The 57,671-nt window shown below is 51.7% G+C and carries 48 protein-coding genes and 2 pseudogenes (2 of these 50 only partly in view); 5 read left to right on the top strand and 45 right to left on the bottom strand.

Annotation, left to right across the window (positions count from 1 at the left end; translation table 11 throughout):
- A protein-coding gene (locus B9T62_RS11585; protein WP_087915398.1) for a DUF421 domain-containing protein crosses the window boundary here: on the bottom strand, positions 1-588 show its 5' portion. Its footprint begins 273 nt before the window's first position; the window shows 588 of its 861 coding nt (coding positions 1-588); it begins with the start codon at positions 586-588; its stop codon lies off the left edge, out of view.
- 139 nt (positions 589-727) lie between these two features.
- Between B9T62_RS11585 and B9T62_RS11580 the strand changes: the two genes are divergently transcribed.
- Positions 728-934: a DUF1657 domain-containing protein gene (locus tag B9T62_RS11580; RefSeq protein ID WP_087915397.1), complete on the top strand. Its 207-nt coding sequence runs from the start codon at positions 728-730 to the stop codon at positions 932-934.
- Here B9T62_RS11580 and B9T62_RS11575 read toward each other — a convergent pair.
- The 4 genes from B9T62_RS11575 to B9T62_RS11560 all read right to left on the bottom strand — a co-directional run bounded on the left by B9T62_RS11575 (position 931) and on the right by B9T62_RS11560 (position 5,444).
- Positions 931-2,670, bottom strand: coding sequence for an ABC transporter ATP-binding protein (locus B9T62_RS11575; protein WP_087915396.1), 1,740 nt, complete (start codon positions 2,668-2,670; stop codon positions 931-933). The two genes, B9T62_RS11580 and B9T62_RS11575, sit on opposite strands and share 4 nt — an antisense overlap.
- A gap of 2 nt (positions 2,671-2,672) precedes the next feature.
- Positions 2,673-4,430: an ABC transporter ATP-binding protein gene (locus B9T62_RS11570; RefSeq protein ID WP_342746167.1), complete on the bottom strand. Its 1,758-nt coding sequence runs from the start codon at positions 4,428-4,430 to the stop codon at positions 2,673-2,675.
- A gap of 93 nt (positions 4,431-4,523) precedes the next feature.
- Positions 4,524-4,892, bottom strand: a complete 369-nt coding sequence (locus B9T62_RS11565) for a DMT family transporter (RefSeq protein ID WP_087915395.1) — start codon at positions 4,890-4,892, stop codon at positions 4,524-4,526.
- On the bottom strand, positions 4,893-5,444 hold the full coding sequence (locus B9T62_RS11560; protein ID WP_087915394.1) for a TetR/AcrR family transcriptional regulator: 552 nt from the start codon (positions 5,442-5,444) through the stop codon (positions 4,893-4,895). It lies immediately after the preceding gene.
- A gap of 161 nt (positions 5,445-5,605) precedes the next feature.
- Between B9T62_RS11560 and B9T62_RS11555 the strand changes: the two genes are divergently transcribed.
- Positions 5,606-6,511 carry an aldo/keto reductase gene (locus B9T62_RS11555; RefSeq protein ID WP_087915393.1) on the top strand — a complete coding sequence of 302 codons (906 nt, stop codon included), beginning with the start codon at positions 5,606-5,608 and terminating at the stop codon, positions 6,509-6,511.
- Between the two features lie 311 nt (positions 6,512-6,822).
- Here B9T62_RS11555 and B9T62_RS11550 read toward each other — a convergent pair whose 3' ends face one another.
- The 11 genes from B9T62_RS11550 to B9T62_RS11500 all read right to left on the bottom strand — a co-directional run bounded on the left by B9T62_RS11550 (position 6,823) and on the right by B9T62_RS11500 (position 21,233).
- Entirely contained in the window at positions 6,823-7,620 is a 798-nt protein-coding gene (locus B9T62_RS11550; RefSeq protein ID WP_087915392.1) for a beta-keto acid cleavage family enzyme, read from the bottom strand.
- The gene (locus B9T62_RS11545; RefSeq protein WP_087915391.1) at positions 7,608-9,047 is read right to left on the bottom strand and encodes a four-carbon acid sugar kinase family protein; all 1,440 of its coding nucleotides are present in this window, start codon (positions 9,045-9,047) and stop codon (positions 7,608-7,610) included. Before B9T62_RS11545 ends, B9T62_RS11550 begins: the two co-directional genes overlap by 13 nt.
- 22 nt (positions 9,048-9,069) lie before the next feature.
- The gene (locus B9T62_RS11540) at positions 9,070-9,729 is read right to left on the bottom strand and encodes an aspartate/glutamate racemase family protein (RefSeq protein WP_087915390.1); all 660 of its coding nucleotides are present in this window, start codon (positions 9,727-9,729) and stop codon (positions 9,070-9,072) included.
- A gap of 33 nt (positions 9,730-9,762) precedes the next feature.
- The gene (locus tag B9T62_RS11535; RefSeq protein ID WP_087915389.1) at positions 9,763-11,487 is read right to left on the bottom strand and encodes a hypothetical protein; all 1,725 of its coding nucleotides are present in this window, start codon (positions 11,485-11,487) and stop codon (positions 9,763-9,765) included.
- Positions 11,472-13,100, bottom strand: coding sequence for a response regulator transcription factor (locus B9T62_RS11530; protein WP_087915388.1), 1,629 nt, complete (start codon positions 13,098-13,100; stop codon positions 11,472-11,474). Before B9T62_RS11530 ends, B9T62_RS11535 begins: the two co-directional genes overlap by 16 nt.
- A 68-nt stretch (positions 13,101-13,168) precedes the next feature.
- Positions 13,169-13,993, bottom strand: coding sequence for a carbohydrate ABC transporter permease (locus tag B9T62_RS11525; protein WP_087915387.1), 825 nt, complete (start codon positions 13,991-13,993; stop codon positions 13,169-13,171).
- Positions 13,993-14,862, bottom strand: coding sequence for a carbohydrate ABC transporter permease (locus tag B9T62_RS11520; protein WP_157685577.1), 870 nt, complete (start codon positions 14,860-14,862; stop codon positions 13,993-13,995). The genes B9T62_RS11525 and B9T62_RS11520 overlap by 1 nt, the downstream gene beginning before the upstream one ends.
- Positions 14,863-14,884: 22 nt before the next feature.
- Entirely contained in the window at positions 14,885-16,237 is a 1,353-nt protein-coding gene (locus B9T62_RS11515) for an ABC transporter substrate-binding protein (protein ID WP_087915385.1), read from the bottom strand.
- A 98-nt stretch (positions 16,238-16,335) separates the two neighbouring features.
- Positions 16,336-18,150: a sensor histidine kinase gene (locus B9T62_RS11510; RefSeq protein ID WP_087915384.1), complete on the bottom strand. Its 1,815-nt coding sequence runs from the start codon at positions 18,148-18,150 to the stop codon at positions 16,336-16,338.
- A gap of 182 nt (positions 18,151-18,332) precedes the next feature.
- Positions 18,333-21,008: a glycoside hydrolase family 78 protein gene (locus tag B9T62_RS11505; RefSeq protein WP_087915383.1), complete on the bottom strand. Its 2,676-nt coding sequence runs from the start codon at positions 21,006-21,008 to the stop codon at positions 18,333-18,335.
- Between the two features lie 81 nt (positions 21,009-21,089).
- Complete coding sequence (locus tag B9T62_RS11500) at positions 21,090-21,233, bottom strand: hypothetical protein (protein WP_425436727.1); 144 nt, start codon at positions 21,231-21,233, stop codon at positions 21,090-21,092.
- A 311-nt stretch (positions 21,234-21,544) separates the two neighbouring features.
- Between B9T62_RS11500 and B9T62_RS11495 the strand changes: the two genes are divergently transcribed.
- Positions 21,545-22,594, top strand: a complete 1,050-nt coding sequence (locus tag B9T62_RS11495; protein WP_087915382.1) for a LacI family DNA-binding transcriptional regulator — start codon at positions 21,545-21,547, stop codon at positions 22,592-22,594.
- Between the two features lie 75 nt (positions 22,595-22,669).
- Here the strand turns inward: B9T62_RS11495 and B9T62_RS11490 are convergent, their stop codons facing one another.
- From B9T62_RS11490 to B9T62_RS41750, 10 genes and pseudogenes are all read right to left on the bottom strand, one after another.
- Complete coding sequence (locus tag B9T62_RS11490; RefSeq protein WP_211296448.1) at positions 22,670-23,188, bottom strand: hypothetical protein; 519 nt, start codon at positions 23,186-23,188, stop codon at positions 22,670-22,672.
- A complete protein-coding gene (locus B9T62_RS11485) occupies positions 23,185-25,206 on the bottom strand; it encodes a S9 family peptidase (protein WP_087915381.1) in 2,022 nt (673 codons plus the stop codon). Before B9T62_RS11485 ends, B9T62_RS11490 begins: the two co-directional genes overlap by 4 nt.
- A complete protein-coding gene (locus B9T62_RS11480) occupies positions 25,203-26,282 on the bottom strand; it encodes an ABC transporter ATP-binding protein (RefSeq protein ID WP_157685576.1) in 1,080 nt (359 codons plus the stop codon). The genes B9T62_RS11485 and B9T62_RS11480 overlap by 4 nt, the downstream gene beginning before the upstream one ends.
- A complete protein-coding gene (locus B9T62_RS11475) occupies positions 26,279-27,256 on the bottom strand; it encodes an ABC transporter ATP-binding protein (RefSeq protein WP_087915380.1) in 978 nt (325 codons plus the stop codon). Before B9T62_RS11475 ends, B9T62_RS11480 begins: the two co-directional genes overlap by 4 nt.
- Positions 27,257-27,277: 21 nt before the next feature.
- A pseudogene (locus tag B9T62_RS11470) lies at positions 27,278-28,206 on the bottom strand (ABC transporter permease).
- A 17-nt stretch (positions 28,207-28,223) separates the two neighbouring features.
- Positions 28,224-29,141: an ABC transporter permease gene (locus B9T62_RS11465; RefSeq protein ID WP_087915379.1), complete on the bottom strand. Its 918-nt coding sequence runs from the start codon at positions 29,139-29,141 to the stop codon at positions 28,224-28,226.
- 93 nt (positions 29,142-29,234) lie between these two features.
- Entirely contained in the window at positions 29,235-30,809 is a 1,575-nt protein-coding gene (locus B9T62_RS11460; protein WP_087915378.1) for an ABC transporter substrate-binding protein, read from the bottom strand.
- Positions 30,810-30,832: 23 nt separating this feature from the next.
- Positions 30,833-32,017, bottom strand: a complete 1,185-nt coding sequence (locus tag B9T62_RS11455) for a M20 metallopeptidase family protein (RefSeq protein ID WP_087915377.1) — start codon at positions 32,015-32,017, stop codon at positions 30,833-30,835.
- Complete coding sequence (locus B9T62_RS11450; RefSeq protein ID WP_087915376.1) at positions 32,014-32,760, bottom strand: FadR/GntR family transcriptional regulator; 747 nt, start codon at positions 32,758-32,760, stop codon at positions 32,014-32,016. Before B9T62_RS11450 ends, B9T62_RS11455 begins: the two co-directional genes overlap by 4 nt.
- Before the next feature lie 1,275 nt (positions 32,761-34,035).
- Complete coding sequence (locus B9T62_RS41750; RefSeq protein ID WP_087915375.1) at positions 34,036-34,311, bottom strand: type II toxin-antitoxin system RelE/ParE family toxin; 276 nt, start codon at positions 34,309-34,311, stop codon at positions 34,036-34,038.
- A gap of 410 nt (positions 34,312-34,721) precedes the next feature.
- Here B9T62_RS41750 and B9T62_RS11440 point away from each other — a divergent pair, with 410 nt between their 5' ends.
- Positions 34,722-38,282 carry an alpha-amylase family glycosyl hydrolase gene (locus B9T62_RS11440; protein ID WP_087915374.1) on the top strand — a complete coding sequence of 1,187 codons (3,561 nt, stop codon included), beginning with the start codon at positions 34,722-34,724 and terminating at the stop codon, positions 38,280-38,282.
- A gap of 144 nt (positions 38,283-38,426) precedes the next feature.
- On the opposite strand, the gene B9T62_RS11435 is transcribed toward B9T62_RS11440, so the two are convergent.
- The 17 genes and pseudogenes from B9T62_RS11435 to B9T62_RS38955 form a co-directional block, all read right to left on the bottom strand.
- A complete protein-coding gene (locus B9T62_RS11435) occupies positions 38,427-39,581 on the bottom strand; it encodes an amidohydrolase family protein (RefSeq protein WP_087915373.1) in 1,155 nt (384 codons plus the stop codon).
- 2 nt (positions 39,582-39,583) lie between these two features.
- A complete protein-coding gene (locus B9T62_RS11430) occupies positions 39,584-40,642 on the bottom strand; it encodes an aminotransferase class V-fold PLP-dependent enzyme (RefSeq protein WP_157685574.1) in 1,059 nt (352 codons plus the stop codon).
- Positions 40,626-41,411 carry an ABC transporter ATP-binding protein gene (locus B9T62_RS11425; protein ID WP_087915372.1) on the bottom strand — a complete coding sequence of 262 codons (786 nt, stop codon included), beginning with the start codon at positions 41,409-41,411 and terminating at the stop codon, positions 40,626-40,628. The genes B9T62_RS11430 and B9T62_RS11425 overlap by 17 nt, the downstream gene beginning before the upstream one ends.
- Positions 41,402-42,169, bottom strand: a complete 768-nt coding sequence (locus B9T62_RS11420) for an ABC transporter ATP-binding protein (RefSeq protein ID WP_087915371.1) — start codon at positions 42,167-42,169, stop codon at positions 41,402-41,404. Before B9T62_RS11420 ends, B9T62_RS11425 begins: the two co-directional genes overlap by 10 nt.
- Positions 42,166-43,008 carry an ABC transporter permease gene (locus B9T62_RS11415; protein ID WP_281257767.1) on the bottom strand — a complete coding sequence of 281 codons (843 nt, stop codon included), beginning with the start codon at positions 43,006-43,008 and terminating at the stop codon, positions 42,166-42,168. The genes B9T62_RS11420 and B9T62_RS11415 overlap by 4 nt, the downstream gene beginning before the upstream one ends.
- A 20-nt stretch (positions 43,009-43,028) precedes the next feature.
- The gene (locus tag B9T62_RS11410; protein ID WP_245864420.1) at positions 43,029-44,018 is read right to left on the bottom strand and encodes an ABC transporter permease; all 990 of its coding nucleotides are present in this window, start codon (positions 44,016-44,018) and stop codon (positions 43,029-43,031) included.
- A complete protein-coding gene (locus tag B9T62_RS11405) occupies positions 44,015-45,634 on the bottom strand; it encodes an ABC transporter substrate-binding protein (RefSeq protein WP_087915369.1) in 1,620 nt (539 codons plus the stop codon). The genes B9T62_RS11410 and B9T62_RS11405 overlap by 4 nt, the downstream gene beginning before the upstream one ends.
- Positions 45,635-45,793: 159 nt before the next feature.
- Entirely contained in the window at positions 45,794-46,672 is an 879-nt protein-coding gene (locus B9T62_RS11400; protein WP_087915368.1) for a cysteine ABC transporter substrate-binding protein, read from the bottom strand.
- A 19-nt stretch (positions 46,673-46,691) separates the two neighbouring features.
- Complete coding sequence (locus B9T62_RS11395; protein WP_087920230.1) at positions 46,692-47,447, bottom strand: amino acid ABC transporter ATP-binding protein; 756 nt, start codon at positions 47,445-47,447, stop codon at positions 46,692-46,694.
- A gap of 23 nt (positions 47,448-47,470) precedes the next feature.
- On the bottom strand, positions 47,471-48,148 hold the full coding sequence (locus tag B9T62_RS11390; RefSeq protein ID WP_087915367.1) for an amino acid ABC transporter permease: 678 nt from the start codon (positions 48,146-48,148) through the stop codon (positions 47,471-47,473).
- A complete protein-coding gene (locus B9T62_RS11385; protein ID WP_087915366.1) occupies positions 48,129-48,794 on the bottom strand; it encodes an amino acid ABC transporter permease in 666 nt (221 codons plus the stop codon). Before B9T62_RS11385 ends, B9T62_RS11390 begins: the two co-directional genes overlap by 20 nt.
- A gap of 315 nt (positions 48,795-49,109) precedes the next feature.
- Positions 49,110-49,934 (bottom strand): DUF3221 domain-containing protein, encoded by an 825-nt coding sequence (locus B9T62_RS11380; protein ID WP_087915365.1) that lies wholly within the window; start codon positions 49,932-49,934, stop codon positions 49,110-49,112.
- Positions 49,935-49,991: 57 nt separating this feature from the next.
- The gene (locus B9T62_RS11375) at positions 49,992-51,095 is read right to left on the bottom strand and encodes a Gfo/Idh/MocA family protein (protein ID WP_087915364.1); all 1,104 of its coding nucleotides are present in this window, start codon (positions 51,093-51,095) and stop codon (positions 49,992-49,994) included.
- 21 nt (positions 51,096-51,116) lie between these two features.
- Positions 51,117-51,848 (bottom strand): ThuA domain-containing protein, encoded by a 732-nt coding sequence (locus tag B9T62_RS11370; RefSeq protein ID WP_087915363.1) that lies wholly within the window; start codon positions 51,846-51,848, stop codon positions 51,117-51,119.
- A gap of 25 nt (positions 51,849-51,873) precedes the next feature.
- Positions 51,874-53,034: a Gfo/Idh/MocA family protein gene (locus B9T62_RS11365; RefSeq protein ID WP_087915362.1), complete on the bottom strand. Its 1,161-nt coding sequence runs from the start codon at positions 53,032-53,034 to the stop codon at positions 51,874-51,876.
- Positions 53,035-53,063: 29 nt separating this feature from the next.
- Positions 53,064-54,124: pseudogene (locus B9T62_RS11360) on the bottom strand (LacI family DNA-binding transcriptional regulator).
- A gap of 764 nt (positions 54,125-54,888) precedes the next feature.
- On the bottom strand, positions 54,889-55,047 hold the full coding sequence (locus tag B9T62_RS38955) for a hypothetical protein (RefSeq protein WP_157685573.1): 159 nt from the start codon (positions 55,045-55,047) through the stop codon (positions 54,889-54,891).
- Positions 55,048-55,392: 345 nt separating this feature from the next.
- Between B9T62_RS38955 and B9T62_RS11355 the strand changes: the two genes are divergently transcribed.
- Positions 55,393-56,463 carry an SDR family oxidoreductase gene (locus tag B9T62_RS11355; protein WP_087915361.1) on the top strand — a complete coding sequence of 357 codons (1,071 nt, stop codon included), beginning with the start codon at positions 55,393-55,395 and terminating at the stop codon, positions 56,461-56,463.
- Between the two features lie 17 nt (positions 56,464-56,480).
- Here the strand turns inward: B9T62_RS11355 and B9T62_RS11350 are convergent, their stop codons facing one another.
- Entirely contained in the window at positions 56,481-56,861 is a 381-nt protein-coding gene (locus tag B9T62_RS11350; protein WP_087915360.1) for a winged helix-turn-helix transcriptional regulator, read from the bottom strand.
- 79 nt (positions 56,862-56,940) lie between these two features.
- Positions 56,941-57,671: the 3' portion of a LysR family transcriptional regulator gene (locus B9T62_RS11345; RefSeq protein WP_087915359.1), read on the bottom strand. The gene runs 139 nt beyond the window's last position; only the last 731 of its 870 coding nucleotides appear in the window; its start codon lies beyond the right edge, outside the window; it ends in the stop codon at positions 56,941-56,943.

Below are 57,671 nucleotides of genomic sequence, written 5' to 3'. Positions count from 1 at the left end.
CTCCTGCAGCCCCTTCCGCGACAGCCCAAGGATATCCAGTGCATCATCCAAAATCTCTCCATCCATGATAACGGCTTGCGTCTCCTGCTCGGGAGCCACCTGAATCCCCAGATGTTTCGGAGTTAGCGGCTGGTTCTCACGGGTCAGCAGTAGATTGATTGCACCGTCCGATTCCATAATGGCGAATTCAACATCTGCCAGCTTGAACACGTCTTTCTTGCGCAGCTCTGACAGCAGCTCGTCGGTGGTCAGGCGTTCTTTTTTCATATTGTCTTCCAGGATCTTGCCGTCTTTGATCAGCACCGTAGATTTGAAATCGAGAAAGTCACGCGCTTTCTTGCTCTTCATCTGCAGAAATTCAATCCCCAGTGAGAACGCAATCCAGACAACGAGCGCAATCAGTCCGAGATGCCAGGTCTTGTCGGTATCCAGTGAGATATAGGCGGCCAAGCTGCCGACGGTGATCCCAGTGATGTATTCGAAGAACGAGAGCTGGGAAACTTGTCTTTTTCCCAATAATTTAGTGAGCAGAAACAACACAACCACCGCAAATATAGTCCGTACAATAACCTCCAGCCATTCCGGCATGGTCAACTCCCCCTATCCAGTAATCATCAGATTTAATCTTCAGTATTGCCAACGTCCATGGGACATATGCTGAATAAAGGAAGGACAGAATGCACATTAATAAAGAAGACTAAACCAACAATAAAGGAGAATGTTAACCATGACCGTAGCCTCAGAAGTGAAAACCTGTCTCTCTTCCCTAAAAAGCGCTCAGGCCAGCCTGGAGCAGTTCGCCCTTGGAACACAAAATGAGGACGCCAAAAACCTGTTCACGCAAGCTGCTGGACAAACCCAGCAGATCGTTGAACAGGTGGAAAGCCGTGTTGCAGAAATCGAAAAAGAAGAACCACAGTACAAAGGTTTCTAGTCTTCTGAAGTTTGCGAGCCACTGCCATGCAGCCGGTAATACAAGCCTTCGGCCAACATCAGCTGTTCATGGCTGCCCCGCTCGGCGATCTGTCCGTCCTGAATTACCAGAATCATATCGGCATGACGGATCGTACTGAGCCGGTGGGCAATCATGAAGCTGGTTCGTCCGGCTATGACTTGTCTGATCGCTCGCTGGATCTCGATTTCGGCCAATGTATCGACACTGCTCGTCGCTTCATCCAGGATTAGCAGTGCCCGGTCCGCCAGAATGGCTCGTGCAATGGTGATCAGCTGTCTTTGTCCTTGGCTGAGATTGCCACCTTCTGCGCTTAAAGGGGTTTCATAGCCTTCCGGAAGCTTGCTAATGAAGGCGTGGGCGTATGCCTTCACGGCCGCCGCCTCCACCTCTTCATCCGTGGCTTCCAGCCTGCCGTAGCGGATATTCTCACGAACCGTACCAGAGAACAGATGGGCATCCTGCAGCACCATGGACATTTGACGGCGAAGGCTGTTTTTGTTCATGGTGCTTATATCTGTGCCATCAATCAGGATCTGCCCGGCATTCGTATCGAAGAAACGTCCCAGCAGGTTGACAATCGTCGTCTTCCCCGCACCAGTAGGACCCACGAGTGCAATGGTCTGCCCAGGCTGAGCCGTGAAGCTGATCCCCTGCAGAATCTCTTTATCCTCGTCATAACCGAAACCTACATTTCTGAATTCAACCTCACCTGTAATGGGCTTCATGTCTGCAAGTGAATCTTCCCCATCATATTCAGATGGCACATCCATAATCTCGAATACCCGTTCAGCCCCGGCTACACCGGCCTGAATCATGTTGTACTGGTTGGCGACTTCATTCAGCGGTCCGCTGAACTGGCGGGCATACCCGAGGAAGCTGACGATAATCCCGACAGTCGTGTGATTATTAATAGCGAGCCAGCCGCCTACAGCAGCAATCAGCAAATAGGTGGTGTGGCTGAACAGATTCATGAACGGTCCCATCAGGCCGGAGAAGATCTGCGCTTTGATCCCCACTTCCTTCAGGCGGTCATTGGTTTCCGCGAACCGGGAGGCAATCCGCTTTTCCTGGTGAAACAGATGAACCACCTTATGCCCGGACACCGTCTCTTCAATGAAGCCGTTCATCTGACCCAGCTCCTGCTGCTGGCCTTTGAACTGGGATTGTGTCCGGCGAGCCACCGATTTCGCAAACCAGGTGATCAGGGGTGCCGTTACCAATGCAATCAGCGTCAGCCATACATTCAGCAGCAGCATCATGGTCAGAGAGCCCACCAGCATAATGATGCTGGAAATCAGTTGCGTAAGACTCTGGTTCAGTGACGTCGAGACGTTATCGATATCATTGGTGGTGCGGCTCATCAGCTCTCCATGGCTTTTGGAGGCAAAAAAAGGTAATGGAAGCTCTTGTAGATGCTCAAACAGCTGCTTCCGCAAAGTGTATACGGTACGCTGTGAAATATCAGCGAGAATAATGCTCTGCAGCCAGATGACGAGGCTTGCTGCCAGTGTCACACCGCCCAGCAGCAGACACAGCCGCAGGAAACCTTCATATTGTCCTGTAATAATAAAGGTATCCAATATGTAGCCTGTTATGAAAGGCACAAGCAGGTTCAGCACAGCTATCGATAGGGTTAGTATGGTTACAAATACCAGCCGCAGCGGGGACTGGAGCAGGTATTTGCCTAATCTTCGGATCGTTGCAGTTGTAGTCATGGTCAGGCTCCTTGCTGGGACAAGGCAATTTCCCTATACAGTCTGCTGCTCTGCAGCAGCGACTGGTGTGTGCCTTGCGCCGTGATTCGCCCTTCTTCGAGGACAAGAATGTGATCGGCATGTTCAATGGAAGCGATCCGCTGCCCGATGATCAGACAGGTGCTGTCGTACATGGCTGTATTTAGAGCTTCACGAATCCGCAGATCCGTGGTCAGATCCACTGCACTTGTGCAGTCATCCAGAATGAGTATGCGCGGTTTCGTCAGCAGGGTGCGGGCGATGGCGATCCGCTGCTTCTGACCGCCGGAGAGGTTGACTCCCCGCTGACCGAGTACAGTGTCGTAGCCTGCCGGCAGCCGCATAATGAAATCATGCGCTTGTGCGTGCCTTGCAGCCGCTTCCACCTCTTCCCGCGCCGCTTCCGGCTTGCCATATCGGAGGTTCTCCATGATGGTGCCGCTGAAGAGCAGCGCCTGCTGCAGCACCATCCCCACCTCCTGATGCAGCTCCTCTGCCGGCAGCTCGTTGATGTTCTGGCCATCCAGCCGGATCTCTCCCGCGGTCACTTCATAGAAACGCGGGATCAGACTGACCAGCGTGGATTTGCCGGAGCCGTTCATGCCGATGATGCCAATAATCTGACCCGGCTCAGCAGTGAAGTTGATATCGCGCAGCACGGCATGTTTCTCATTGCCGTCGTAGCTGAAGGTCACGTCCCGGAATTCCAACTGTCCACTCCGGGTAGTTGTCCGGTTAGCAGTGGCAGTCAGGGCAGATGGAACAGCTGGTTTGGTTAATGAAGATTCTGCTGACGGCTCCGATAAGACTTCTGTCACCCGGCTTGCCGAGGCTTTGGCCCGGGAGAGCATCATCAGCTGGTTGCTTAATCCGAGCGCAGCGAACAGCAGCTGTGAAATATAAGTTAGGAAGGCGGCAAGATCCCCTACGGATAAAGCCCCTTCTCTCGACAGCACACCACCATACCACAAGGCAGCCACTACACTGAAATTAAGAATCAGTGAGACGAGCGGGGAATTTAAGGCCGCTGTCTTAGCCGCCTTCAGGCTGGTGGCCAGAAATTGGCTGTTGCTGGACTCAAAGCTGTCTTGCTCATGCTTGCTGCGCACAAAAGCTTTGACTACGCGAATCCCGGCCAGATTCTCCTGCATCTTCGTATTAACACGGTCGAGCTGTTCCTGCACCTTCCCGTAGAGCGGAATCATCATACGCGTGGTTACTGTGACCACCACTGCCAGCAGCGGCAGCATAACAAGCAGAATCAGCGATAGCCGCGGACTGATGATGCAAGCCATAATCAGACTGCCCGCGAACTGAAACGCTTGTCTGGGAAACATCCGCAGGGCAATCAGCACGAGACTCTGCAGCTGGACGATATCCCCGGTCAGTCTGGTGACAAGCGACCCTGTGCCCAGCCGGTCGAGGCTGCGGATGGACAAGGTTTGCACTTTGCCGAACAGCTCCTGCCGCAGGTCCGCTCCGAACCGCTGCGAAGCCTTTACCGAGAAGATCGTACAACATACGCCGCCGACCAGACCTACAAGGGCAACAGCCAGCATAATTCCGCCTGTATTGCGGATATGCAGCAAGTTGCCGGTAGACACCCCTTCGTTCACAATGCTGGCCATCAGACGCGGCTGCATCAGGTCCATACTCACTTCAAGCAGCATGAACAGTGGTCCCAGCAGGGCCGCTAACCAATGGGGTTTCATAAATCGGATAAGCTTGGACAAGGAAGACACCTCTATTACCTTTGGTTTGAACAGATGTTATAAACTAACATTATACATTCCGCTTACAAGTTAGGCTGTGCGATGAAGCACCGATTCTGCCGGCTACTGCCTGGACACTTGCCCGGATACCGTATCCGCAGGGGATTCCCCATGCCCCGGACCAAACAGGTTCAGTACCACCACGCCAATAATGATTAGAGCAATACCAGCCAGACTGCCGAGCGTAATCTTCTCCTTCCAGATCAGCACAGAGATGATTACCGTCGCTACTGAGCCAACCCCTGACCATATGGCATAAGTTGCATTGAGTGGAAGTGTCTTCAGTGTAATCGACAGAAAGAAGAAGGAAAACACAAAGCCGACGATGACTCCTATGGAGGGCAGCGGCTTGCTGAACCCTTGGGAAGCCTTAAGCATGGAAGTGCCGAACAGCTCTCCAACAATCGAGAATGCTAAATATAAATAAGCCATTTATGTACGTCCCCTTTCTGTAAAAGCAAGTAACTGCCGATAGACCTTATCCCTTAGCTCTGCATCCGGCGGGGCAAGTCCAAAGATCTCGGCAAACCATAATCCGTCCGCAGCCAGTCGGGTGATTGTAGCCAATACCAGATCATTTCCGTCATTGGCAATCTGATGCTGCCATTGTTCAAACTGCTCACGCATGCCCTCCAGCAGCTGCGGATTGGCAAAAGCGGCGGCGAATAAGGCAGAGCTCTGATCCATGCCCTCCTCAGGACATTCAAAGGCAGTCTCCACATAAGCTCGGCTCCAGGCTCCGCTTGTGTTCGGATCAGCCAGCGCCTGGCGGCGTACCGCATCTCCATAGACCTCATTCGATTTGTCTACCATTGCTTTGATTAGTGCATCTTTGCTGGCAAAATGATAAAGCAGTCCTCCCTTGCTGACCCCGGCTTCCCGGGCAACGGCCTCCAGCGTCAACTGAGCCATACCGTCTCGCTGGACAATGGTGGAAGCAGCCTTTAGAATTAAATCCGGTTTGGAATTATTGCTGCTAGTCATCCGTACATCACCTCCAAGTTTAGTTTTAGGTAAATGTTTCCTTATAATAGATAACATGCATGCCCATGCCTAAGTAGTAACACTTTTTCAAGCTCACGATTCATAGTATACCGTCTGGACGGTTTTACGACAACCACATTTTTTAAGGAGAGGTAGATTAGATGAAGACACGGAAGTTAGGTTGTTCGGAGCTGGAAGTAAGTGAAATTGCCCTCGGCTGCATGTCCCTCGGGACAGAACCGCAGCAGGCGGTTTCGATTGTGCATGAGGCGCTGGACCTGGGGATTAACTTCTTGGATACCGCCGATCTTTATGATGATGGCCGGAATGAAGAGCTGGTTGGACAAGCGATCCGCCACCGCCGCGGGGACGTCATTCTCAGCACCAAGGTGGGCAACCGCAGGATTCCCGGCAAGGAAGGCTGGAGCTGGGACCCGTCCAAGGCATATATCAAAACTGCTGTGAAAGACAGTCTGCGGCGGCTGCAGACCGATTATATTGACCTTTATCAGCTGCATGGAGGAACGCTGGAGGACCCGATCGACGAGACGATCGAGGCCTTCGAGGAGCTGCAGCGGGAAGGCTTGATCCGTTATTACGGCATCTCCTCCATCCGCCCCAATGTAATCAGGGAATATGTGAACCGCTCGAATATCGTCAGCGTCATGAGCCAGTACAGTATCCTGGACCGACGGCCGGAGGAGTCCGTACTGCCGCTGCTTAAGGCCAGCAGCATCAGCCTGATTGCCCGCGGCCCGCTTGCGGGCGGGCGGCTGACCGATCAGGGGCAGCACAAGATTGACAAGGAGTACCTGGGGTACTCCCCGGAAGCCTTGCTTGCACTGCTGGATGAGCTGAAGCTGCAGACCGGCGGGCGCACGCTTGCCCAGACCGCGCTGCAATATCCGCTCGCCGATCCCGGTGTCGCCGTGATCATCCCCGGCGCCAGCAGCATGCAGCAGCTGCGGCAGAATGCAGCAGCTGCTGCAGTTGCTCCGCTGTCTCCCGGCGAACAGGAGATCATCCGCAGTCTGAGCATGGCGAACCGCTATACGCAGCATGTGTAGAGCTTAACTGTACTTTGTACAGCTATTTCGCATAAATATGGGACAAAATCGACTTTAGCTGTATTTGCTGCAGTTATTTTCTTTCCAAACAGCGTTTGAGGCCTAAATAAAGAGATGTAACTGCGCGGAATACAGTTACATCTCTTTTTTCTGCCCAAACGTTTAATTTAGCTGTACGAAATACAGTTACCGTCTGCGCCTGCTACTATATCCGCCGTTACTTGTGCCACACTAGTGCCATTGGACCCTTAACACATCAAAAAGACCCCTGCCCCTTAATTTGGGAGCAGGAGATCATCCTTTACCGCTCATCACCGCACGTTCAGCATCTTCCTGACATCCGCCGGACTGGCAACCTCCAGTTCCATAGCTTCAATTATACCCGCGATCTTCGCTACAAGCTGGGCATTGCTACTTGCGCGCTCGCGTTCAGTAAGATAATCACTGTCCTCAAAGCCGATCCGTACCAGACTCGCCCCCATCGCGATAGCTGCAGTAATAATCGTATAATCACTTCGTCCAGCATGAGTAATTCCCCACAATGCATCTTGAGGAACGCAGCTACGCAAAGCGATTAAGGCTTCAATGGTAGCTGGTGCGCCGCCCTGATGGCCCAGTACAAGATCAAACAGAATCGGCTTCGGCAGGTTAAATTGCTTATCCAGCTCCAGTACGGTATGAATCATGCCGAGTTCAAAGATTTCAATTTCCGGAATTTTGCCCTGCTCCAGAATTTGCGCCACGCAATACTTCACCTCGCCAAGCGGGTTCCGGTAAATGGCCTCCCCAAGATTGACTGATCCCACATTCAAGGAGACAATCTCTACCTTGTCATAGAGAATAGGTGCACAGCGCTGCTCAATCGTCAGCTCAGACAGCCCCCCCGTCGAGGCCTGGATCACAATGTCGCTCTCGCGGATAATCCGCTCTACTGTATCTTGAAACAGACGGGTATCCTCAGTAAGCTGTCCTCCACTGTCTCTTACATGCATGTGGACCATGGCAGCTCCAGCCTGTCCTGCGTCCAGTACCTCCCTGGCTAGCTCGGCCGGATCGATGGAGGTTACCTGGGCAGAGGTTGGGGCAACAGAGATTATTATCTTTCGCATAAGGTCAGCTCCTCTACAATTTCTTTCAGCGTTGACTCTTCTCCCACATTCCCCGGAAAAATCACATAGGGCAACTGCGGGAACCTGCTTTCCTCGCCGCATATCCAAACTGGAACGCCCGGCTTGATCTGCCCGGCAACGATAGCCTGCTGCACCTTCAAGGCTTTGGTTCCGATATCGCTGGAGGTAATGCCCCCTTTGGCAATAATAAAGCGGGGTCTAATCTGCAGACTGGCGACAATATGGGTTAACGCGTCAGAGATTCTAACGGATATTCTCAGCTCATCTTCTTTATTGCCGCTGTTCAGGTCCAGCCGTTCACGCCTTGTGCAGAGCGCAACCGTTCGATTCTGACTCAGCAGCAGAGTACACTGTTCAATCACCCTGGCAATTTCTCGCTGCACCCGCTCCTCAGACTCCACCATCAAATGCTGGTTAAACTCCAGCATGACCACATGGCCGCCAGGCTTCAGCTGCTCCAGCTGTGCTGTGGTTTTCGAAGTGTGCGAGCCGGCAACAATTAGTCCTCCACTCCCGCTTCCCGGCTCGATAAGCTGCTCTGCTCTCAGCAGTGGCTGCTCGCTGATTCCGCCAATCACCCTTACCAAGCTCGCGGCTGTCCGGTAGAGGAACTTCTTCCCTTCAGCCAACGACTCATATAGAGCTATACAGAACACCTGCAGGTCGCAATAGTCCAGCGCATTGACGATCACTTTATTGAAGCCGGTTACAGCGTTCAGCTTCTTCACAATAGCCGTGATCTCGCAGGCTCTCAGCTCCTCCAGCGTAATCATCGTCATGCTGTCCTGCCTGAAAGCGCCACCGGTTCTCTCCTCCACCCATTCCCCCAGCCCGGAAGATGTGTAGCCAAAGGTCTTGTCTCTGGCGAACTCCGTATCGCCAATGGGCGTAAGCCGGTCATGCTCCGCGACATAGTGTATATTATTAACCGTGAACCGGCCCCCTTCCTTGAAAAAAGGGCAGAGAATCTCACCGTCAAAGGTGTAGCTGGCCTTGCTTTCAATACTATCCTTCAGCACCTCGGTTTCCAGCGGATAATGACCCCTCATGGTGGAATCCCCTCGGCTGATAATCATATAGTCTCTATCCAGCTGCCGGGATACGGCCATAATGTTCTCGGCTATTTCCTGATGTGCGGCACTCGTTTGCGCTTCCGTGAAGCTTCTTGAATTCGTCAGGATAAAAAATACCTTCTCAGGGGTAAGAAATCCCTTCCGGATGCTCTCTATGTTCCAATCGGTGATTACCGTTACATCATGTACCGTCTGCACACCTGTTGGATCATCATCCAGGACAATAATTTTACTGGCATTGCTCTTAATCGCCCGGGATAACAGCTCTTTCAGGCGTTCTGAGTCCGGTTCTGGGAAACTGCTCTGTAGCTCACTCAGCTTCTGCTTCTCCATCCATGCTCACCTTCCTCTTGTCCTATAGAGTGTCCAGCAGTTCCTTCACCTGTTCTATGCCGAAGCGCGGGGAAGAGAGCACAGGAATGCCTGTTGCAGCCTGCAGCTCCTGCTCCATTCGGGCCATCGAGCCTTGAGCCAGCACAATGACTTCTGCATGCCCGGAAACCTCTATAGCTGTCTGCAGCAGAATGGCGTCATGCTCCTCTGGTCTGCCGGAGACCAGCGCGTCGAAAGCCCCGGCCGCAAGGCCATTGACCACAGTAACTTCCTTGCCGGCTTGCTTGGCTTTGCTCTGGATAAGCCGCATCGTCGGCGCAAGCGTGGACGGCAGCGTCGCCAGCACAGCAATCCGGCTGTAGCCTTCAACCGCCTTCGCTGCCATCAAGTCATCGATCTTCACAATAGGTACCCCGATCAATTTCCGCGCAGCATCGGCAACCTCACCGACGGAAGAGCAGGTATTCAGAATCACATCGGCTCCAAGCTCTTCCCCGTTATGGAAATATTGCACCAGTCTTCTGGCTACACCGGGTGGAACCCCACCAGCCTGCACCACATCTCCGATCAGGCTATCATCTATAATGCTAACCAATCTGATGTCTGGCAGCAGCTCCTTGAAGATCGCCTTCAGCGGATCAGCCAGCCCTTGTCCTGTATACACAGCTACCACAGTCTTCATCTCTTCACACTCCCGCTTATTAGTCTTTAATTATTACCAGATAAAGTCCTGCTCCGGACGCCGCAAGCTGCCTTCCTTCATTGGCGCTTGCCCCAATACCACACGTGAAGTGTAGAGCGGTTTGGTCTTGCCCTGCGGGGTAATGCTGACCACATCATCCCCGCGCCATTCGGTGACAAAGCTCTGATTCACAGCAGTCTCCACTGTCGTACGCAAGCTTAGAGGGAACGTAATCGTCACTGTCTCACCCTCATAAGCCTCATCCAGCAGCAGGAAGCAGCGGTTCACCCAGCGGCTTGACTCTTTGCCGTGCCCAGTTGTTACAATGCTGCCGCGTTCGCGTGTGTATTGGATTTTGGTGAAGCCTGCCCATTCGGGAATGCGCACCTGCAGACGGGAAATATCGGCATGGATATGCAGGATAATCTTGCCTTCATGGGGCAGATAGCTATGCACATCCAGCCATTTAGAGCCGCGGTTCAGCAGGAAGTTCACACTTACAGTACCCTGATGCTCTGTAACGGTATTGCTCCAGCCCATGAACAATCCGCGGGTTCCCGAGCCGAGGCAGCAGATTTGCAGATCATTGGTATGTCCCCGTCCCTCGATCACATCACAGACGAAATCATTCGGGGCGGAGTAGCCCGCGAAGGCGCCTCTGGTCCGGTCCGCTACCTTATAATAGGAAATATCGCCATGAATGTCGTTCGAGCGGTCTTCCGATTGCTGCACCCAATCCAGATCGAGCAGCTGTGATTCTGTCAGATGATTGCGCAGGAATCGTTCTACGGTACCCCAATACTCTACATAACCGCACTGGGCCAACGTAATCCCGGTTGAGATCAGATCCACCAGCGAGCAAGTCTCGTGTTCATAAGCCTGCTCATGCATATCACCGGGAGTCCAGCCGAAGGCAGTTCCCACAGTCAGCGCCCAATCATAGCTCTTCTTCACCCAAGCGATCATCGCTGCATTTCCGGTAAACTTCCCGAACCGGGCAATCGCATCCAGCGTCCCTACACGCGTGTGGAAATGCCCGCTGCGGTAGGCAAGCGATGTGTTAAAGCTGCCGTCCTCATTAAACACACCGCTGCGCTCTATAATCAGCGCCGTAAAGAATTGGCATAGCTCAAAAGCATCCTTGTTGCCTGTCACCTCATGATATTTCAGCAGCGGCATGACCAGTCTGCCGCAGAAGGAGGCCGGGTCCGGTGCAAGACGCAGCAGGATTCCATTTGAGGAAGGCCAGCCGCCTTCCTTATATTCAGAGGCGGGATAATACCAGATGTCCCGTTCTTTAATGGCAATCCGCTTCAGAGCAGCCACATGGCGGTCTGCCGCCTCCTTCACCTTGGGGTCCCCGCTCTCCATATACCAGGAGGTCAATGACAGAATGACTGCCCGCTGGTCGATCAGATTAGCGTTAGGTTCCCAATCATGAGCCGGACTGACTTGACGGTAGCTAAGTCCATCTTCTTTGAAAAAGGACATTAGATTCGCGCGGTATTTCTCTTCCGTCTCTTGGCCCTCTGCCGAACCCGTCATATGGCGGGCCAGCACCAGCGCATCAATCATCCGCCCGTGGGAGGAGCCGTAATCCCAATCTCCATGGGTCATGCAGGCAGGCTCCTGCATCAGATCAGCTGCAAAAAAGGGAATGCCGTCATGATCAGGGTCGGCAATGCCTACAATCGCGTTAATGGCGTGCAAAGCTCTCTCTTCAAGCATCAGTGTGTCAGGAATCAAATGTTTCGACATGGTTCTTCTCTCCCTTGAAGATCGGCGTGGCGGACAGAATTACGGTATTCGCCTATGGTCATACCCAGTCTTTTTTTGAAAATCCGGCTAAAATACCGATAATCCTCATACCCTACCATTTGTGCGATCTCATAATTTTTGTAAGTTGATGACTTCATTAATTCCTTGGATTTGCCTATACGCACATCGGTCAGGTAATCAATAAAACTCTTGCCGGTTGCCTTCTTAAAGATCCGGCTTACATAGTCCGGATTCATATAACAGCTCTGAGCAATTCCCTGCAATGACAAGGCTTGATCATAATACGCTTCCACCTGGCGCTTCATTTCCTCCACCACCTTTCCGGCCTGTTTCTCGCCGAGACGGTTATAAAAGCCGGTTACTGCAGGAATCAGCTCTTCTGTGAATATGGCAGTAACTGAATCTTTATCATTTCTCGCATCCAGAATTTCCGTGTACACCGGCGGGGATTTCCCGCAAATATGTCCGAAATCTGCACCTTTAGCCTGAAGCTGTTTCTCGACCGCGTACATGAGCAGCAACGAGCTTCGCTGCAGCTGCTCCACGCTCACCGTATCCATTGAGATTTTAGACAGAAATTCGTAGAATTCACGCTCAGCCGCAGTGCAGTTCCCGGATTGCAGGGCAAGCAGAAAGGCCCGTTCCTGCTCACCGGGATAAATGGATGTGGAAGCCGCCCGCTTGTGCTCAGCCTCCAGAACCAGATCGCTCTGTCCCAGCAATCTGTCCTTCAGCGCTTGCTCCGCTTCCCGCACAGCTCCCCGAAGCTGCCCTCCCTCCTGTTTGATTGTGCTGAGCCCGACACTTGCCGAGGGACAACCGGCCTGCTTCAGCACATTCTGCAGAATGCCGCCTACCCGCTGCAGATCGTTCCGCCCGAGCCGGCTTCCGGATAACACAAGCAGCAGTTTCCGGGTAACGCCGTTCATAAGAGAGACTTCAAAGGCCCAGCTTCCGTGCCCGAAAAGAAGCGGCTTCACCCGGTCCAATTGCTCCCGGAGACAGCTCAGCAGGCAAGCTGAATCCAAATCTACAGCTTCCAGGAAGACATCGGATTGCCCAATAAGCACCATAAGCTCCTTGCCCACCCACTCTGGCGGCATAGACTTGGTCATGTCTGTAGCACCAGCACCTGCTTCTTCCGCAGAACTGTCCAGCAATGCCCGGACCCAGCCCGCGTCTCTGTGCTGCAAGGCTGCACGCCGGTTATGCTCACGCTGCTGCAGCTCCTTGCAGGCTTTGGCCAGTACAGTGTTCAGCTCCTCCTTGCGGACCGGCTTCAGCAAATAATCAAATACCTTATGACGGATCGCTTCTTTGGTATATTCGAAATCCGAATATCCGCTGATTACAATAACCAGCAGCTCCGGCAGCTCTTGACTAAGCAGTCCGAGCAGCTGTTTGCCGTCCATTCCCGGCATCCGCATATCCAGAAACAGCACATCCGGCTGTTCAGCCATTGTCACTGCATAGGCATCGTCCCCGTTCTCCGCTTCTCCCGCCAGCTCCAGCTGCAATTCACCCCAGGCAATTGATTGGATCAGACCTCTGCGTATCCATTTTTCATCATCAACGATCAATACTCTGCGCATGGTTGTAACCTCCGAGGTGGAATGACGTTGCCTGATAAGCTCTGGCGGGGACTTATAACCTATGAAGATCAGCCTTTTAATGAGCCTGCAGTTAATCCGTCTATGATAAAACGCTGCAGGAACAGGTAAATGATCAGTACGGGGGCAACCACCATCACCATGAAGGCAAATACAACGCCCCAATTGGTGCTGTACAGAGTGACGAAGTTAAACACCTGCAGCACAAGCGTCCACTTGGTGCTGTCCGTCATGAGATAGAATGGCCCAAAGAAGTCATTCCACACGGACACCAGCACCACGATAGTTACAGTGACCAGCACCGTTATTAGAAGCGGCAGAATCATTTGAACATAGAGCCGGAAATAGCTGCTCCCTTCCATTAATGCCGCTTCATCCAGTTCACGCGGGATCGACTTCATGAATCCTACCAGCATGAATATAGCAAAGGGCAGCAGCACCGCCGTGTAATACATCACCAGACTGAAGTATGTGCCTTTGATATGCAGATCGCTCATCAGCTTGATCGTCGGAACAATGGAGACCGGGACGATGAGGCCCACAATGAACATATAAAAAGCGCCGCGCAGGAACTTGTCATCCCTCCGTTGAATGACGAAGGCCGCCATGGAAGCAAACAGGTTGACACACACAACTACTGAAGCGGAGATCATCACACTGTTCTTGAATCCGCGCAGAATGTTGGCCTGCTCGAATACATCTCTATAGTTGGACAGCTTCCATGCGGATGGGAGCCCCAGACCAAACAATGCGGATTCTCGGATGTCCTTGAAGGAGTTAACCAGAATCATGAAGAAAGGGATGAGAATGAGAATGGCCAGCGCAAAGGCAACGATTTCTAACACAATCAACCTGCTACGTTTCTCTGTCTGCATCAGTATTCCATCTCCCTCTTCTTCAAGCCCATTAGCACCGGTACACCGATTAAGGTAACCAGTACGAACAGCATCAGATTGACCGCGGTGGCATATCCAAATTGCCCTGTACTGAACATATTCCTTATATAAGTGAAGAATACTTCTGTCGTATACCCTGGTCCGCCATCTGTCAGCACCATCACCATTTCAAAGATTTTCATCGAATTAATCATCGCCAGCAGCACATTCACGGTTAAAGAAGCCGCCAGCAGAGGGAAGACAATGAAGCGGAAGCGTTGCCAATAATGCGCTCCATCCATGGATGAGCTCTCAATTAAATCCTTGGAGATAAATTGCAGGCCTGCAAGATAGACAACCATTGAGAAGCCTGTCACCCGCCACAAATCGGTGACAATGATTGAGAATAAGGCAAATTTCGGATCATTAAGCCAATCCTGGGCCATAAAGCCCAGTCCCACGGAGTTCAAGGCTTGATTAATGATACCGTTCGAGGGATGATAGATGGCCCGGAATATATAGCCAATGACGATCGGCGAGATGACATAGGGCATAAAAAAGATCATACGCAAGAAATTCTTTGCCTTGAGTGCCTCGTTCAGAATCAGTGCCAATCCAAGCCCCAGAACATTCTGGAACACGGTAACTGCAGCTGCAAATATAAGCGTATTCTTAAAAGCGGTCAGCAATCTCGGCTCTTGAAACAACGCCCGGTAATTATCCAGTCCGTTGAAAGATATTGTATCCGCGTTAATGTTCCAGTCGGTAAAGCTGTAATAGAAGCCGATAACGGTCGGCGTTATGAAGAACAGCAGGAATACCGCAAGTGCCGGAAATGCGAAATACAAAGGGTATTTGCTTCCTTTCATGGATGTCTCCCCTTTTCTCTGCTTACTTGAAGCCTTCGAGAAGCTTAGATTTGCCGTCCTTCTCATAGTTGGCTGCGAAATCGTTGTATGCCTTATCCACATCACCGTCGATAAAGAAGATTTGCAGCAGCTTCTGGAAATCTGCAAAGACCGGAGTGAGGCGGTTCTGGATGTTGATTTGGGATTTACCGGCTTCCATCAAGTCTTTGACGGTCTGTTGTACCGGGACCAGCTCCACCTTGGCCTTCTCAAAGATTGGAATTCCCGGAGCGGCAGCATAATACAGATCAGTCATCTCTTGTGTAAGCATGAACTTCACCAACTCGACTGCAGCATCCGCATGTTTGGCTTGTGTAGGAATCATCAGCTGATTCGGTGGCGTAACTACTGCCACTCCCTGATCAGCGTCTGAAGGGAACGGAAAGAAGCCTAACTTATCGTTAACGAACGCTTTGCCGAACTTCTTCTCCAGCTGCGGGACAATGCCGTCCAGATTGAAAACCATTGCGGCTTTGCCTTCGCCAAGCATTGTCTGCATCTCATCAAAGGTACCTGCCAGTACGTTATCCTGATACAAGCCTAAATCAATAAGCTCCTTATGTTTAACAAACAGATTCTTCAGCTCTGGGATCGCATTCATCTTCAGTTCATTCGTCTGCAGCTTAGCCACGCCTTCATCTCCGATGGCAGGGTCCACATTCGATACCCAACCGGTCAGATAGAAGATTTGAGCAGGCCAGCCGTCCTTAACACCTTCATAGAAGGGGGTAACACCCGTTGCTTTGATTTTTTTGGCAATCGTAATGAGGTCGGCATAATTCTTGGGCGGCTCTACGCCAGCTTTTGCAAAAACATCCTTGTTATAGAACACTCCATACATACCGGTAGCTCCATAAGGAACACCATAGATTTTACCGTCCAGGGTCTGGGCTTCCTTCATGGAAGGAATGATTCGGGACCACACATCGGCATCGCCGGACCACTCATACAGCATTTCATCCGCGCGCAGCTTGACGTATTGCTTCGTACCCGGCTGCATCAGGAACAAATCCGGGAAATCACCGGTAGAGAAACGCGTCTTCATCATGTTGTCGAATTCCCCGCCCGGAAGCGCTTGTAGCTCGACTGTATTGCCTGTCTGCTGTTCGAATTCCCCGAACAACTGGGCAAAGGGTGCTGTATCTACCGTATTGGGTATCACGAAGCTAAGCGTAACCGGGTCCTTGGCTTTGGTCTCTGTGGCGCTTGTGTCTGAATTGGCTGTATTGCCGCTTGCGGCTTTACTATTCTGGCTGTTATTCCCTCCGCAACCTGCCAAACCAAGTAATGCCAAAGATACTGCGAGCAACATTGATACCATTTTTATTTTTTTCATTTGCTATAACCTCCCTATTATTCTTGTTCCCTGCTGCTCCTCCATCTTAATGCAAGCGCTTTCTATCTCCCATTCACGATCTTGACCTTTAGTGTTGATTATTTCGACTTTCCTGCAGCTTCCTCCCGAAGAATCAGCGTAATCAACGTACCTGCCCCTTCCCCGCTATCGATCCGGAACTCCACTCTGTTGCTGTAACGAATAGCATAGCGGGTATACACATTACGAATGCCAATCCCTGCACCGGAGGACAAGCTCAGATTTTGTTCCTGCACTACTGGACGCACAAGGTCTGCCCGGATCTTCGCCAGCCGTTCTTCGATGACGCCCACCCCATTATCGCTGACACTCAGATGTACACCGTCCGCATATTTGCGGGCAGTTATCCTAATCATGCCTTTCCCTCTCATCGGCTCAATTCCATGGAAGACTGCGTTCTCGACGAGTGGCTGCAAGGTCATTTTCAACATTGGATAATCGTACAGTTCTTCTTCCACGTCCACACTATAGTGAAACTTCCCCTCAAACCGGAAGCTTTGAATTCTGATATAAGCCTCAATCTGCTCTAATTCCTCACGCAAGGACACTACTTCATCACTGTTCTTGATGTTATAACGGAACATATCTGCCAGTGACTGTGCCATCTCGCTAATCACTTCCACAGCATAATAGTCTGCCATAGCCTTAATACTGTCGAGGGTATTGTAGAGGAAATGCGGATTGATTTGCGAATAGAGCATCGCCAGCTCTGCCTCCTGCAGCTTGATCTGGTATATATATTTGTTCTCAATCAGCATTTGCAATTCATTGCGCATCGCATTGAAATTCACTGCGATCCGGCCGATTTCATCTCTGCGGCTCACATCAAGCCCCGCTGAGAAATCGCCGCGTTTGATCCGGTTGACGCTTTTATGTAAATCAAGAATCGGCTTCGTGATCATTCGACCCAGCAGAATAGAGAGCAGAAAGGTGATCATGAAGGCGAACACGCCTGTATACATAACCGCCGTTTTTATCGAGTGCAGCGGGCTGATAATTTCTTCCTTCGGCATCAGAAGCACAGTTTTCCAGCCCGAATACTCTGAACGTGTATAGGAGATAAAGTAAGGGCTGGCCTCGTGATTAAACCAGAACTTCCCTTGCTTGCCCTCTATACGGGACAGAATATCCTGCATCAGCTGTTCTGTATAACCTTTCGTAACATAAACCGGGATATTGTTCTCATCCAGCACAAGAAATTTACTGTTCCCTGTAAGGTCGGCATGCCGGGAAATGTTGCGGAATAAGCTGTCGCTGTAATCGGCACGAACCACAATGAATTGATCGGGGTTGGCGAAATCGCGAATCAGGATCGCTGTCGAGTAGGCAATGGTCCGCTCTTCGGAGACAACTCCCGAGTCTGGAACGTTAATGAAGTTCACCATTCCGTCCTTGTGCACCGTATCCCTGAACCATCGTTCATTTCTCACTTCAGCCGGTTCCACGGGAACGCTGTTATTGGAAGAACTCAGCATTTCCCCTGTGCTGTAATAGATCCGAAAACGGACGAAGTCCGTGATTGGAGTCGTGTTGAATGTTTTTAGATACAAGTCCTCGAAGCTCTGTCCGATCACAAATCTGCTCTCGCTGTTCATAGAGGCATAGGCGTTGATATCATCTATATATTGCTGATTATAATAGGGAGACAGCAGCAGATTGCGTTTATTGTGCATATCGTTGTCCATATTATTCTCAATCTGGCGCACGATCTGGAAGCTGGCCGTCTCTACTTTCTCCAGCATCGATTTGTAGGAAATATAGTAGGAGGCTGCTCCCACCATGGCAATACAACTAAAAATAATAACCAAATAGCTTAAGAGCAGCGTTGTGCGGATGCCCGAAATCCGGTAGCGGAAATGATTCCATAACTGCATAAACCCACCCTCTCTATGGAGTGAGACACCATAATCATCAGAGCATGTATCTATGAACCTATGATTTATGAATTTTGGGATGGGTCATGGCTAAAGAGAATGTTTGGACTTCCGGCCGCTGACGCTCCTACAGTTCCAAACTTCTCCTCACCACTTTTTCCCATATTCTTAATTTTTCAAGTTCAACTTTTCTTAATCCGGGAGGTGAAGCTATAGGTTCCCGAGCCGACGCGGAAGGCCGCTGCCTCATGCAATTCAGCTTCTGGTGCAGGAATAGATTGAGCCAGCGCATGGGCATCTGTCTCTACCTTGGCCTCGCTGCCCGGAAGGTATACGGTAGCCGTTGTGTTCCCCGGAATGTGTACGGTAAGCCGGAATTCTCCGTCTTCTGCCAGCTGCCACTCCACCTTAAGACTGCCGTACAAGCTTTCGTAGCCTGCTTTAACCGAGGTGATCTTCCCGCCCGGCTGCGGACGGATGATGGAATGCTTGAACCCGGGCTGCTGCGGATCAGTCTCCAGACCCGCCATATAGCGGAACATCCACTCTCCCACAGAGCCAAGGGAATAGTGATTGAAGGAATTCATATCCGGCGTCTGAAACCCGTTCTCCTCGGTCCAGCCATCCCAGCGTTCCCAAATCGTTGTCGCTCCATGTTTGATCGAGTACATCCAGGAGGGGAATTCTTCCTGGGTTAACAGCGAATAGGCCACATCCAATTGTCCATGGTCAGTCAGTGCAGGCAATAGATAACCTACGCCGAGAAAACCTGTAGACAACCGGTTTCCCCGGCCTTCAATATCCTGAACCAGATGCCGGGCAGCCATTGTCTGCTGATCCGGTGTCAAAAGGCCAAATTGCAGCGCAAGTACATACACGGTTTGTGTATTCCCTTGAATACGGCCGTCCGCCGCCACAAAAGCATCCCGGAAAGCACCGGCGATTCCGGCGAACAAGGTCTCAAAACGCTCCTGATCTTCAGGTTTGCCCAGCACCTTGGAAATAAAGGACAGCAGCTTCGTGCTGTAGGCAAAATAGGCGGTAGCCAGCACATCATTAGGTGTATCCGCACCGATAGACAGCCAATCTCCATAGTTGGCATAATCCGGCCGTACCCAATCATCCGACATCGACTCCAGATACTCTACCCAGCGAACCATGGCATCATAATGAGTTTCCAGAACGCGCACGTCCCCGTACATTAGGTATAACGTCCAGGGAATCACGACACCGGCATCCCCCCAGCCCGCGTTATCGGGAGCGAACCAGTCCAGCCGCGTACTCCACATCTTGTAGCGCATCCAGCCGGCATCCGGTGCCACGTCCGTGAATGCGCCGGAAGGCTGCTGGGCATCAATCATATCCCACATGAATTTATTGAAGAAGCGGGACACATCCATATTGTAAGAAGCCGTGCGGGCAAAAATCTGTGCATCCCCCGTCCAGCCGAGCCGTTCATCCCGCTGCGGACAGTCCGTCGGCACGGATAAAAAGTTGCCGCGCTGTCCCCATGTAATATTGGAATACAGCTGATTAACCATCGGATCAGAGGTTTCGAGACTGCCCGATACCGGGGTGTCCGAATGAATCACCTTGCCGGTAATCGTATCCAGATCAGGTTCTCCCGGATATCCGGCCAGCTCGACATAACGGAAACCGTGAAAGGTGAAATGCGGCTCGTACCGCTCCTCGCCTGCGCCCTTCAGAATGTAATGCTCCTGCTGCACCGCCACCCGCAAATTGTCGAGATACATGCTGCCATCGGAATTCAGCATCTCTGCGTGGCTGAGTGTAATTCGCGTCCCGCGTTCACCCTTGACCTTCACTTCCGACCAGCCAACCATATTCTGGCCCATATCATAGATATAGGTTCCGGATTCGGTCTTCCGCACACTTAACGGTTGAATCGTCTTCGTAATCCGGATTGGCGGTTCCATGGACGCTACCAGCAGTCCGTTATATCCCGGCCGGATGTCCGGCAGCTCCCAGCCGGAATCATCATAACCTGCCCGGTCCCAGCCCGGCAGTTCCCGGGTCGCATCATAACTCTCGCCCAGGATCATGTCAGAATACTCTATAGGGCCTCTTGTTGTTTTCCAGCTGTCATCCGTGATGATCCGCTCTTTCGTGCCGTCCTTGTACTCTACAGACATTTGCAGAAAGAGAAAGGGGCGCTCGCCGTATATCTTGTCTGAAATAAAGCCAACCGTTCCTGCATACCAGCCATCGCCCAGAATAACGCCCAAAGCGTTATCCCCCTGCGTCACTCGGTCCGTAACATCGTAGGTCTGAACCTGAACCCGTTTATCGTAATCCGTCCAGCCCGGGGTGAACAGGTCACCTACCTTTTGGCCATTCATTCTCAGATTGTACAGCCCAAGCGCCGTGGCATAGACCACTGCCCGCTTCACTTCAGACCTCAATATAAAGTCCTTGCGGAAAAAGGGCGCAGGCTGCCTGTTCAGATCCGCTTCGGCTTTGCGGCCAATCCATTTGGCCTTCCAGCCGGTACGGGCCAGGATGCCCATACTCCACAGCGCCGGTTCGCTCCAGGCCGATATCTTATGCTGTTCATCCCACACACGGACCTTCCAATAATAGGTGCTTTCGGCCTGAAGCGCCTTACCTTCATAGCTGATATGGGTGGACTCACTGCTGTCCGTCTTGCCGCTGTCCCACATATCGCCTTCATCCTGATCCAGCCCCTCCCGGGTGGCAGTCACCAGAATCTGATACGCAGTCTGTGCTGCAGCCGCCCCTTCTGATTCCAGCCTCCAGAACAGGCGTGGATGCAGCTCGTCGAGTCCCAGCGGATTGTCCAAATATTCAGTCCTGCAGCCTGTAACCGAAATTGTCATCACAAGTTCCTCCATTATTTAGATCAACTCCAGAATTGGTGAAACCCCTTTCAAAAACAGGATCATCGACCCTGCAGTTCGTCACATAAGTGAAGGGAACATTAAAGCGCCGCAGAGTCCGAAGGATTCCATCTTCTGGCGGATCGTTACTTTGTAGCGGAAGGCATCTTCTGCGCTAAATGTGAACCGCCGTGTCGGAGCATAACCAAGCTTTAGCTTCTTCATTATCAATTCCTCCGTGCAATGTAGTTAGAGAGAGGATCAACAGGCCTGCTGAACAGCATCAAGAACTTAACTAAATATAAATATTAACTTAACTTTGTGGGTGTCGTTCAGTGGATTACCTCTTAAGAGCCATAATATCACCAGAAATCAGTGCCGTCAATTGATTTTAGAGAATATTTTAGTTAACACTAACTTAATAATCATTTAAATTAAGTATAATTAATTGTATGTACAAACTTGATTTCACTTAAGTTCAGTAGTAGAATTAACTTGTTTACAGGAATTTTGATGAACGAATGGAGAATCAACCCATGAGGATGGAAGATATTGCGAAGATAGCTAATGTATCCAAAGCAGCAGTCTCCTTGGCCTTAAACGGCAAACCGGGAATCGGGCCTGAGACACGCGACCGGATTCTGCGTATCGCCAAGGATTCGGGCTATGCCGCCCGGATTAAACCTGCGGCTCCAGCCAAACAAGCAAAAACGCTGCTTTTTCTGGCCTTCACCAATTCGGGGATTGTACTGGAGGACTTCTACCAGCAGCCATTTTTCCGTGAATTGATCCAGCATACGGAGGAGCGCGCCCGCTCCAAGGGTTATTCCATGCTCTTCTCCTCTGTAGATATGGAATTCTTCGAGCGTGATATCGAGTTGGTCGCCGATGAGAATTCCGGCAACGGTGTAATCCTGCTCGGCACCAATCTCACCCGGGAGCAAGTTGCCACTATCGCGGCGAAAATGCCCAGCATCGTGGTGCTGGATACCCTGTATGAGACGCTTCCGATTCATTTTGTTGAGATTAATAACATAATGGGCGCTCATCAGGCAGCTGTTCACTTGCATGATATCGGCCATCGCGAAATTGGCTACGTTGCCTCCTCCGTGCGGATTCACAACTTCGACTCACGTAAGCGTGGCTTCAAACGCGCCTTGAAGGAATTAAATCTGGATCTGCCGGACTCTCGCGTGTTTACAGTTTCCCCTACCGTCCTTTCGGTACAGGAATCCTTCAAGGAGCAGCTGTCGGCGTACAAGCAGGCTTCAGGCGGATTCCCGACTGCACTATTCTGTGAGAACGATTATATTGCCATCAGTGTAATGAAGACGCTGGCAGAGCTTGGACTGAATGTTCCTGAGGATGTCTCCGTGATCGGCTTCGATAACATCCGCGAATCCATCGTTGTCTCGCCCGAGCTGACCACCATTCATGTGGAGAAGGAGCTGTTGGCCATTACCGCGGTAGATTTACTCGTAGACTCCATGAGCGGTGACAGCCGCACCAGTGTGAAGACGGTGGTGGACACCCTCTTCACGGAACGTTTGTCCTGTGCAGCACCCGCGGCTGTGACCCCAGCCTAACTGAACGCATAAGGAATCCTTTTCACAGCAAAAAAGCCGCGATAACCTTCAGGGGTTTCGCGGCTTTTTCGAAAGCTACTGATACTTCAGCTCCACACTTACCTGCAAAAGCCGTTCACTCCCGGCCGTTTCTCTTAAGGCAGTATCATCTACAGCCGCTTCCTCCGTACTCAGCCCTTTCCGGTCAGCACCCGATCCGGTTTCCTCGCGTACCTCCCATTGTCTGCTGATCAGCGGGCGCAGCTCTGCAATCTCCTGCGGACTCAAATACAGATGTCTGAGGCTCGTCCCCTCCTGCACGAAATCCTGCTCTATCTTCCGGTTGAACCGGAAATCCAGCAGCCGCTTCAGGCCTCCGATATGCAGGAACTTGAAGGCATATCCGCTGCGGATGGCTTCTTCCCAGGGGTCGCCAAGCTCGGCTGCCGTATCCAGCCGTTCCGCGAAATTCATCTCCTGATCCTTGACCTTGCCCTGCAAAGGGGCGAATTCCCGCCGCCGCAGCCAGTCGATAATAATCTCAGCCGGTTCGCCGCTGGTTAATGCGTTCTCTACCAGCATGGCCACCGGGATGGATAGCTGTACACTGCTCATTGCTCTTCCTCTCCCTTACGTAAATAGTCGTGAAACCAGGCATTCACCTGTTCAAAGCTGTCCACGCGCAGGGACGGTTTGCCAAGCTTAAGCAGGGAATGGTTCGAACCCGGGTAACGGATCAACTTGGCGGTCTTGCCGAGCCGCTTCAGTGCGGTGTAGAATTCCTCAGCCTGACCGACCGGGCAGCGAAAATCGTTCTCTCCATGCATAAGGAGGAGCGGCGTTTCGACGCGGTGCGCATGGGCGAGCGGGGACTTAGACCAGAGCAGGCCGGGATTCTCCGCCGGATTGCCGCCTACGATCCCTTCTGTATAAGAAATGCCGATATCGCTCAGTCCGTAGAAGGACAGCCAGTTGGAAATACAGCGCTGCGATACGGCCGCACGGAATTTGCCCGAGTGGGCAATGATCCAGTTGGTCATGAGTCCGCCATAGCTTCCGCCGGCAATCCCCAGCCGCGCAGCATCGGTATAATCGTAACGTTTCAGCGCCTCATCCACACCGTCCAGCAGATCCTGGCAATCTCCACCGCCGAAGTCTCCCCGGCAGGCCTTGGCGAAATCCTGCCCATACCCGAAGCTGCCGCGCGGGTTCAGCAGCAGAACCGCATACCCTTGCGCCGCCAGCGTCTGCATCTCGTGGCTGTAAGCACCGGTGATCATTGCATGCGGCCCGCCGTGAATGTGAAGGATCAGCGGAATCTGTTTATCCGCTGTAAGCCCGGCAGGCTTGATGATCCAGCCTTGCAGGCGGAGTCCGTCCGACGAGGTGTAGATGAATTCTTCCGGGAGATTTACTTGAAGCTCCGCAAGTATTTCATCGTTATACCCGGTGATCCGATGTTCTTCTCCGGTCTGCACATTCAGACGATATAACTCTCCCGGCCCCGAAGCCTCAAGCGCGGCAAATACCAGATCATGCCCATCTGCAGACAGTGTATATTGATAGATATCTCTACCCTTGCCTGATGTCACTGGCTCATAGGTGCCGTCCGGCGAGAAGCGGTAGACATGGACAGAGCCCTGCATCGTTCCCAGGACATAAATCCATTCCCGGCCGTCAGCTGCAACGACCTGCGGACTGCGGGAAGGCACCGCCGATTTCATACCATTCAGCGCAAAATTGCCCAGCTGCATATCCAGCCCCGGCACTAGCAGCCCGGGGCTGCCGCCCGATGCCGCCACAGTATAGAGCCGGTTGTGGCTGCCGCTGCCGTAAGTCCGGTCACTGGCAATCAGGTACAGCTGGTTGCCGTCCAATGAATAAGCAAGCTGGCTAACAGCCAGGCTGGAGTCCGTTATCTTGACGGGCTGTCCGCCGGTGCGGCTAACCGTGTATACATCGGCGTATTGAAGCAGATCTGCATCCGCCTCTTCCTCTTCCACCTGCTTCGAGATGAAGGAAATCGCCGTGCTGTCCGGCGACCACTCCGGGCCGGTTGCATCCCAGGCCCCTGAGGTCACTAGAGACACGGTATTCGTATCCAGCTCTACAACATACAAGTGGCTGAACATTCCGTCCCACCAGCCTGAGCCTTCCGCTTTGGGCGTAGTCCGCTCGAAGCTGCGCCCCACCCGGCCGGACTGCTCAATGTATTCCTCAATGGACATGTCTTCCCTTCCGGCATCCAGACTGATACGGCTCGTAAAAGCGATATACTTCCCGTCCGGCGACCAGACAAAACCGCCCACCCCCCGCTTGATAGCGGTACGCTGCGTTTCCTCTCCGCCCCCGGCCGGGACCGTCCAGAGCTGCTTCCTTCCTTCCGCAATCCTCACAAAAGCCAGCTGAGAACCGTTAGGCGACCAAGCCGGAGCAGAATCTTGATCTCCTAAGGTCAGGCGTGATTCCCCACGGCCATCCGGCGCAATGATATGAAGCTGCGTAAGATAGTCATTCTTGTCTTTGTCTATAGACGTATGCACGCAGGCTACCGCTCCATCCCGATGGACGGAGGGACTGCTGATCCAATGAAATTGGTATAAATCCTCAGGCAGGATAGGCCGTGTACTCATTTAGGTTCGCTCCCTTTCAGTAGAGCATGTCGTCCCGTGTGAATCACCGGGGCCTGAGACATCTCCTGGCTGGATATTGGAAAATGGCAGGCCGCCAGATGGCCCGGCACATGTTCGGCAAGCGGCGGAGCCTCCTGCCGGCAGATCTCCCGGGCATACGGGCAGCGTGGATGAAACGCGCAGCCGGACGGCGGGTTCGCCGGGCTGGGAATCTCCCCGGAGAGCGGAATCCGCTCCTTGCGCAGCCTCGGATCAGGTACAGGAACTGCCTCAAGCAACGCTTCCGTATATGGATGCAGAGGCCTTGCGAACAGTTCATCCCGGTCCGCCAGCTCCACAATTTTGCCCAGATACATGACCGCAATCCGGTCGCTGATATGCTTCACGGATGGCAGCCCATGGGCAATGAAGATATAGGTGAGCTGGAACCGTGCTTGCAGATCCTTGAGCAGATTGAGGATCTGGGCCTGAATCGACACATCGAGCGCCGATACCGGCTCGTCGCACACGACGAGCTTCGGCTTCATCGCCAGCGCCCGGGCAATGCCGATCCGCTGCCGCTGCCCGCCGCTGAATTCATGCGGGTGGCGGTCAGCCAGATGCGCCCCCAGACCCACCGTCTCCAGCAGGCGGAATACTTCAGCCCTCAGTTCCTTCCCTTTGGCCAGCCCATGCACTTCAAGCGGTTCGGCCACAATATCAAATACCTTCATGCGCGGGTTCAAGGAAGAATACGGGTCCTGGAACACAAACTGCAAATCTCTCCTGACCTTGCGGGTCTCCTCTGCGGATAACGCCGTCAAGTCGCGGCCCTGGAACAGAATCTTCCCTTCCGTCGGCTCAAGCAGCCGCGTAATCATCTGGCCTGTCGTAGATTTCCCGCAGCCCGATTCACCTACTATCCCCAGTGTCTCGCCAGGCATCACCCGGAAGCTTACGCCGTCCACTGCTTTGATGTCCCCGCCTTTGCGGGAGAACCAGCCTTTTTGCTGCGGATAATATTTCTTCAGTCCCTGGACTTCGAGCAATGGCGTCTGTTGTGCGACCCGCCCGATTACGTTCCCGGCTTCATTCATGGTGATACCTCCTCCATACGCAAGCACCGTACCTGATGCCCGCTCGCCTTCTCGCGCAAGTCCGGGTGCACCTTCGTACACTGTTCCTGGGCGTACGGGCAGCGGGGATGAAACGGGCAGCCACCCGGCATTCTAAGCAGGTTCGGCACCGTTCCCGGAATCGAATCCAGCCTCTCCCGCTGCTCATTCAGCTTGGGCAGGGAGGCCAGCAAACCAATCGTATACGGATGCCCCGGCTTCTCGAACAGGTCGAACACATTCGCCTCCTCGACCACTTCCCCGGCGTACATCACGACCACCCGGTCCGCCATCTCGGCCACAACCCCCAGATCATGGGTGATGAGAATAATGCCTGTGTTCTCTTCCTTGCTCAGCTGGCCGATCAGCTTCAGAATTTGCGCCTGGATCGTTACGTCAAGCGCCGTTGTCGGTTCATCGGCGATGAGCAGCTTCGGCTGGCAGGCCAGCGCCATGGCGATCATCACCCGCTGGCGCATCCCGCCGGACAGCTGATGCGGGAAATACCCGGCTACCTTGGCCGCTCCCGGGATGCCGACACGATCCAGCATCTCGATGCTCCGCGCCTTGGCCTCCTGCTTGCTCATCCTCCGGTGCTGCTGAATCACCTCACGGATCTGATTGCCCACTGTGAACACCGGATTGAGCGAACTCATCGGTTCCTGAAAAATCATCGAAATCACATTGCCCCGGTATTTGCGCATCTCCCGCTTGGAGAGCTGGAGTAAATCCTTGCCTTCCAGGCGGATTTCTCCTGCCGTCACTTTCCCCGGCGAACCTACCAGCCCCATGATCGACAAGGAGGTTACACTTTTACCGGAACCGGACTCGCCGACAATGGCCAGCGTTTCACCCCGGCCAACCGTAAAGCTGACCCCGCCCACCGAAGGCACAACTCCGTCCTCCGTTTTGAAAGAGGTATGCAGATTATTGACTTCAAGCAGTTTCGCTGTCATTTGGTTTCCCTCCCGTCTCCTTTAGCCTTTTTCCTTCATATGAGGGTCCAGCACGTCCCGCAGCCAGTCGCCCAGGAAAATCACGCCAAGCACCGTAATCGTAATTGCCAGCCCCGGAAACGTGGCTACCCACCAGCTGGTCGCGATATATTGCCTTCCATCACTGAGCATGCCCCCCCAGGACACCGCCGGAGGCTTGATGCCCAGCCCCAGGAAGCTGAGGGAAGCTTCCGTAATAATCGTCGTCGCCACATTCATCCCGGAGAGGACAATGAACGAAGAGAGGATGTTGGGCAAGATATGCTTCAGCACAATCCGCCCGTTCTTCGCGCCCACCGATCTGGCCGCTTTGACGAAATCCCGCTCTTTGATGCTCAGCACCTCCCGCGCACGACCCGGGTGTAGGACACCCAGTTCGTCACCCCGATGACGAAGATCAGCGTAGTCAGTCCTGGACCGACCACAGCGAGTACAACGAGCATGAACAGAATTGTCGGAATCGCCATAAAAGAGTCCGCGACCCGCATAATCACCGCATCCACCCATTTGCCGTAGAAGCCTGACAACAGCCCGAGCACCGCGCCGATCAGCCCTGAGACGAGCACCGCCCCGATGCCGACGATAAGCGAGACGCGCGAACCGTAGACGATCCGGCTCCACATATCGCGGCCCAGATTATCCGTGCCCAGCCAGTGGGCGGCAGAACCGCCGTCCAGCCACATCGGCGGCTTCAGCCGGCTCAGCGGGTCAATCGCCGAGGGGTCCTGCCCTGCCAGCAGCGGTGCAAGCAGCGCTGTCAGTGTGACGAGCAGCACCAGAACAGCGCCGAAGGTGCCGGTCTTGCTGCGCAGCAGCCTGTTCCAGCCCAGACCGAATCCGGACGGCTTATGTGCCACAAGTTGCGCATCGCTGGCCGTATCCAGTGACCCACCCGGAGTAGACTCTGCCATAGCACGTTCCTCCCTTCTTAATCATATTTAATCCGCGGATCGAGCAGCCGGTACGCCACATCGGTCAGAATATTCGTAACCACCACGATAAAAGCAATCACAAAGACGGCCGCCTGCACAATCGCCATGTCATGCGTGTTCACTGCAACGACCAGCAGCTGGCCGAGGCCCGGCCAGGCGAATACCGTCTCCGTAATCAACGCTCCGCCGATCAGGCTGGTGAACTGCAGGCTCATAATCGTCACCACCGGAATCATCCCGTTGCGAAAAGCATGCTTGCCCACAACCCGCAGCTCCCGGATGCCCTTGCTGCGCGCGGTGCGGATGTAGTCCTGGTTCAGAATGTCCAGCATGCTTGAGCGGATCAGCCGGGTCATCTGTGCGGCCAGACCCACGCCCAGCGTGAAGGCGGGCAGCACCAGATGGGCAAATCCTCCGCGCCCCGATACCGGCAGCACGCCGAGAATCACCGAGAACAGCAGAATCAGCATGATGCCCATCCAGAAGTTCGGCATCGCCTTGCCGATGACGGAGACCCCGGAAATGATCAGATCGGTGAACGTATTGCGCTTCACCGCAGAAGCCACACCGAGCGGAATCGCCAGCAGAACAGCGAACAGCATCGCGGAGGCGGCCAGCTCGAAGCTGGCCGGCAGCCGCTCCAGCACCAGCGGCAGCGCCGATTCCCCGTAGCGGAACGAATTGCCGAAGTCCCCTTGCAGCGCACTGCCCAGGAATTTGACATATTGGGTCGTGAGCGGCTGATCCAGCCCCAGCGCCTGAGTCAATGCCGCCCGGTCGGCGGCGGTGGCCGTCTCCGGCAGCATCAGCGCTACGGGATCACCCGTAACCCGGACTAGCACGAATACGATCAGGGAGACAATCAGCAAGGTCGGGATGACCTGCAGCAGGGATTTGACGATATATTTTAGCAAAGTTGATTCACCTCCAGCCTCATCCAAGCATCACTTCTGAAAAGGACGGCCGGAACCTGAAGTCCAGGTCCCAGCCGCTCTTTTCCCTACTATCTAGTTCGCAGGCGTAATTTCCTCTGCATAGAACATTTCGTCGCTTCTTGGTGTGAAGGTCACACGGGCATCGGTCCCGTAGATTCCTTCCATTTGGAACAAGTACACGGCCGGACGGTCATCCGCCAGAATCTGCTGCACCTGCTTGTATTCCTCTTCACGCGAGGCCGGGTCCATGTTCACCAGCGCTTGCTGCAAGAGCTTCTCGATTTCCGGATTATTGTAATCCGTCTCGCCCTTCGCTTCTTCCGCCAGATAACGGTTGTAGTTGTTGGAAGCATCGAACAGCGAGTTGCCGATCCCTATCATGAAGATTTCTTTAAAAGACTTCGAGCTGTAACGCTCGCTGAATGCACTCGGCTCCAGCACATCCAGATTGACCTTGAAGCCATTCTGTTCCAGCATGGCGGCTACCACTTCGGAATACTCTTTGTACTGCGACGATACGGAGATCGTCAGTTCCGGACTGCCTTCGGCATAACCGGCTTCCTTAAGCAGTTCTTTGGCTTTCACCTGGTCATACAAACTTTGCTTGTAGAGAGAAGGATCGGCCCCGAAGTTGCCCGGAGTTACCGAGGTGCGGGTGACAATACCGGCACCGCCGGCAATGCTGTCCACAATGCCTTGCTTGTCGATCGCCAGATCAATCGCTTCTCTGACTTTGGGATCGGCGGTCGGACTGCCTTCCGTCTGACGCAGGATCAGTTGCAGTACACGCTGGATTGGCGCTTTGACAATTTGTTTATGATCGGTATCTTCCACGCGTGCTACATCGGTGGAGGGAATTCCGGCAGCAATGTCGATGCCGCCGGCCAACAGTTCAGATACACGGGTGGAAGCTTCAGGAATGGCGCGGAAGACCACTTCATCCCATTTCGGCGCTCCCTCATAGTAATTCTCGTTCTTCACCAGCTCAACACGGTCATCCTTGGTCCATTTGCTGAATTTGTAAGGTCCGGTACCGACCGGCTGCTTCAAAAAAGCATCGATACCGTTCGCTTCAATATACTTGGAAGGCAGGATGCCCGCTCCCATCTTGGACAAGCGGTTCAAGAGCAGCGGGTCCGGCCCGTCGGTAATAACATCGGCGGTAAGCTCATCGACCACTTTGACCTCCACAATGTTTTTGAAATAAGAGCTCTGCTTGAGCGCACTGTCCTTGGCTACACGTTCAATCGTGTATTTCACATCTGCTGCAGTAAACGGATCTCCGTTATGAAAAGTTACGCCTTCACGCAAGTGGAAGCGCCAGGTCTTGTCATCCACCTGTTCCCACGAAGTCGCAAGTCCAGGCACCTTCTTCTGCTCGCTGTCATTCTTCAGCAGGTAGTCGAACACATTGACCAGCACCGATTCGCTGACCGTATTGTTGTTGTTGTGCGGATCAAAGCTCTCAATATCCGTGGTATTGGCAATCGTCAGCACTTTGCTGCCGGAATCTGCCGTATTGCCGCTTGCGGGCGCCGGGCTCTCTGCCGCATTCCCGCTACTTACGTTATTGCCTCCACAGCCGGACAACACCACTGCCGCTACCAGAAACGTTAATAAGCCTGTAGTCCATTTACGCTTTGTCATCTCTTCCACTCCTTATATCTGTTCTATGCTCGGTTCACAAAATTCAAAGCCAGCGCCGACAACATCGCGACCCCGTAAGGGAGCGTCGTTTCATCCAGATCAAACTTCGGATGGTGCAGCGGATAACGGGTACTCTCGTCAGCACTCCCGGATCCCAGTCGAAAGAATACCCCCGGAACCTGTTCGCAGTAAAAAGCAAAGTCTTCGCCGCCCGTGGACGGCTTAATGTCATTCCATACCTTTCCGCCCAGCAGCTGCTCACTGGTCTGTGTCATCAGGTCCACCATGGCCTCATCGTTCAGCACGATCGGATAGCCTGTGCCATAGCTCAGTTCATAACCTGCTCCGAAGGAACTGCATACGCCGGAGACCACCCGCTCAATAAGGGCCGGCATTTGGGAACGGACGCCTGCGGACAAGGTGCGTACCGTACCTATCATCTCAACTTCCGGGGCCAGCGCTGCGCCCATGTAGCCGCCGCTGATTTTGCCGATGGTAATCACGACCGGCTCCAGCGGATCAATCATCCGGCTCGGGATATTCTGGAGCGCCGAGATCACTTGGGCAGATACCGCAATGGCATCCACGCCTTCCTGTGGGCGGGCGGCATGTCCACCCTTGCCGAGGATCTTGATGGTCAGGCTGTCCGCCGAAGCAAACGCTACTCCCTTGGAGACGCCGAAGGTCCCTGTATCCAGACCCGGGAACATGTGCAGTCCGGCCATCGCATCTACCTTGGGATTCTCCAGTACGCCATCCTTAATCATTTCGCGCGCTCCTGCCAGTCCTTCTTCTGCCGGCTGAAAGACAAATTTAATATTACCTGTCTTCGGCCGTCCAAGTCCTGCCAGCAGCTGTGCCGCCCCCATCAGAATGGCGGTATGCGCATCATGCCCGCATAAATGGGCCTTGTCCGCCACCTCCGAAGCATACGGCACGCTCTTCTGATCCTGAATCGGGAGAGCATCCATATCTGCCCGCAGGCCTATCGTCGGTCCTGGTGTCTCCCCTCTTAAGAGTCCGACTACTCCGGTACGTCCCACACCTGTGGTCACTTCCAGCCCCAGACATCTAAGGTGAGCTGCTACTATGGCCGAGGTCCGCACCTCCTCATAGCCGATCTCGGGATGACGGTGAAAATCTCTGCGCCATGCACTCAGCTGCTCTTGGAGCGGCCGTGCTGCTGCGAGTAGTCCGCTGATGTTCATGAATGACTGTCCCCTTCCTCATCTACAGCTATTAATCTGGCATAAATCGCATGTGCCGAATTGCCGATATGGCGGCTCATCATGTCCCGGGACAACTCCCGGTCATGTGATTGCAGCGCTGCAAGAATCTCCATATGTATTCCATAATTCAGCGACCGGATTTCTTCGTCGTACGGCATCAGATCCAGCGCCGGGTTAATCTTGGTGCGGATCTGCCGGACGGCTGCTTCATAATACGGATTGCCCGATGCCTTCGCAATCGTCAGGTGAAACTTCACATCCAACGCCCGGAACCATTCCCGTGTGCAATCCGGCTCCATGCTCTTGTCCAGATAGCTCCGAAGAAGCTCAAGTTCGCCTGCGGTGATCCGCTCAGCAGCGAGAAAAGCGCCTTCCGGCTCGATGATCGTCCGGTATTCGAACACTTTCAGCATCAGTTCCCAATCGCGCTTGATCTCTGTCCGTGTGCGCTTGTGGGAATTGGCTGTAACCGGCAGCACGAAGGTGCCGCCCTTCGCTCCCACACGCTTCTCGATCAAGCCTTTGCTCTCCAGCTCAGAGAGTGCTTCGCGCACGGTAATCCGGCTGACATTGAAGATTTCGGCCAATTCCCGTTCGGTGGGGAGCCGCTCTTCACTGAGCAATTCTTTTAGAATAATCGCTTCCTCCAGCTGCTCCCGGATGAACTCACTCACCTTCTTGGCGGTCACTTTCTCGAACCGCAAATGGGATTCACTCGACATTTCATACACTCCGATCTATATATGGTCTAGACCTTATACCATTAAATATAATCCCCAGTAAACATATATGCAATAGTTTTTTTGTTTTCTTTCTTATTTTCCCGTCCTATAATCTGTACCTAGGATGGGTGACGGTTTTTCAACTAGCTGTACCGTGTTGTTAACGGCAGACTTTATCTCCAGGCAATAAGAAGAAACGGCTTCGCCGTCCTCTGCGAAGCGTATGCTTCCGAAGCAGCGATACTACGTATCGCTTTCAGGCATCCGTTTCTGCGAGAAATAGAAGGATGAATTATAGTGTAGAACATATAATTTCTTATATTTCAGCAATAATCCATGTCGAGTGACATGGGCCGGGCCTGCAACAGATCTGCATATATCTGTACATGCAATCATCGCATACGGCTCTGTTCTTTGATCCTCTGCTGCGTTTTAGGGTTACTGATTAGGTTCCCTTTCCTTCTGTGTTACTCGCCGCCTTCTGATCCAACACCGTTGGTTGCCTATAGTTCAGGTGCTTCGAATGTCGTAGGGTCCTAAGCTTCAGAGGTTCTTACCCGGCCATGCTCCTCTGCCCATGATAGTCACCTGCTGCCCAATATGCCTGCAATTCTAGTTATTACTTAGTTCTCTCTGATGTAGAAGGCTATGTGGGTGCTTCCAGAGAAATTAGATGCAAAAGTGCATTTAATTTCGGCTCAAAACCAAAATCAGCGGTTGCCCCTTTGCGAAAACACACCTAATTTAGGATTTTGAGCGTAATAAGCTTGCTCTACTCGAATTTAGTTGCAGATTTGCACTTATTATCCTTATAATGGGCGTTTCGGCTGAAATTAGTTGCAGTTACGGTTACTACTTAGGTCCCCTAGCCCTCTTCGCTCGTAACCCTCGCTTCGATTTCAGACGGTTGCGGACTCAGGAGCCTCTATTTGCTGTACATAGGCCGTTTTGCAGGATTAACGGACCCAGGAGCCTCTATATCACAGAAAACCCTCGCTTTTGAGCCTGTTTTGACGACTTAGGGGCTATACGGTCCGTAAGACGTCAAAAGATCGCTGATAGGAGGAAATAGGGGCTATACGGTCCGCTAGAATGCAGGTTACCTAGTTCAAGGGCTTGGAGTGTCGCAGGGTCCTAAGTAGTAACCAGTTTCGCATCTAATTCCACCGAAGGTTCCAGGGCAACACTCTAAATCCTGGCTGAATCCTAAGCAGTAACGAAATGTGAGAATAAGCCTCTCTTCCTATAGCGGAAGAGAGGCTTATTTGATGAGGTCTAATATGACCTATCCTGTCTTCCATGTTTAAACGCCGTTATTATGTAGGATGAGCCATCCTCAGATGGCTCATAGGAAACAATGTAGCGGTCAAGACGAATATAGTAAGTGTTCTTATAGTTACGTGACGGGAACAACTTTCCTGGCCGAAGAATCTTTTCTTCAATCCGCATGAACTGCTTTAATTTATACTCTGCTGTTCCCTGTGGTGAGAAGTGAATGCTTTCGATCTTGGAAAAGCTCTGAGCCGCACGTTTGGTCCAGACTACCTGCATCACAGTTCTCCGTTTCTTATCATCTCGATCATTTGCTGCCGAAGCTGATGAAACGCGTGTTTTTTATATTCTGACGCCAGTTACCTGGCTAAACCAACTAGTGTGTGAAAACGATTGTACTCACGTAATCAGACAGCTAAAAATTTAGAAATATAGCCCAAAATATGCATTGACCAAAAAAAGATTGCAGCCTATAATCATGAAAAGGGAAAATTCATTGGATATGGATCTATATGGTAATGATGAATTCCCTCCGATCTCAATTGTAAACGCATACAAGTGTATTTTTATATGAAATACTGAGGGGGTGATCAATGGATCCAAGATAATCGGAGATTTATTCTTTTTTTATTTTTTTCGCAAACGTTTGCACGCTGTAATTCTACAAAAATGATTAGGAGGTTGTTAACTTGGTACAGAAAAAAACTAGGCGTTTTGTTTCTTGGGTGATCATTTTTGCGCTATGCTTTAGCTTGCTCGGGTTATCCGGCGGGGCTTCGGCCAGCAACACAAATTATACGGTCACCTATACAAATTCCACAGCAACTGCTGTGACACTGCATTGGTCCTCGAATAACTGGACAAATATTACGGACACGGCCATGTCCAAGAATGGGACCACGTTTACAGCGAACATCGATGTCCCAGAGGGCACCACATTAATATATTGTTATCACATTACGGCTCCAACGGATTACTGGGATAGCAATGGCGGGAAAAACTGGACGGCCGTTATTCCGGTTGCCGGGAAATACGAAGCCGAAAGCGCAGCCTTATCAGGAGGCGCAAAGGTAAATACGAATCACACTGGATATTCGGGAACCGGTTTTGTTGATGGATACACAGCGTCCGGAGCAACTACAACTTTCAACGTTCAGTCTTCCGGTCAAGCTGATTATAATGCCACTCTCCACTATGCGAATGGGACTGGCAGCGCCAAGAAGGTCTCCATTTACGTCAATGGAACAAATGTAAAACAGACAACATTGGCAACGTTGGCGAATTGGGATACATGGGGTGACCAAACAGAAACACTCTCCTTACAGGTGGGGAATAATACCATTGCCTACAAATACGACTCAACTGACAGCGGAAATATTAATATCGACTATGTGACCGTCTCACCGGGTGGAGCTACTCCATCACCAACGGCATCGGCAACACCCACAGCTACCGCAACACCCACAGCTACCGCAACACCTACAGCTACCGCAACACCCACAGCTACCGCAACACCTACAGCTACCGTAACACCTACAGCTACCGTAACACCTACAGCTACCGTAACACCTACAGCTACCGCAACACCTACAGCTACCGCAACACCTACTTCGACGCCAACCGGGTTAACGGTTCATGTTAAGAAACCCTCAAACTGGAACTCAGCGCTCCGAATTCATTACTGGAGTCTGAGTCCTGCAACCGTTCCGATAAGCGGAGCCTGGCCGGGAATCCTGATGAAGTCGGACGGCAACGACTGGTACAGCTATACCATTCCCGAAGCCACTGGCGCAAGCCTCATCTTTAATGACGGCAGCGGCAAACAGACGACCGACTTGTCCCGAACTGTGAAAGAGGGCTGGTATTATACGGATAACGTGTGGTATGATGCCAACCCGGAAAGGCCCAAAATTCCGCTAATTTCCGTCTCCCCTCTGCCGAAAACATACGATTCAATCCAAACGGTGAGGCTTTCCAGTACCAACAGCGACGATAAAATTTACTATACGACAGATGGCTCGACACCTACGACATCATCGACCTTGTATACCTCGCCCATCCAGGTAGCTTCCTCATTGAACATCAAGGCCTTTGGTGTTAACTTACTTGGTCAAGCGGGAGATGTCGCCTCATTCGCTTATGTGATTGACCTGAACGCCGATCTGCAAGCTCCGGTAATCACTGCGAATTTGCCTGCTGGGAATTCGGAGTCCTCAGTTACCGTATCCTTCAAACTGAAAGATAACAAGGCGGCAACTACTACGGCCTACTACACCGATGATGGTAAGGAACCATCTACCAGCTCTAAAGTCTATATCGCTGGCAATGCAATGGCTGGCTTAACCGGTCCGTCCATTCTTATTTCCAAGACTACGACTTTGAAATTTCTTGTTATAGACGGCGCCGGCAATCAAACTACACAGAATTTTATCTACAACATCGGGAAGTCGGGCGATTTCCGGGAAGACAGCATCTACTTCGTGATCACTTCCCGGTTCTATGATGGTGATCCGAGCAACAACGTGCGTGCATGGGATGACAACAAGGCGAGAAATCCGGAATCGGACCCAGCTTGGAGAGGGGATTTCAAAGGGCTGATTCAAAAGCTTGATTACATCAAAGCCCTCGGATTCAGCGCCATCTGGATTACACCTGTTGTGGAGAATGCGAGCGGTTATGATTATCATGGTTATCACGCTATCAATTTTGCCAAAGTAGACCCAAGGTATGAATCGGCAGGCGCTTCCTATCAGGAGTTGATCCATGCGGCCCATGCCAAGGGGCTGAAGGTTATTCAGGATATCGTCGTCAATCATACCGGTAATTTCGGTGAAGAGAATTTGTTCCCCATGTTCAAGAAAGATGAGACCAAGCCGGACACCGTTAACAACATGCTCAAAATAACGGATAAGCTGCCGTCAAACTATGATTCCATGACACCCGACCAGCAATATCAGGCAAGACTTGCCTTAATGAAGACAGCTGAGACGAACAATAACATTTACCATACAGAGAAAAGTCTTTCCTGGGAATCTTATACCGTACAAACAGGACAGATTGCAGGAGACTGCGTGGACCTCAACACGGAAAATCCTGCAGTTGACCAATATCTGATTGACACCTATAACCAATATATTGATATGGGTGTTGATGCTTTCCGTGTCGATACAGTGAAGCATGTGAGCCGGTATATTTTCAATAAATACTTTGTTCCTGCCTGGAAGACAAGAGGCGGCTCAGACTTCTTTATCTTTGGTGAAGTAGCCACCCGCTACAGAGATGTTTGGAACAGCGGGATTCCGGCAATTTCGACGCCATTTTATACTTGGAAATCTTCGAAATCGTATCCAGGCGATGTCACAAATGATTACGCTTCTAATAAAGCGTCCGTTGAACAGGAGTGGGCAGACAACTCTACTACAGCAGGACAGCCAACCTCGAACAATGCTTACTTAATCGGCAATACCTATCATGCTCCTGACTATTCGATGAAATCGGGTCTGGATGTGATTGATTTCCCAATGCATTGGGCATTCAAGACAGCGCAGGAAGCATTCAGTATGAGAAGCGGCGACCAATACTATAACGATGCTACCTGGAATGTAACCTACATCGACTCTCATGACTATGCACCTGACCAGGCTCCGGAAAATCAGAGATTTGCGGGTACACAGGATACTTGGGCTGAGAATCTCGCTCTGATGTTCACTTTCCGGGGAATCCCCGCCATCTTCTATGGTTCTGAAATCGAATTCCAAAAGGGGGCCGTCATCGATGTAGGTCCAAACGCACCGCTTAGCACAACAGGCCGTGCTTACTATGGCGATCACATTGAGGGCAGTGTTACGGTACAAGATTACGGCAGATACACCAATGCTACCGGCACACTTGCGGATTCGCTCAACTATCCTCTGGCCAAACATATCAGACAGCTCAATTTAATCAGAAGAGCAGTTCCTGCTCTGCAGAAAGGTCAGTATTCTACAGAGAATGTAACGGGCAACCTGGCGTTTAAGAGAAGATATACCGACAGCGCCAAAGGCATTGACAGCTTTGCATTGGTTACAATTTCGGGGAATGCGACTTTTACTGGAATTCCGAATGGAACTTACGTGGATGCGGTGACCGGCGATTCCAAAACCGTTACTAACGGCACGATCACCCTGACATGCTCCGGCAAAGGAAATGCAAGAGTGTATGTATTAAACGGCCGCGGCGGAATTGGAGAAACGGGAACCTACCTGAAGTAAACTGCTGCCTGTTTTAGTAAAACGAAGCAGTCTCAGTTCAGTATTCCACTGATGCGATAAGTCGTAAGCGGCCGCCCCGCCATGCAGCAAAAACTCCTCTACAGAACTTGTGGTTAGACAAGTACTGTAGAGGAGTTTCATCATTCAGGCTTCTTGGTGTTGTTCCTGCGCCCCAGTAATGACAGAAACGATACTCTTCCGCAATTCGGTCGCATTTGACGCCTGATACGGATCGGCATCGAAAATAATAGCATCTGCAATATACCCTTCTGCAATCTGCCCCAATTCGTAGCCGCTTCCCAGTATCTCAGCAGCGCTTTTCGTGGCAGCGTGCCACGCTTCAGTTCGGGTCAAGCCGTATTCCATCAGCGTATCCAGCTCTTGAAGGTTGTACCCATGAAGTGCCGGGGTTGCATAATCCGTACCGAATCCAATGCGGACCCCTTCTCTCTGGGCATAGCCAATCGCTCTAGAGTGGGCTTCTGCAGCGCGGGTGGCCCGGTCGCAAATGATCGGGTTCAATGCCAGTACGCCTTTTGGATCTGCGGCAATCCGATAAATCGAGGTTGTAGGCACAAAGGCCGTTGCGGATTGTGCAAGTCTGCCCGCCTGATCCCCGGTCAGAAACATGCCATGCTCAATGGATCTCACTCCCGCATCGATAGACCAGTCTACCGTCACTCCGCCCCAGGTATGAACCAGAACTTTTTTATGATGAGCATGCGCATGGCTGACAATGAAAGAGAATTCTTCCTCTGAAAAAATCGGTTCAAGCACTTTTTCAGTAGGTGCTCCAAGGCCGCCTGTTGCCATAATCTTGATCCAGCCAGCCCCTGTATCAAAAATTTCTGCCATCCGCCCTTCCAAATGCTTAATCCCGCGGGCATCCGCTGCTCCAAGCATATCGCTGCTGGTCTGTACCCTTAAAGGCTGCCCATAGTGCTGCACGAGATGCTGCACTGTGCTTGGCAGAATCCCGCCTGCATCGCGCGCCGTCGTTACACCCGTCCGAAGCGTAGCTTCGAACGCCCCAGCCTGCATGACTTCTAGCTCATGGCTGCTGCGTTTCAATTGGTCCGCATGGTCAAAGTCCGTCCAAGCCAGATGCGTATGAAGATCAATAACCCCCGGACTTATCCATAAATCCTGGCCTGGATGAGCGGGCTGATCATTATGCGGCTCCGCTTCAACTATAGATGAGAACCGGCCAGCCTTAATCGAAAGTTCAAAGCGTTTCCCGTCAATACCTGCTATAAAAATAGAATTGAAGACATGCTCCTCAGGATGTTTGTTGATCATGTTCATTCCCCCCAAACCAACTGGATAGCCTTCAATGCATGATCAGGGTCCTGATTCAACAGCCCAGCAAGCGTTGTAATGGCTTCTTCCACACTTCGCCGGCAAGCATTCGCTCCAAAATGGTTAATCCGCAGAAGCTGGCCGAATAGTTCTCCGTCTCCGGGAGCCACGATACCGATAGGCTGACCGATACGCAAGTTCGGCTCCCCGGAAATCCGAACCGTCGTAGTCAGCGTAGAATAGTGTTTACTATCCTTCTGCCAAGGCTCCAGACCCAAGGCTTTGATGCCGGCAATGGCAGAGGCTGCAGCAGATTCATGGCGCTTAATTACCTGTTCCAATCCTTCTTCCTCGATTGCTGTCAATGCTGAGATCAGCGCTCTGGCCTCCAGCGTTGGAATGTTGGGCGATACACGTACCGGCGTTGTCCCATTCTGTGACGGTTTAAGATCCAGCAAGGACAGAATGGAATTGCGCGGAGCATTCTCATTGGTTTCGAGGAATTCCCAGCCGCGCGGTGAAATGCTTACGGCGCTGACGCCGTTAGGCCCAGCCAAGGCTTTCTGGGCGCCTACAGCTACGAAATCTACTCCCCATTCATCAACCGGCAGGGCCTCTCCCCCAACCGCCGAAACGGAGTCTGTCACCGTAACGAGGTTAGCACCCTGCGCAAGCTTTATTATTTCTTTGGCCGGATTCGATCCGCCTGTAACCACTTCAGCCTGAACAAAGGAAAGCGCACACGGTTTAAACCTTTCAATCGCCGCAGCGACCTCCTCGACAGTAACCACTTCATCAAAAGGGACCTTAACTTCAACAACCGTCGCCCCGCCGCGTTCAAGCCATTGTCCAAATAAACTTCCATAAGGGCCTGTGACTATATTTAAAATCGTACGGCCAGGCGCAGATATCCCCGCTGCCACCGCCTCAATTCCCAGGATCGCCTCACCGGGAATGATGACTGGGGAATGCCCAGTACTCAAGAGCCTTGAGAGTAAACGTGTAAGGGTATCGAACTCAGACAGGGAAAGCGGTATAAATCCTTTATGTTCTCGGCTCATATAAACCTCCTGATAGAATTGACTTCGGCATTTTCGGGACTGCGGACAATAACTCACGGCTGTATTCCGTTTCAGGGCGGGTGAAGAATTGATCCTTGGAGCTGATCTCAACCAGCTTTCCCTGCCGCATGACTGCTACCGTATCGCTGATTGCATGAATTACCCCCAGATCATGGGAGATGAACAGCATGGTAAGATTAAGCTCTGCTTTGAGCGTGTTAAACAGTTCGAGCACACTCCGCTGTACGGATACATCCAAGGCGCTGGTCGGTTCATCCGCAATCAGAAGACTCGGCTCAACACTTAATGCGCGTGCAATCGCTATCCGCTGGCGCTGACCGCCGGAGAATTCGTGAGGATACCTGTCCAATGCTTTGGCTTCCATGTGAACACGGCTCAAAAGCTCTTTACATCTCTTCTCGACCTCCGTGCTGCCGACAATTTTGTGAAACAGAAGCGCTTCAGAAAGAATCTGCCTGATGGAATGCTTGGGATTCAGCGATGCATCCGGATTTTGAAAGATCATCTGAATCATCTTGCGCTGCTCACGGCTTCTCTTCTTGTTTAATGCTTGTGCTCCCAGCAGAATCTGCCCCTCATCAGGGGTGATCAACCCGGCAATGACCCGCGCCAGCGTGGATTTGCCCGAGCCGGACTCTCCAACAAGGCCAAGGGTGGTATGCTGTTGTAGATTCAGATTAATACGATCCAGTGCAGTAAACCCGCCATAATGAACCGTCAGATTGTTAACTTGCAAGGCTAACTCCATGGTTGTCCGCTCCCTTCAAGCTCCGGCAAAGGAAGCACCGAGTTAATCAACATCTGTGTGTAAGGATTGTGCGGGTTCTGCAGAATGCTAAGGGTATTGCCATGCTCAACAATCTGGCCCTCTTTCATCACACACAGTTCAGAGCACAGGGCGGCTGCAATCGCAAGATTATGGGTAACAAATACCATGGCAAAGCCCAGTTCATTCTGTAGACGGGTGATCGTTTCGATAATTTGCCGCTGAACGGTAACATCCAGCGCTGTTGTCGGCTCATCACAGAGAAGAATTCCCGGCTTGCATGCCAGTGCCAAGGCGATGACTACCCGTTGACACTGACCACCCGATAGCTGGCTCGGATAGCGGTCCGTTTTCTTTAAAGAATCAGGAAGTCCAAGCATTTCGAGCAATTCCAGCGCCACTATGCGCGAAGCTTTCCGGCTTACTTTTTGTCTATAATATACAACTTCTGCAAGCTGCTTGACCACCGGACAGAGCGGGTCCAGCGCACCTCTCGGGTCTTGAAATACCATAGCGCTGCTTACGTCACTCTTAATGACTCCACCTGTCTGTTCAACACCACGTGGAAGTAATCCCAGAATCGAACGCAGCGTAAGCGATTTTCCTGAACCCGATTCGCCTACTAATCCCAGACTCTCCCCTTTGCCCAGCGAAAAGCTAACATTGTTTACTAATTTTTTATTTGATTTGGTTGCCAGTGATAATCCTTTTATTTCCAAAATCGGGCTTGTAGAAATCATTTTTTCCTCCATAAGTCTGCCAACCCATCTCCTACAAGAGACAACGCAATTCCCGTGTATACCACTGCGAATCCCGGAACCGCCGAGAGCCACCAAGCTGTAGTTATGAAGGATTGTCCATCCGAAATCATGGTCCCCCAGTCCGGGGTTGGCGGTGCAATGCCGATGCCAAGATAACCGAGTGTAACAATGGCCACAAGAAGTCCGACCATATCCGTCATAAGAACCACAACCGCTTGAGGCAGTATATTGGGCAGGAGATGACGAAGGATAATTTTCACTCCAGGCAGCCCTAAGGTCTGAGCGGACGCTACCCATTCCTGCTCGCGAAACGATGCGCTAAGACCTCTGACTACACGGGCAAACACAATCCAGCCTACAAGCATAAATGTGATATAAATGCCCCGTTCACCTGCTCCGCTGGCAAAAGCCACGATAATCACGATCAGATAAAAAGGAAAAGCGATAAACGTATCCGTCAGCAGTGTAATGACCTTATCGACCCATTTCCCGTAATACCCCGCAAGCATTCCCAGAAATACACCGGTGCAGAATGGAACAATTTCCGCCAGCACCATGATACTCAAATCGGTTCGCGCAGCATAAATCAGTCTCGTAAACAAATCACGTCCCAATTGATCCGTCCCCAGCCAATGTTCGGCAGACGGGGGTTGCAAAAAGGCGCTCAAATTCTGCTCTGAAGGGTCGTAAGGACTAATAAAAGGGATGAATACAGCCAAGATAATAAGCACTGCAAACATAATGCTCCCCACCAGAAGGGAAGGCGTATTCCTTATTCGATGGAGAACACTTGTGTTCCTGCCGTCCTCAAGCAACATAGGTTCTGTTCTTATACGTTTCATTGTTTTCCTTTCGTTCTGGGATCAAGCCACCAGGAAGTGATTTCAATCAGGAGGCTGATGATCACAACAGATATCGCACAATAAAGCGCTATGCCTTGAATGACCGGGAAATCCCGATTCGAAATTGAAGTAAACAGCAAGCTGCCAATTCCCTTGATGCCAAACACCTGTTCAACGACCAGGGTACCGCCGATAAGATAAGAAATATTTACACCAAGCAGCATCAGGGTCGGAAGCGCAGAGTTACGCAGCACATGCTTAAACAGAATTACCCTGCTTGGTAATCCCGCAGCCTTCAATGTGACAACAAAATCGGATTCCAATATTTCAAGCATCTGCGCTCTTAACGAACGGACCAGCGTTGGAATCTGGGAAAAGGCGACGGTAATCGCCGGAAGGGTAAGACTGTACAAGGTACCCGTCCACCCTTCGCCTACACCCCCAACGGGAAACCAGTGAAGACGGACACTGAACAGCAGAATCAAAAGCATGCCAACCCAAAAGATTGGCATACCCAAAGTTATTGTAGGAAAAATACGTATCAAATGATCCGGCAGCTTATCCTTGTGCGTGGCTGCAAGCGTAGCGAGCAGAAGTGCAATTATGATTGCCAAAATACAGGCCATCCCAATAAGCAGCAAGGTAATGGGCGCCCGCTCGGCAATCAGCACTTTGGTAGAAGTTCCTGCAATAATAGAATTGCCGGTATCTCCCTGTGTGAGCAGCGTCTTCACAAACCGGATGAATTGTTCCCATAAAGGGAGATCCAGCCCGAGAGTATGATGCATACTCTCGAGGGCCTCAGGCGTGCTGTATTCTCCCAGAATCATTTTGGCGGGATCCCCAGGCACGATTCTGATAATAAAAAAGACTGCTGTCACTACAAAGAGGATAACTGCCAAGGCTCTTAACAGAGCTGTCCCAAGCCAGCTGTAAGATGTATTCATTCCTGACGATTGGCTCAACGGCTTACTTCTCTTCATCATTTACCGATACGGACTTCTTCAAAACGAACGCTGCCGTTAGGTAAAACTACGAGACCATCCACTGAAGAACCTACGCCTTTCAGAATATCCGGATAATATAGCGGAATGTACGGCACTTCATCAGCAAGAGTTTGCAGCAGCTTGGTGTAGATTTCTTCACGTTCCTTGCCATCTGGTGTTTTTTGGCCTTCATATAGAAGCTTAGTCACTTCATCATTCGTGTAATGGGTCCAGTACGATTTACTGAAGCCTTCCGGATCGGTTTGGAAAGCAATAATCGAGTTCGCTTCGGGAGAATCGGCTTGACCGCTGTTGAGCATGATTGCAAAATCATAGGCGAAGAAACGCTCACGGAAAGTGGCCAGTTCAATCGATTCAATCTCAATGTTGATCCCGATCGCTTTACCCGCTGCCTGGATAATTTGCGCCTCTTGTGCTCTTGTGCCGTTGCCGGATGCTACAAGCAATTTTGTAGTGAATCCATTAGGGAAGGCAGATTTGGCAAGCTCTTCCTTGGCTGCAGTTATATCGAAGTTCAGTGCCTTAATTGTATCATTCGCATGATATGGAATCGTTGTCGGCAGCAATGAATTTGCAGTTTGTGCATATCCAAAGGTAAGCGCCTTAGTCAAGCCTTCACGGTCCAGTGCCAGAGCGAGCGCACGACGGACATGCACATCAGAGAAATACTTGTCCAGCGTATTGAAGAACAATTGCTCTGTTACCCAACTGCCATTGGTTACTACTGTAGTGTCAGGGCCTTGCTTGATTTCATCAGCATTTTGCAGAGCCAAAGATTCAATAGCATTAACTTCCCCGGCCTTCAGCTGGTTGATCGCCTGGCTGTCGTCTTCAATCAGCTTGTAAACAAGCTGATCAATATATGGCTTTCCTTCTTGCCAATAGTTCGGGTTCTTGGTGAAAGTCAGATCGCCTGCAGGGTCCCACTTTTCAACAACGAAAGGTCCTGTACCTACCGGTTTCTTGAAGAACTCTTCTTCGGTAACACCGCCGAAATTGTTCGGAATGATACCATTGGAGAAGTTGGACAGCTCGGAGATAAACGGTGTATAAGGCTCCTTAAGCGTAATAACAAACGTTTGTTTATCCTGCGCTTTAGTCGTATCGACCTTTGCCGCTATCGCCAGCGGGCCGCCAACCTTCAAATGCCGCTGTAACGAGAATACCGCATCCTCCGCAGTAACATCAGTGCCGTTCGAAAACTTCAAGCCGTCACGCAATACAAACGTATATGTCAAACCGTCTTCACTGATGTTATGGGACTTGGCAAGCCAGTCCACGATTTCGCCCTTGCTGTCAAAAGCAACTAAGGATTCAAATACCTTGTCAATGGCAAAGGCATTGTTCGACGTAATCTGATTATGCAAATCAAGTGACGTTACGGAAGCCGGCCGTCCATAGACGAAGGTTCCTCCCGCCGCAGGCTCTTCCGTATTTGCACTCTGATTAGCTTCTTGATTCGTGTTTTGCTGAGCGCCTTTATTAGGATCAGGTTCATTCTTGGAATTGGAGCATCCTGCAACCACCAACAATAATAGAATGGCTAATGTTCCTATCCAAAATGACTTTCTAAATGATGCGTTAAACCGTGACATGACTGACCCTCCCCTTCAAATCATATATGTTTAGTATGAATTGTATTATGGAGGCTACTGTCTACTCTGTCAAACAAAAAATTATTGTTATAACGGAATCAAAACTAATTTATCCAGCCCAGGAAATGTATCCGTTTTATTTGGTAATAAATCATCTGACTACTCGATTTTCCCGCCCTCCACCACAAGCTGATCGCTATACCCTTCACCGTAGACTTCGTTCAAGGTTTCTTTATAGGCCTGATGAATAAACTGTTCTTTGCCGAGAGAATCAAGCTCTTTGTTGATCCAGTTGAGCAGTTCGGCATTTCCCTTTGCAACCGCTGGTGCGATAGTATCCTGACCGCCAAAAGCAGGAATGCTGACTGTAAAACCAGGATTTGAATTTGCCCACGCGATCAATTCAGTATTGTCGTTCGCGATCGCAGCACCGCGGCCATCTTTGAGTGCGGAGAATATTTCCGTGTATTGATCAAATTTCAGCAATTCAATCTCAGGATACTCCTTGGTGAAATAGGTTTCCGCCGTTGTTCCTTTGGCTACGATCAGCTTCTGTCCTTTCTCCTTCAACTGGTCGATTGAAGTGATCGGCGCACTGTCAGGAGATACAACACCAAAGGACAGCTTCATGTAAGGACTGGCAAAGTCCACCTTTTCTTTTCTTTCATCTGTAACAGTAAAATTAGCCATAATGATATCAACTTTATTGGATTCCAGATAGGCAACACGGCTTGCCGCATCCACCAGAACAAATTCAGCCTTTGATTCTTCCCCAAGCAGATCCTTTGCGAATCTCTTCGCAATGTAAACATCAAACCCTTGATTTTTACCTTCGGAATCCACATAGCCAAATGGAGGCTTGTCGGCGAATACACCAATTCTGAGTTTGTCTTTTTTCTTCAGCTGTTCTATAGATGCAAATTTGGAGGAGTCCGTTTTTGTTCCTCCGTTGTTATCAGAATTTTCGCATGCGGTTATTCCCATTAGTAACATACTTGCAGCTATGAATCCCATCAATAATTGTCTGCCTTTTCTCATCCTTCTTCATCCCCTGTTTCTATAGTTTATTGTACTGAAATATATTTAGAAAGTGCTGTGCACGTTCTGTCGCGGGTTGAGTAAAAAACTGCTCCGGTGCAGCTGCTTCACATACCTTGCCTTGATCCATGAATACGATCCGGTCCCCAACGGACTTGGCAAACCCCATTTCATGCGTCACAATAATCATTGTCATTCCCTGTTTGGCAAGACCCAGAATAACATCAAGGACCTCACGCACCATTTCGGGATCAAGCGAAGCTGTCACTTCATCAAATAAAATGATATCCGGGTTCATGCTTAGAGCTCTAACGATTGCGATTCGCTGCTTTTGGCCTCCAGACAGCTGCCGTGGATAATCATGCTTGCGATCTAGCAGTCCGACCCGGTCAAGTAGTTGTTCTGCCTGCTGCAGCGCCTCCGGCCTCTCTCTCTTCTGTACCTTCAGGGGTCCCAGCAGAATGTTATCGATAACCGTCATGTGTGGAAAACATTCATAATTTTGAAATACCATGCCGATATGCTGGCGAAGTTCCCGCCAATTCACACCAGCTTCTGTAAGATTCTGACCGCGATACTGTATATTACCGCCTTGGACCGGCTCAAGGCCGTTAAGACATCGCAATAACGTGCTTTTCCCGCAGCCTGAGGGACCCAGAATTACGATCACCTCTCCTCTTCTCACCTGCAGATCAATTCCGTTCAAAACTTGCCTGTCTCCAAAAAACTTATTAATTCCCTTTATATCCAGCAAGATTTCACCCGTCTGTGCCATTTCTGCCGTTCCTTCCTTAATCCCTAATTTCCCCATTTATGTTCGAATCTCTTCGAGAGCTTCGACAATGGATAACATACCAGAAAATACAGAATAAAAATGAAGCCGTACACCCAAAATGAGGAATTTGGTGCTTTAATTACGCCAAGCTCAATGATTTGCTGTCCAATCTTCACTACTTCAATTACACCGATGAGGACAACCAGCGAGGTGGTCTTGACCATTCGGGTAGCCAAGTTAATGGAGCCTGGCAGCATTCGGCGTACAGCCTGTGGAATAAGAATATACCGGTACAGCTGTCCACTGCTTAGTCCAAGCGCCTGCCCCGACTCCACCTGATGTTTCGGCATGGATTCCAGCGCTCCGCGTACAATATCTCCAATCTCTGCTGCCCCCCACAGACTAAATACAAGGATCGCAGTGGCTTCCCCACTGATGTCGATTTGAAGCAAAGGCGAGAAACTGAAATGCGCCACATACAGCCAAACCAGGATCGGAATAATCCGAAAAGCTTCAAGGTACAGCCTTAGCACAAGTCTTAAAGCTTTGGAATCAAAGGTTCGGAGTAGACCCATAACTATCCCTAATAAGGTCCCGATTATAATGGAAAGAAAAGATATTTCAATGGTGACCAGCAGTCCTCCCAGCAGACGTTGAAAATTTGATCCTTCGAACAAAACCTCAATTCCCAAATTCGGCATGTCGCACCTTCCTTTCCACCCAACTCAGCAGCAGCGATAAAGGCAGGACCAGCAACAGGTAAGCCAACACCAGGAGAAGAAGCGACTCCGCTGTTTTGTAATGCATGCCAATTAAATCTTTGGCTACATTCATCAAATCCATTAAAGCGATGGCTCCTACAATTGAAGTTTCCTTTAGCAGAAAGATTGCGTTTGCTCCCAGAGAAGGAATGCTGATGGCAAGTGCCTGCGGAAGTATTACGTATCTCGCCAGCTGTATTTTGCTAAGTCCAATACTAAGACCCGATTCAAGCTGTGATTGGCCTACCGCCTCAATTCCGCTTCTGAAGGCCTCTGTCATATAGCTGCCGCCAAGAAAGGTCATACCCACAATTGCACAGGTGAATTCGCTCATCTGAAGTCCTACTTTGGGCAACCCGTAATACAGGAAGAACAATTGAACAAGCAAGGGAGTATTTCTGGACAATTCAACATAGGCCCTTATCGCTCCGCTAATGCCTTTGACCTTATAGAACAACACCAGGCTGAATAAGAGTCCAATCATAAGCGAGAACAAAATTGAGATGAAAGCCAATCTCACCGTCAACCACATGGCATCCCCGTATAAGGGTAAACTTTCAATCATGAAATCCCAGTCTAAGTTCATTTGTACAACCTTCCGTTTGACAGAATAAAACTGCAACACTACCCGTTGTATATAGAGCAGCAGAAAACAATTAACAAACAACTCTATTGGTTTACTAGAGTGATTTTATATTAAAGCTCACATTATGTGATATGATCTATTTCACATTATTCCAACCAGTTAACTATACATTAGTTTCACCTCACAACATGGCAACAAAAAACCAGCAACCTCCATTTAGGAAGACCTGCTGGTCTGATAAATAACGTTCCATTATATTATGAACTTAAGAATGGGGAGTACAGTTGCCTGAAAATCCTGATGTGCAGGGCATCTCTATTTAAGCTCCAGCCGCCGCAGGGAAGCTTGTGCAGGCAGCGAATCATGTACCGTTCCGGTGCTCCACAGGTCTACCTTCTGTCCCACCTTAAGGCTCTTGAAGCTTATCGTTTCACCGGCGGTATCATACAGCTCAGATTTGCCGCTGATCGAGAACCAGTAGGTAGGCTCCTCCTGCCCGGGTTCCAGAATCAGCATACGCGGTTTCTCTCCGGCTTCCATCTCAATAATTTCTCCCGTGACATGAGGTTCGCCCAGCTCTATAATGCTGTATTCCAGCATTCCCGGGTCCACCCGCTTCTCCAGCTCAAGCTTGGCTGCCGCTGCACTGTCGTCCGGCACAGTGACAGTTAGCCGGTTGCCGATGACATCAATGCCAGTCCCATAGAGATTCAGCTTCTCGTGAAGTTGTTCGTGCACAATAAGCTTCTGGGCCGCCTCTAATTCCTGATGAGTGTATTTCACGTCATGCAGGGTATAGCTGCCTGCGGTAAATTTCTCTGCAAAGCGCTGCTCCACCTCATCGGTCAAGCCGACAATATTAACGTGCAGCTTGTCATCCTGCAGGTACAGGTCACCGTTCGGAATCTCTTCAGCCTTTAGCAAACCTCGAATCCCTGTTACATTCCCCGGATATTTTACCTTAACCGTTTCGCTGTTTCCATTCTTGGCCACGGGAGAATCCGCAGCAAGCTCAGCCGCCATGGTTTGCGCGGGCGTAGGCTCCGGCTTAGCATTCTCGGCCCCTTCCTTATCCGTGCAGCCGCCCAGAATCAAAGCCGCTGCGGATATTCCGAGCCAATATCGTTTCATGTTTGGCATATATTCACATCCTCAGCTGTTTAACTACTAAACGCGCTGTGGACGCCAGATGTTGCATTAGTCCAATACGTAAGGGGCCAAGCCTTGCGGCAGCGGCGCGGGCGGCGTGCATGTACTCTTCATTTCATAGAAATGTTTAGCATCAGAGGAATCATGGAACGCCCACATCGCTTCCAGCACGTGATAGGCCATGTCTCCACTCGCCCGGTGGGCGCGTCCGCTGCGGATGGCGCTCGCCATGTCTGCCGGACCGATGCCGCGCGTATTCTCTTCATACCCCGGCAGCAGCGGCTGCTCGGTCCATTCCTGTTCTCCGGTCAGGCGGTATCGCACCGTCCCGCCGAACGTGTTCGGATCAGGGACCTGCACCGTCCCTTCCGTCCCGTAGATCTCGATCGGCGGCAGATCACTGCCCCCGAAAATATCGAAGCTGGTGATCATCGTAGCGATCACACCGCTTTGGAATTGCAATGTTCCGGCTACATGCGTGGGAATGCTGACCGGAATCTTCTGCCCTGCTTTTTTCTCGCTGGTTATCGTTCTTTCCTGCAGCGCGGTGCCAGTCATGCCCGTTACTGTGCGGATCGGACCGAGCAGCTGTACCAGCGCCGTCAGATAATAAGGTCCCATGTCGAACATCGGACCGCCTCCGGCAGCATAATAGAATTCCGGGTCAGGATGCCAATGCTCATGTCCCCGCGCCAGCATGAATGAGGAGGCCGCCACCGGCTTGCCGATCACTCCGTCAGCCAGCAGCTTCAGCACGGTCTGTATGCCTGCACCGAAGAAAGTCTCCGGTGCGCTGCCTAGAAGCACCCCCTTGGCCCTTGCCGCGGCAAGCATCTCCAGCCCTTCTTCCCGGGTGACAGCGAGCGGCTTCTCCACATACACATGTTTGCCTGCTGCGATGGCCTTCAGACTGACTTCTGCATGGGCAGATGGAATGGTCAGATTGATCACCAGTTCAATCTGCGGATCATCCAGCAGCTGCTGCGTTGTATACACTAGCGGGATCTGATATTTCTCCGCCTGCACTGCGGCTCTCGCCAAGTCCATGTCTGCACACGCTACCAGGTCCAGCAGTTCAAACTTCTGGCAGTTTTCCATATAAATGCTGCTGATTTTGCCGCAGCCGATAATGCCAACCTTCACTTTATCCATTGGTTGATCGCTCCCGGAGTTTTATTGACTGTCTGCCATGCCACTGTAGCTGTTTCCATTTACGGGTTCTTTCCCTATAAGATTCTGCGCTTCTGCCTTGCCCTCGGCAGCCCACAGCAGTCCACGGCGCAGCATTTCCTTAACCTGCGGCAGGGCCACAATGTCGGCATGATGGCCTAGCGAATGATAATAGACCCGGCCTACGCCCCAGTGCTTGGTCCAGACTACCGGCATATCTACCGGTTTGTTCAGCCGGTGCGGACCGTCGACCAGCGGGAAGCGGGTCGTCGCCAGCACTTCCACCGCAGGGTCGACATGCAGATAATAATGCTCGGTAGTCACTTCGAAATCCTCCAGACCTGCAACCAGCGGATGGGTACTCTCCGGGATGTGGACCGTGTACTTCACGCCGTCATTGCCAGGATGGGCCACCCATTGTCCTCCAGTCATGAACGCCCAGTCCGTATTCTTGCGGAAGGCATCACACATCCCGCCATGGCAGCCCGCCAGGCCGGTTCCGTTCTGCACTGCCGCGGAGATGTTGTCGACCCGCTCTCTTGCAATTTCACCCATTGTCCAGACCGGCACAATCAGGTCCAGGCCCATGAGCTTGTCGGCATCGTCAAACACCGCAAGCGTAGTCGAGACCTCCACTTCAAACTGCGCTTCACGCAGCATCTCCGCAAAAATGGCGGCTACCTGCTCCGGCTCATGTCCATCCCAGCCGCCCCATACGATTAATGCTTTTTTCAACGTCAGCACCCCTTAGTTAGAATTTTCACATCTCGGATATAGTCACCCAGCGCCGCTCCGCCACCGAACGTTCTACGGCTTCCAGCACCGCCTGGCAATTCACGCCATCCCGGAAATTCGGCTGCGGTTGCCGTCCTTCCTCCAACGCCTGACTCAGCTCCAGCATTTCATGAATGAAAGTGTGCTCGAAACCAATCGTATGTCCCGGCGGCCACCAGGCCTCCGCATAGTCATGGGCAGGATCAGTCGCCAGCACCCGGCGGAACCCTTGCACATCCTCATCATCCCGGGTCAGATACACCTCCAGCTCATTCATTCGTTCGAAATCGAACTTCACACTGCCAAGACTTCCATTAATCTCAAAAGAATTAGTCGAGCGGTGGCCAGCCGCAAATCGGGTAGCCTCGAAGCTGCCCAGCGCGCCATTGTCAAAACGGGCCAGAAACAATGTGGCATCATCCACAGTAACTTGTCCCTTGGGTGCATTCTTGTCGCCTGTGGCGCTAAGTCCGGTCATCTCGGCCGCCAGCGGACGTTCCTTGATGAAGGTCTCGCTCATGCCGATGACTTCCTTGATCCCTCCAACCAGATAATGAGCCAGATCAATCAGATGCGCCCCAAGATCCCCATGCGAGCCTGAACCGGCAATCTCCTTCTGCAACCTCCAGACCAGCGGGAACTCCGGGTCCAGAATCCAGTCCTGCAGAAACCAGGCACGGAAATGATAAATCTGCCCCAGACGTCCACTGTCTACCAGCTTCTTCGCCAATCTTACCGCCGGAGAGAAACGGTAGTTGAAGCCGACCATATGTGCCACACCGGCCGTTTCCGCAGCCTGCAGCATTTCACGGGAATCTTCGAGGGTAAGCGCCAGCGGTTTCTCGCAGAAAATATGCTTGCCCGCCTTCGCGGCAGCCAGTGCAATTTCCTTGTGGGCATTACTCGGCGCGTTGATGTCAATAAGGTCGATATCCTCACGCTCTACCAGCCGCCGCCAATCGGTCTCGCTCTCCGCCCAGCCCATGACCCGCGCCGCCTCACGGACGGCTTCCCCATTCCTGCCACATAGCACAGACATCTCGGGCTTCAGCGACTTCGGGAAAAACATAGGCAGACTGCGGTAAGCGTTGCTGTGGGCCTTGCCCATAAATTTGTAGCCGATCATTCCGATGCGTAGCTGCTTCATCCTATTCCTCCTCAGGGTTGTGTTGGTTTCTATTGACTTTGGTCTGGGTGAACCTGCGCCGCCGCCCTCAGTGAAGAGGCACGAACCACCAGCTCAGCAGGCAGCTTGACCCTGATCAGCGGTGTCTCTGCCGCCGCTTCCCCGCTAGGCGGAAGCTCCAGCACCCGGCTTGCGGCAATCTCTCCCAGCTGAAAAAAAGGGACACGCACACTACTCAGCGCAGGAGTCGTTAGTTCTGCGGCCTCCGAATCATCGTAGCCAACGATGGCAGGCAGCTGCTCCGGCTGAACACCAAGCTCGCGCAGACCTTGCTGCAGCCCGATCGCCATCCGGTCATTGGCGGTCAATACCGCATCGATCGAGGCAAGCCGCGGGGCCAGCTGTGCCGCGGCCGCTACGCCGCTTCTGCGGCTGAAGTTGCCGGCCAGCAACAGCGCAGGATCAGGCTCAAGGCCTGCTTCTTCCAGCGCGCTGCGGTAACCGCACAGACGGTCACGGCTGTTCGAATATTCAGCAGGCCCATTGAGGAAGGCGATGCGCCGGTGGCCTTGCTCCAGCAGATGTTTCACAGCCTGGCGGCTGCCTTCCACATGATCGGCGTCCACTTCATGGAATTCCTCGCCTGTGAAGTTCTGATTGATTAGGCAGTAAGGATGTCCCTCCGCCTTCATCTGCCGCAGTGCGGCCAGCTCACCGGCCTCTTCCTTGGCTCCCAGTACAATACAGGCGTCAATCTTGCGCGTGCGGAACAAGGCGGAGTAGTCCATGGGTTCATCGGCATCACGGAACAGCATCAGCAGGTCGTAGCCCTCTTCCCGTGCTTTGCTGCCGATTCCGCTTAAGATTTCCGAGAAATAATACGCAGAGAATAGGCGGGCTTTGGGCAGATGGGGCATGACCACGCCCAGATTCCCGCTCCGCTTGCGGGCAAAGCTGCGGGCAAGCGAGCTGGGGTATAACCCAGACGTTGCGCTACCTCCAGCACCTTAAGCTTGGTGCTTTCCTTCAGCGGGCCCACATTGTTCAGCACCCGTGAGACGGTTGCTTCCGATACGCCCGCAGCGTCGGCCACCTCTTTTCGACTGGCGATAGGCACACACTTCCTTTTTCATCACTTCTGTAAGCGTAATATCCGCTTAATGTACACGCGTACATTCTCTCACGAAGCACAGCACAGGTCAATGCTTTTTCACATCTTATATTATGAGAATTTAGCATTTGGTTTGGAACTCTGAGAGCAAATAAATGCGAAACTGGTTACTACTTAGAACCCCCTTGTGTTCCTTGTGTTACTCGTCCGAGCCTGTCATACCACACCGCGCGACAAGGAGGCTAAGCATAACAAATGAAGGCCGTTGCCAGTAACCAGCGCTTAACTTTCAGACTACTAACGGACTCAGGAGCCTCTATTTGCTGTAAAAAGGCTGTTTTGCAGGTCTAACGGACTCAGGAGCCCCTATTCAAGCCGAAACCCACTAGTTAGGGCCTGTTTTTCCGATATAGAGGCTATGCGGTCCGTTACATTCCAAACCAGCGCAGAAATGAGGAAATAGAAGCTATACGGTCCGTTAGGACGTAGGTTACCTGAAGTTCGGGTGGGGGAGGGTTTGGGTTAAGGTAGCGCGATCCCCTAACCTTCTCGAGTAACCCTCTATACCCTCGCAGGGTCCTAAGTAGTAACCGATACTGCAACTATATTCAGCCGAATCGTGAGTCATCGGTCGTTTAAGTGCGAATTTGCAACTAATTTCGAGTAAATCAAGCCTATTTCGCTCAAACGCTGAAATTAGATGCTCTTTTGCACTTATTTCCTCCAAATTCAACAAAAACAGCTATTTAGATGCAGTATCGCAACTAAATCATTAGCACACACTCGAACCGTTCGGTCCCCGGATACTTCTCGCCCAGGCACATGACCAAGAACCCGTTCTTCCGGTAGTAACCCACAGCCTCCTGATCGGTTTCTGCTGTAAGGGTTGCCCCCTTATTAAGTCGGCTAAGTTGCCGCACCATTTCAGAGCCTACACCCGCCCCACATGCATTCCGTCAAGCAGAAACGGCTTCGCAGTCCTCTGAAAGAGACGGTATCCGTTTCTGCATTATATTTCAACAAAAGTTTCGCTTCGCTCAGCGTTTGATCATTGTTCACATGAATCATAGATTTCAGCCCCCTTCCTGATTAGCCTATTTTCTTAAGCGGCTGCTGCAGCTGTATTTCTTGGGTTATTACGGAGCTCAACATTCCTTACATTACATTAAAGTGCTTATAGCACCTCAAAGTGCGTACTTCTCAACCACCCGCTCCTTCCGCCATACTAACAGGGCGACACAATACAGAATAGAAGGAGCTGAACCCATATGAATACGAACTCTCTGGCAGCACACAAAGTCGCTTTGGTTGTAGGCGCAAATGGTGTCATCGGCCGTAATCTGATCGAATATCTGACAACGCTGAGCGATTGGGAAGTGATCGGACTCTCCCGCCGCGGAGGGGAGCAGACAGACCGTGTCCGCTATGTATCAGTTGACCTGCTCGACAAGGAATCCACTCTCCGGAAATTAAGCGGATTGACCGAAGTGACCCATATCTTCTATGCCGCTTATCAGGATCGGCCAACCTGGGCAGAGCTGGTTCCACCCAATCTGGCCATACTGGTGAATGTGGTGGAAGCGATTGAACCTGTTGCCACCCGGCTGCAGCATATCAGTCTGATGCAAGGCTACAAGGTATATGGTGCTCATCTGGGGCCGTTCAAGACACCCGCCCGTGAGACAGATGCCCATCACATGCCACCCGAGTTTAATGTTGATCAACAGAATTACCTTGAGACGCGGCAACAAGACAACACCTGGACCTGGTCAGCGCTTCGACCTTCTGTCGTCTGCGGCTTCTCGCTTGGCAATCCGATGAATTTGGCTATGGTCATTGCAATTTATGCTTCCATCTCCAAGCAGCTTGGCTTGCCGCTGCGTTTTCCGGGTAAACCGGGCGCTTACGACAGCCTGCTGGAGATGACGGATGCAGGACTCCTGGCCAAGGCCACAGTTTGGGCAGCCACCGACGAGCGATGTGCGAATCAGGCTTTTAATATTACGAATGGGGATTTATTCCGCTGGAATGAGCTGTGGCCGGCAATTGCCAAGTATTTCGGACTGGAGACCGCGCCGCCGCTGCCCATGTCCCTCGATCTTGTGATGGCTGACAAGGAAGAACTGTGGAATACGATGGTTCGGCAACATGGACTTGCAGAGCATTCATACAGTGAAGTCTCCTCCTGGGCCTTTGGAGATTTCGTGTTTGGCTGGAATTACGACTTCTTCGCGGATGGCTCCAAGGCCCGACGATTCGGCTTCCACGAATACATCGATACACAGCAAATGTTTGTGGACATCTTCGATGATTTCCGCAGACGTAAATTAATTCCGTAACTGAATAGACGGCCTGCTCATGTATGATTCACAGATTCAAGCGGGTCATTGGCCCGTACAACAGCCTTTCCCTCATACTTCCGCTCCATATGGCCTTCTCCCCAACGGCACATATGGTGCAGGAGGTCTTTGAGGCTCATCCCGTAATCGGTTAATTCGTATTCCACCTTTGGTGGTACCTGATTGTAAGATATTCGCAGGATAATTCCTTCCTCTTCAAGCTCACGCAGTTGCTGTGTCAACACTTTTTGCGTAATGGCCGGGATCAGGGTCTTGAACTCACTATTGCGTTTCTTGCCAAAGGTAAGATGAAACAGAATGACCGGTTTCCACTTTCCGCCAATGACCTCCAGTGTAGCTTCTACGGCCGTGTTGTAAATCTTCTCGGGTTGTGTCATTGTCCCGCCCACCTTCCTCTATGTCTATTCTCGAATAGTATAACTGCAAGCTAACATATTATAAAATCACCCTAAATGATCAGGCCCCCCTCCATCCCTCCACATGCTTCAGAAACCGCTTCGCGGCCGGGGAGGCATGTTTCATGGAATGGACGGCGATGCCAAGCGACCGGAAGCTACGCTCCTCCAGCTCCAGCATCACTACCTGATGGTTCTGGCGCGCCAGCACCAGCTCCGGCAGGATGCTGATGCCCAGCCCCTTCTCAACCATCGCGATGATGGCATAGTCGTCCCCTGCGGAGAATTTAATGTTCGGCTTGATCCGCGCCTTCTCCAGCACGCGCCTTACATCATAATCCGAGCCGGTCTTCGGCATGATGAAGTCCTCGTGGGCAAGCTGGGCCAGCGGGAAATGCGGGGCGCTGCTGAGTGGATGATCCTTGGCGACGATGGCCAGCATGCGGTCTTTTTTGAGCGGAATGACCTCGAACTTCTCCCGGGTAGGCAGCGAGATGAACCCGCAGTCAATCACTCCCGCCTCCAGCCATTGCTCAATCTCTAGGTAACCGCCCTCCATCAGCTTGAACTCAATATAAGGATACTCCTTGCGGAATTGCTTGATCATATCGGGCAGCCAATGCACAGATACACTGGTGAACGTGCCGATAGTGATCGTCCCCACCTCCAGCCCGTGGATATCGGCGACCTCCTGCTTCAGCTGCTCATTCCATTTCAGAATCTCCCGGATCGGGTGCAGCACCTGCTCTCCGTTGACGGTCAGCTTGACGCCGGAACGGTTGCGGATGAGCA

Source organism: Paenibacillus donghaensis, assembly GCF_002192415.1.
Lineage (GTDB): Bacteria > Bacillota > Bacilli > Paenibacillales > Paenibacillaceae > Paenibacillus_AQ > Paenibacillus_AQ donghaensis.
The sequence above is the reverse complement of the archived record's forward strand: the minus strand, read 5'-3'. Positions and strand labels throughout refer to the sequence as shown.

What these genes read in the sequence shown, in the direction of transcription:
- B9T62_RS11455 (WP_087915377.1), bottom strand. Translation starts at nt 32,017, where the DNA reads ATGAACATCAGCGGACTACTCGCAGCAGCACGGCCGCTCCAAGAGCAG.
- B9T62_RS11520 (WP_157685577.1), bottom strand. Translation starts at nt 14,862, where the DNA reads ATGAAAGGAAGCAAATACCCTTTGTATTTCGCATTTCCGGCACTTGCG.
- B9T62_RS11490 (WP_211296448.1), bottom strand. Translation starts at nt 23,188, where the DNA reads ATGAGCAGTGTACAGCTATCCATCCCGGTGGCCATGCTGGTAGAGAAC.
- B9T62_RS11395 (WP_087920230.1), bottom strand. Translation starts at nt 47,447, where the DNA reads ATGGCACAGACGGGTGAAATCTTGCTGGATATAAAGGGAATTAATAAG.
- B9T62_RS11435 (WP_087915373.1), bottom strand. Translation starts at nt 39,581, where the DNA reads ATGATCAACAAACATCCTGAGGAGCATGTCTTCAATTCTATTTTTATA.
- B9T62_RS11545 (WP_087915391.1), bottom strand. Translation starts at nt 9,047, where the DNA reads ATGGAGAAGCAGAAGCTGAGTGAGCTACAGAGCAGTTTCCCAGAACCG.
- B9T62_RS11500 (WP_425436727.1), bottom strand. Translation starts at nt 21,233, where the DNA reads ATGAAGAAGCTAAAGCTTGGTTATGCTCCGACACGGCGGTTCACATTT.
- B9T62_RS38955 (WP_157685573.1), bottom strand. Translation starts at nt 55,047, where the DNA reads ATGGTGCGGCAACTTAGCCGACTTAATAAGGGGGCAACCCTTACAGCA.
- B9T62_RS11550 (WP_087915392.1), bottom strand. Translation starts at nt 7,620, where the DNA reads ATGCGAAAGATAATAATCTCTGTTGCCCCAACCTCTGCCCAGGTAACC.
- B9T62_RS11380 (WP_087915365.1), bottom strand. Translation starts at nt 49,934, where the DNA reads ATGCCAAACATGAAACGATATTGGCTCGGAATATCCGCAGCGGCTTTG.
- B9T62_RS11425 (WP_087915372.1), bottom strand. Translation starts at nt 41,411, where the DNA reads ATGGAGTTAGCCTTGCAAGTTAACAATCTGACGGTTCATTATGGCGGG.
- B9T62_RS11555 (WP_087915393.1), top strand. Translation starts at nt 5,606, where the DNA reads ATGAAGACACGGAAGTTAGGTTGTTCGGAGCTGGAAGTAAGTGAAATT.
- B9T62_RS11475 (WP_087915380.1), bottom strand. Translation starts at nt 27,256, where the DNA reads ATGACAGCGAAACTGCTTGAAGTCAATAATCTGCATACCTCTTTCAAA.
- B9T62_RS11535 (WP_087915389.1), bottom strand. Translation starts at nt 11,487, where the DNA reads ATGTCGAAACATTTGATTCCTGACACACTGATGCTTGAAGAGAGAGCT.
- B9T62_RS11375 (WP_087915364.1), bottom strand. Translation starts at nt 51,095, where the DNA reads ATGGATAAAGTGAAGGTTGGCATTATCGGCTGCGGCAAAATCAGCAGC.
- B9T62_RS11510 (WP_087915384.1), bottom strand. Translation starts at nt 18,150, where the DNA reads ATGCAGTTATGGAATCATTTCCGCTACCGGATTTCGGGCATCCGCACA.
- B9T62_RS11405 (WP_087915369.1), bottom strand. Translation starts at nt 45,634, where the DNA reads ATGTCACGGTTTAACGCATCATTTAGAAAGTCATTTTGGATAGGAACA.
- B9T62_RS11575 (WP_087915396.1), bottom strand. Translation starts at nt 2,670, where the DNA reads ATGACTACAACTGCAACGATCCGAAGATTAGGCAAATACCTGCTCCAG.
- B9T62_RS11385 (WP_087915366.1), bottom strand. Translation starts at nt 48,794, where the DNA reads ATGAACTTAGACTGGGATTTCATGATTGAAAGTTTACCCTTATACGGG.
- B9T62_RS11540 (WP_087915390.1), bottom strand. Translation starts at nt 9,729, where the DNA reads ATGAAGACTGTGGTAGCTGTGTATACAGGACAAGGGCTGGCTGATCCG.
- B9T62_RS11355 (WP_087915361.1), top strand. Translation starts at nt 55,393, where the DNA reads ATGAATACGAACTCTCTGGCAGCACACAAAGTCGCTTTGGTTGTAGGC.
- B9T62_RS11495 (WP_087915382.1), top strand. Translation starts at nt 21,545, where the DNA reads ATGAGGATGGAAGATATTGCGAAGATAGCTAATGTATCCAAAGCAGCA.
- B9T62_RS11580 (WP_087915397.1), top strand. Translation starts at nt 728, where the DNA reads ATGACCGTAGCCTCAGAAGTGAAAACCTGTCTCTCTTCCCTAAAAAGC.
- B9T62_RS11400 (WP_087915368.1), bottom strand. Translation starts at nt 46,672, where the DNA reads ATGAGAAAAGGCAGACAATTATTGATGGGATTCATAGCTGCAAGTATG.
- B9T62_RS11365 (WP_087915362.1), bottom strand. Translation starts at nt 53,034, where the DNA reads ATGAAGCAGCTACGCATCGGAATGATCGGCTACAAATTTATGGGCAAG.
- B9T62_RS11420 (WP_087915371.1), bottom strand. Translation starts at nt 42,169, where the DNA reads ATGATTTCTACAAGCCCGATTTTGGAAATAAAAGGATTATCACTGGCA.
- B9T62_RS11485 (WP_087915381.1), bottom strand. Translation starts at nt 25,206, where the DNA reads ATGAGTACACGGCCTATCCTGCCTGAGGATTTATACCAATTTCATTGG.
- B9T62_RS11350 (WP_087915360.1), bottom strand. Translation starts at nt 56,861, where the DNA reads ATGACACAACCCGAGAAGATTTACAACACGGCCGTAGAAGCTACACTG.
- B9T62_RS11410 (WP_245864420.1), bottom strand. Translation starts at nt 44,018, where the DNA reads ATGATGAAGAGAAGTAAGCCGTTGAGCCAATCGTCAGGAATGAATACA.
- B9T62_RS41750 (WP_087915375.1), bottom strand. Translation starts at nt 34,311, where the DNA reads ATGCAGGTAGTCTGGACCAAACGTGCGGCTCAGAGCTTTTCCAAGATC.
- B9T62_RS11415 (WP_281257767.1), bottom strand. Translation starts at nt 43,008, where the DNA reads ATGTTGCTTGAGGACGGCAGGAACACAAGTGTTCTCCATCGAATAAGG.
- B9T62_RS11460 (WP_087915378.1), bottom strand. Translation starts at nt 30,809, where the DNA reads ATGACAAAGCGTAAATGGACTACAGGCTTATTAACGTTTCTGGTAGCG.
- B9T62_RS11560 (WP_087915394.1), bottom strand. Translation starts at nt 5,444, where the DNA reads ATGACTAGCAGCAATAATTCCAAACCGGATTTAATTCTAAAGGCTGCT.
- B9T62_RS11480 (WP_157685576.1), bottom strand. Translation starts at nt 26,282, where the DNA reads ATGAATGAAGCCGGGAACGTAATCGGGCGGGTCGCACAACAGACGCCA.
- B9T62_RS11530 (WP_087915388.1), bottom strand. Translation starts at nt 13,100, where the DNA reads ATGCGCAGAGTATTGATCGTTGATGATGAAAAATGGATACGCAGAGGT.
- B9T62_RS11430 (WP_157685574.1), bottom strand. Translation starts at nt 40,642, where the DNA reads ATGAGCCGAGAACATAAAGGATTTATACCGCTTTCCCTGTCTGAGTTC.
- B9T62_RS11390 (WP_087915367.1), bottom strand. Translation starts at nt 48,148, where the DNA reads ATGCCGAATTTGGGAATTGAGGTTTTGTTCGAAGGATCAAATTTTCAA.
- B9T62_RS11505 (WP_087915383.1), bottom strand. Translation starts at nt 21,008, where the DNA reads ATGACAATTTCGGTTACAGGCTGCAGGACTGAATATTTGGACAATCCG.
- B9T62_RS11450 (WP_087915376.1), bottom strand. Translation starts at nt 32,760, where the DNA reads ATGTCGAGTGAATCCCATTTGCGGTTCGAGAAAGTGACCGCCAAGAAG.
- B9T62_RS11565 (WP_087915395.1), bottom strand. Translation starts at nt 4,892, where the DNA reads ATGGCTTATTTATATTTAGCATTCTCGATTGTTGGAGAGCTGTTCGGC.
- B9T62_RS11525 (WP_087915387.1), bottom strand. Translation starts at nt 13,993, where the DNA reads ATGCAGACAGAGAAACGTAGCAGGTTGATTGTGTTAGAAATCGTTGCC.
- B9T62_RS11515 (WP_087915385.1), bottom strand. Translation starts at nt 16,237, where the DNA reads ATGAAAAAAATAAAAATGGTATCAATGTTGCTCGCAGTATCTTTGGCA.